The organism is Streptomyces sp. LS-MS-L19 (genome assembly GCF_058382285.1).
On record NZ_JBYCLL010000001.1, the window covers coordinates 4,494,871 to 4,552,218 of the forward strand.

General features: G+C 72.1%; 48 protein-coding genes (2 of these 48 cut by a window edge). 21 read left to right on the plus strand and 27 right to left on the minus strand.

The features are described 5' to 3' along the window. The 4 genes from AC2XR2_RS20005 to AC2XR2_RS20020 all read left to right on the plus strand — a co-directional run. Window positions 1–328, plus strand: the end of a protein-coding gene (locus AC2XR2_RS20005; RefSeq protein ID WP_491515884.1) for a flavin-containing monooxygenase. 890 nt of this gene lie to the left of the window's left edge; only the last 328 of its 1,218 coding nucleotides appear in the window; its start codon lies beyond the left edge, outside the window; it ends in the stop codon at window positions 326–328. Between the two features lie 148 nt (window positions 329–476). Further along, window positions 477–1,976 (plus strand): flavin monoamine oxidase family protein, encoded by a 1,500-nt coding sequence (locus AC2XR2_RS20010; protein ID WP_381300898.1) that lies wholly within the window; start codon window positions 477–479, stop codon window positions 1,974–1,976. A 105-nt stretch (window positions 1,977–2,081) separates the two neighbouring features. Continuing rightward, window positions 2,082–4,307 carry an acetate--CoA ligase family protein gene (locus AC2XR2_RS20015; RefSeq protein ID WP_491515885.1) on the plus strand — a complete coding sequence of 742 codons (2,226 nt, stop codon included), beginning with the start codon at window positions 2,082–2,084 and terminating at the stop codon, window positions 4,305–4,307. Beyond that, complete coding sequence (locus AC2XR2_RS20020) at window positions 4,298–5,116, plus strand: enoyl-CoA hydratase/isomerase family protein (RefSeq protein ID WP_491515886.1); 819 nt, start codon at window positions 4,298–4,300, stop codon at window positions 5,114–5,116. Before AC2XR2_RS20015 ends, AC2XR2_RS20020 begins: the two co-directional genes overlap by 10 nt. Window positions 5,117–5,119: 3 nt before the next feature. Here AC2XR2_RS20020 and AC2XR2_RS20025 read toward each other — a convergent pair whose 3' ends face one another. Further along, entirely contained in the window at window positions 5,120–6,058 is a 939-nt protein-coding gene (locus AC2XR2_RS20025) for a hypothetical protein (protein WP_491515887.1), read from the minus strand. Between the two features lie 81 nt (window positions 6,059–6,139). Here AC2XR2_RS20025 and AC2XR2_RS20030 point away from each other — a divergent pair, with 81 nt between their 5' ends. Together AC2XR2_RS20030 and AC2XR2_RS20035 are read left to right on the plus strand one after the other, a co-directional pair. Continuing rightward, entirely contained in the window at window positions 6,140–6,718 is a 579-nt protein-coding gene (locus tag AC2XR2_RS20030) for a flavin reductase family protein (RefSeq protein ID WP_330266184.1), read from the plus strand. 122 nt (window positions 6,719–6,840) lie between these two features. Next, window positions 6,841–8,205, plus strand: a complete 1,365-nt coding sequence (locus AC2XR2_RS20035) for an SMI1/KNR4 family protein (protein ID WP_491515888.1) — start codon at window positions 6,841–6,843, stop codon at window positions 8,203–8,205. 7 nt (window positions 8,206–8,212) lie between these two features. Here AC2XR2_RS20035 and AC2XR2_RS20040 read toward each other — a convergent pair whose 3' ends face one another. After that, window positions 8,213–9,520 carry an MFS transporter gene (locus AC2XR2_RS20040; protein ID WP_491515889.1) on the minus strand — a complete coding sequence of 436 codons (1,308 nt, stop codon included), beginning with the start codon at window positions 9,518–9,520 and terminating at the stop codon, window positions 8,213–8,215. 71 nt (window positions 9,521–9,591) lie between these two features. On the opposite strand from AC2XR2_RS20040, the gene AC2XR2_RS20045 reads away from it, so the two are divergent. Then, on the plus strand, window positions 9,592–10,665 hold the full coding sequence (locus AC2XR2_RS20045) for a GlxA family transcriptional regulator (protein ID WP_491515890.1): 1,074 nt from the start codon (window positions 9,592–9,594) through the stop codon (window positions 10,663–10,665). Here the strand turns inward: AC2XR2_RS20045 and AC2XR2_RS20050 are convergent. The 3 genes from AC2XR2_RS20050 to AC2XR2_RS20060 all read right to left on the minus strand — a co-directional run bounded on the left by AC2XR2_RS20050 (window position 10,662) and on the right by AC2XR2_RS20060 (window position 13,837). Beyond that, complete coding sequence (locus tag AC2XR2_RS20050) at window positions 10,662–11,711, minus strand: Zn-dependent alcohol dehydrogenase (RefSeq protein WP_491515891.1); 1,050 nt, start codon at window positions 11,709–11,711, stop codon at window positions 10,662–10,664. The two genes, AC2XR2_RS20045 and AC2XR2_RS20050, sit on opposite strands and share 4 nt — an antisense overlap. Further along, a complete protein-coding gene (locus AC2XR2_RS20055; protein ID WP_381300908.1) occupies window positions 11,711–12,862 on the minus strand; it encodes an acyl-CoA dehydrogenase family protein in 1,152 nt (383 codons plus the stop codon). The genes AC2XR2_RS20050 and AC2XR2_RS20055 overlap by 1 nt, the downstream gene beginning before the upstream one ends. Window positions 12,863–12,970: 108 nt before the next feature. Continuing rightward, complete coding sequence (locus AC2XR2_RS20060) at window positions 12,971–13,837, minus strand: SDR family oxidoreductase (protein WP_491515892.1); 867 nt, start codon at window positions 13,835–13,837, stop codon at window positions 12,971–12,973. Window positions 13,838–13,922: 85 nt separating this feature from the next. On the opposite strand from AC2XR2_RS20060, the gene AC2XR2_RS20065 reads away from it, so the two are divergent. Then, window positions 13,923–14,849: a cyclase family protein gene (locus tag AC2XR2_RS20065; RefSeq protein ID WP_381300913.1), complete on the plus strand. Its 927-nt coding sequence runs from the start codon at window positions 13,923–13,925 to the stop codon at window positions 14,847–14,849. A 441-nt stretch (window positions 14,850–15,290) separates the two neighbouring features. Here the strand turns inward: AC2XR2_RS20065 and AC2XR2_RS20070 are convergent, their stop codons facing one another. The 3 genes from AC2XR2_RS20070 to AC2XR2_RS20080 form a co-directional block, all read right to left on the minus strand. Beyond that, window positions 15,291–15,755 (minus strand): ATP-binding protein, encoded by a 465-nt coding sequence (locus AC2XR2_RS20070; protein WP_491518468.1) that lies wholly within the window; start codon window positions 15,753–15,755, stop codon window positions 15,291–15,293. Between the two features lie 510 nt (window positions 15,756–16,265). Next, window positions 16,266–17,138 carry an acyl-CoA dehydrogenase family protein gene (locus AC2XR2_RS20075; RefSeq protein ID WP_491515893.1) on the minus strand — a complete coding sequence of 291 codons (873 nt, stop codon included), beginning with the start codon at window positions 17,136–17,138 and terminating at the stop codon, window positions 16,266–16,268. Between the two features lie 122 nt (window positions 17,139–17,260). Then, entirely contained in the window at window positions 17,261–18,394 is a 1,134-nt protein-coding gene (locus AC2XR2_RS20080; RefSeq protein ID WP_491515894.1) for an acyl-CoA dehydrogenase family protein, read from the minus strand. Window positions 18,395–18,524: 130 nt separating this feature from the next. Between AC2XR2_RS20080 and AC2XR2_RS20085 the strand changes: the two genes are divergently transcribed. Further along, on the plus strand, window positions 18,525–20,027 hold the full coding sequence (locus AC2XR2_RS20085) for a class I adenylate-forming enzyme family protein (protein ID WP_491515895.1): 1,503 nt from the start codon (window positions 18,525–18,527) through the stop codon (window positions 20,025–20,027). A 273-nt stretch (window positions 20,028–20,300) separates the two neighbouring features. Here the strand turns inward: AC2XR2_RS20085 and AC2XR2_RS20090 are convergent, their stop codons facing one another. Next, on the minus strand, window positions 20,301–20,813 hold the full coding sequence (locus AC2XR2_RS20090; RefSeq protein WP_381300921.1) for an EF-hand domain-containing protein: 513 nt from the start codon (window positions 20,811–20,813) through the stop codon (window positions 20,301–20,303). 139 nt (window positions 20,814–20,952) lie between these two features. Then, window positions 20,953–21,333, minus strand: coding sequence for an STAS domain-containing protein (locus tag AC2XR2_RS20095; RefSeq protein WP_330266171.1), 381 nt, complete (start codon window positions 21,331–21,333; stop codon window positions 20,953–20,955). A gap of 313 nt (window positions 21,334–21,646) precedes the next feature. On the opposite strand from AC2XR2_RS20095, the gene AC2XR2_RS20100 reads away from it, so the two are divergent. Next, entirely contained in the window at window positions 21,647–22,237 is a 591-nt protein-coding gene (locus AC2XR2_RS20100) for a sigma factor (protein WP_381300923.1), read from the plus strand. Then, window positions 22,234–23,637 (plus strand): MDMPI N domain containing protein, encoded by a 1,404-nt coding sequence (locus tag AC2XR2_RS20105; protein ID WP_491515896.1) that lies wholly within the window; start codon window positions 22,234–22,236, stop codon window positions 23,635–23,637. The genes AC2XR2_RS20100 and AC2XR2_RS20105 overlap by 4 nt, the downstream gene beginning before the upstream one ends. A 165-nt stretch (window positions 23,638–23,802) precedes the next feature. Here the strand turns inward: AC2XR2_RS20105 and purU are convergent, their stop codons facing one another. Continuing rightward, the gene (gene purU, locus AC2XR2_RS20110) at window positions 23,803–24,684 is read right to left on the minus strand and encodes a formyltetrahydrofolate deformylase (RefSeq protein WP_330266168.1); all 882 of its coding nucleotides are present in this window, start codon (window positions 24,682–24,684) and stop codon (window positions 23,803–23,805) included. 46 nt (window positions 24,685–24,730) lie between these two features. Continuing rightward, the gene (locus AC2XR2_RS20115; protein ID WP_123761481.1) at window positions 24,731–25,231 is read right to left on the minus strand and encodes an SCO4402 family protein; all 501 of its coding nucleotides are present in this window, start codon (window positions 25,229–25,231) and stop codon (window positions 24,731–24,733) included. A gap of 117 nt (window positions 25,232–25,348) precedes the next feature. On the opposite strand from AC2XR2_RS20115, the gene AC2XR2_RS20120 reads away from it, so the two are divergent. Continuing rightward, window positions 25,349–26,701 (plus strand): ABC transporter substrate-binding protein, encoded by a 1,353-nt coding sequence (locus AC2XR2_RS20120; RefSeq protein ID WP_491515897.1) that lies wholly within the window; start codon window positions 25,349–25,351, stop codon window positions 26,699–26,701. A 54-nt stretch (window positions 26,702–26,755) separates the two neighbouring features. Here the strand turns inward: AC2XR2_RS20120 and AC2XR2_RS20125 are convergent, their stop codons facing one another. Beyond that, a complete protein-coding gene (locus tag AC2XR2_RS20125; protein ID WP_491515898.1) occupies window positions 26,756–28,579 on the minus strand; it encodes a hypothetical protein in 1,824 nt (607 codons plus the stop codon). A 183-nt stretch (window positions 28,580–28,762) separates the two neighbouring features. Beyond that, complete coding sequence (locus tag AC2XR2_RS20130; RefSeq protein WP_330266165.1) at window positions 28,763–30,148, minus strand: NsdA family TPR-like regulatory protein; 1,386 nt, start codon at window positions 30,146–30,148, stop codon at window positions 28,763–28,765. A 306-nt stretch (window positions 30,149–30,454) separates the two neighbouring features. On the opposite strand from AC2XR2_RS20130, the gene AC2XR2_RS20135 reads away from it, so the two are divergent. The 4 genes from AC2XR2_RS20135 (at window position 30,455) to AC2XR2_RS20150 (ending at window position 36,241) form a co-directional block, all read left to right on the plus strand. Further along, window positions 30,455–31,117, plus strand: coding sequence for a bifunctional DNA primase/polymerase (locus AC2XR2_RS20135; protein WP_330266164.1), 663 nt, complete (start codon window positions 30,455–30,457; stop codon window positions 31,115–31,117). Between the two features lie 24 nt (window positions 31,118–31,141). Next, window positions 31,142–31,912 (plus strand): ABC transporter ATP-binding protein, encoded by a 771-nt coding sequence (locus tag AC2XR2_RS20140; protein ID WP_330266163.1) that lies wholly within the window; start codon window positions 31,142–31,144, stop codon window positions 31,910–31,912. Beyond that, entirely contained in the window at window positions 31,909–33,498 is a 1,590-nt protein-coding gene (locus AC2XR2_RS20145) for a transporter (protein WP_491515899.1), read from the plus strand. The genes AC2XR2_RS20140 and AC2XR2_RS20145 overlap by 4 nt, the downstream gene beginning before the upstream one ends. Before the next feature lie 160 nt (window positions 33,499–33,658). Then, entirely contained in the window at window positions 33,659–36,241 is a 2,583-nt protein-coding gene (locus tag AC2XR2_RS20150) for a hypothetical protein (protein WP_491515900.1), read from the plus strand. A 62-nt stretch (window positions 36,242–36,303) separates the two neighbouring features. Here AC2XR2_RS20150 and AC2XR2_RS20155 read toward each other — a convergent pair whose 3' ends face one another. Next, window positions 36,304–37,215, minus strand: a complete 912-nt coding sequence (locus AC2XR2_RS20155; protein ID WP_449353581.1) for an alpha/beta fold hydrolase — start codon at window positions 37,213–37,215, stop codon at window positions 36,304–36,306. 512 nt (window positions 37,216–37,727) lie between these two features. Beyond that, window positions 37,728–38,420, minus strand: a complete 693-nt coding sequence (locus tag AC2XR2_RS20160) for an iron-dependent transcriptional repressor DtxR (RefSeq protein ID WP_330266159.1) — start codon at window positions 38,418–38,420, stop codon at window positions 37,728–37,730. A gap of 205 nt (window positions 38,421–38,625) precedes the next feature. Between AC2XR2_RS20160 and AC2XR2_RS20165 the strand changes: the two genes are divergently transcribed. Next, complete coding sequence (locus tag AC2XR2_RS20165; protein ID WP_449353580.1) at window positions 38,626–39,402, plus strand: SIS domain-containing protein; 777 nt, start codon at window positions 38,626–38,628, stop codon at window positions 39,400–39,402. A gap of 631 nt (window positions 39,403–40,033) precedes the next feature. Here AC2XR2_RS20165 and iscB read toward each other — a convergent pair. Further along, window positions 40,034–41,752, minus strand: coding sequence for an RNA-guided endonuclease IscB (gene iscB, locus AC2XR2_RS20170; RefSeq protein WP_491515901.1), 1,719 nt, complete (start codon window positions 41,750–41,752; stop codon window positions 40,034–40,036). Window positions 41,753–42,003: 251 nt separating this feature from the next. Here iscB and AC2XR2_RS20175 point away from each other — a divergent pair, with 251 nt between their 5' ends. Together AC2XR2_RS20175 and AC2XR2_RS20180 are read left to right on the plus strand one after the other, a co-directional pair. Then, window positions 42,004–42,462, plus strand: a complete 459-nt coding sequence (locus AC2XR2_RS20175; protein ID WP_491515902.1) for a GNAT family N-acetyltransferase — start codon at window positions 42,004–42,006, stop codon at window positions 42,460–42,462. A 117-nt stretch (window positions 42,463–42,579) separates the two neighbouring features. Further along, window positions 42,580–43,986 carry a PAS domain-containing protein gene (locus AC2XR2_RS20180; RefSeq protein ID WP_491515903.1) on the plus strand — a complete coding sequence of 469 codons (1,407 nt, stop codon included), beginning with the start codon at window positions 42,580–42,582 and terminating at the stop codon, window positions 43,984–43,986. Between the two features lie 137 nt (window positions 43,987–44,123). Here the strand turns inward: AC2XR2_RS20180 and pdxH are convergent, their stop codons facing one another. After that, window positions 44,124–44,753 carry a pyridoxamine 5'-phosphate oxidase gene (gene pdxH / locus AC2XR2_RS20185; protein WP_330269693.1) on the minus strand — a complete coding sequence of 210 codons (630 nt, stop codon included), beginning with the start codon at window positions 44,751–44,753 and terminating at the stop codon, window positions 44,124–44,126. A 184-nt stretch (window positions 44,754–44,937) separates the two neighbouring features. Here pdxH and AC2XR2_RS20190 point away from each other — a divergent pair, with 184 nt between their 5' ends. Continuing rightward, entirely contained in the window at window positions 44,938–46,050 is a 1,113-nt protein-coding gene (locus AC2XR2_RS20190) for a citrate synthase 2 (protein ID WP_449353578.1), read from the plus strand. 75 nt (window positions 46,051–46,125) lie between these two features. Here AC2XR2_RS20190 and AC2XR2_RS20195 read toward each other — a convergent pair whose 3' ends face one another. From AC2XR2_RS20195 to AC2XR2_RS20235, 9 genes are all read right to left on the minus strand, one after another. After that, window positions 46,126–46,758, minus strand: coding sequence for a TetR/AcrR family transcriptional regulator (locus AC2XR2_RS20195; RefSeq protein ID WP_491515904.1), 633 nt, complete (start codon window positions 46,756–46,758; stop codon window positions 46,126–46,128). Further along, entirely contained in the window at window positions 46,746–47,480 is a 735-nt protein-coding gene (locus tag AC2XR2_RS20200; RefSeq protein WP_491515905.1) for an enoyl-CoA hydratase family protein, read from the minus strand. Before AC2XR2_RS20200 ends, AC2XR2_RS20195 begins: the two co-directional genes overlap by 13 nt. Next, window positions 47,477–49,045 (minus strand): 4-coumarate--CoA ligase family protein, encoded by a 1,569-nt coding sequence (locus tag AC2XR2_RS20205; RefSeq protein ID WP_491515906.1) that lies wholly within the window; start codon window positions 49,043–49,045, stop codon window positions 47,477–47,479. The genes AC2XR2_RS20200 and AC2XR2_RS20205 overlap by 4 nt, the downstream gene beginning before the upstream one ends. Before the next feature lie 33 nt (window positions 49,046–49,078). Then, window positions 49,079–50,215 (minus strand): acyl-CoA dehydrogenase family protein, encoded by a 1,137-nt coding sequence (locus tag AC2XR2_RS20210; protein WP_391196761.1) that lies wholly within the window; start codon window positions 50,213–50,215, stop codon window positions 49,079–49,081. 42 nt (window positions 50,216–50,257) lie between these two features. Further along, a complete protein-coding gene (locus AC2XR2_RS20215; RefSeq protein ID WP_491515907.1) occupies window positions 50,258–52,102 on the minus strand; it encodes an acetyl/propionyl/methylcrotonyl-CoA carboxylase subunit alpha in 1,845 nt (614 codons plus the stop codon). 10 nt (window positions 52,103–52,112) lie between these two features. Then, the gene (locus tag AC2XR2_RS20220; protein ID WP_491515908.1) at window positions 52,113–53,711 is read right to left on the minus strand and encodes an acyl-CoA carboxylase subunit beta; all 1,599 of its coding nucleotides are present in this window, start codon (window positions 53,709–53,711) and stop codon (window positions 52,113–52,115) included. Beyond that, window positions 53,708–55,384: an acyclic terpene utilization AtuA family protein gene (locus AC2XR2_RS20225; RefSeq protein ID WP_491515909.1), complete on the minus strand. Its 1,677-nt coding sequence runs from the start codon at window positions 55,382–55,384 to the stop codon at window positions 53,708–53,710. The genes AC2XR2_RS20220 and AC2XR2_RS20225 overlap by 4 nt, the downstream gene beginning before the upstream one ends. Window positions 55,385–55,437: 53 nt before the next feature. Further along, window positions 55,438–56,232 carry a TIGR03084 family metal-binding protein gene (locus AC2XR2_RS20230; protein ID WP_381300958.1) on the minus strand — a complete coding sequence of 265 codons (795 nt, stop codon included), beginning with the start codon at window positions 56,230–56,232 and terminating at the stop codon, window positions 55,438–55,440. Window positions 56,233–56,310: 78 nt separating this feature from the next. Next, complete coding sequence (locus AC2XR2_RS20235; RefSeq protein WP_491515910.1) at window positions 56,311–56,736, minus strand: hypothetical protein; 426 nt, start codon at window positions 56,734–56,736, stop codon at window positions 56,311–56,313. Window positions 56,737–56,804: 68 nt separating this feature from the next. On the opposite strand from AC2XR2_RS20235, the gene AC2XR2_RS20240 reads away from it, so the two are divergent. Then, window positions 56,805–57,348, plus strand: partial view of a class I SAM-dependent DNA methyltransferase gene (locus AC2XR2_RS20240; RefSeq protein WP_491515911.1) — the 5' portion only. 197 nt of this gene lie beyond the right edge of the window; 544 of the gene's 741 nt are visible here — the first part of the coding sequence; its start codon is at window positions 56,805–56,807; the stop codon falls past the right edge of the window.

Genomic DNA, 57,348 nt, shown 5'->3' on the forward strand with positions numbered 1-57,348 from the left:
GGTCGAGGTCGTGGCCGCCGTCGAGGGCTTCGAGGGCGGCGAGGTGCTCCTCGCGGACGGCAGCCGCATCACCCCGGACGCGGTGATCGCGGCGACGGGGTACGCCCGCTCGCTGGAGGGTCTGGTCGGCCACCTGGACGTCCTGGACGCGCACGGCGCTCCGGTCGTCAACGGTTCCCGCGCCCCGCGGAACGCCCGTGGCCTCTATTTCTCGGGTTTCGTCACTCCCATCAGCGGCACGTTCCGCGAGGTCGCGATCGACGCGGAGAAGATCGCGAAGGCCGTCGACAAGGACGGCGCGGGCCACCTCTCGCGGCTGCCCGTCTGACGCGGAGAACCCCAACTCGCTTCACCAGCGCTCCTGTTACATCTGCGAGAGATGTGACAGGAGCGTTGTCGTGTGGCGTCGCGCGGGGCCAGAATGTGAACAACTCTCATGTTCTAGCTCCACATTCTCTCCACTACGGAGGACGCACGTGGCACGCGAAAGACAGCTCACCCCGCTCTCCCGGCGCTCCCTGCTCGGCGGTGCCGCCGCGGCGGCCGGTGCCGTCACCCTCGCCGGTACCGCCGCCTCTCCCGCCTCCGCGGCCACGACCCGTGACGTGGACGTCGCGATCGTCGGCGGCGGCCTCGCCGGCCTCACCGCGGCCCGTGACCTGGTCGCGGGCGGGAAGACGGTCGCCGTCCTGGAGGCCCGGGACCGCGTCGGCGGCCGGGTCCTCAACCTGAAGCTGGCCAACGGCGGGGTCACCGAGGGCGGCGGCGAGTTCATCGGCCCCACCCAGGACCGCATCAAGGCGCTCGCCGACTCCCTCGGGGTGGGCACCTTCGCCACCTACAACACCGGCAACAACCTGCTCTACAAGGACGGCAAGAGGACGCCGTACGCCACCGACGGCCTCCTCGGCTCGGTGCCGCCGATCGACGCGGCCGGCCTCGCCAACGCGGCGATCGTCCAGGCCTCCCTCGACGACATGGCCAAGACGATCCCGGTCGACGCGCCCTGGACCGCCGCCAAGGCCGACGAGTGGGACCGGCAGACCTTCGAGACCTGGCTGCGCGCCAACGCCGTGATCCCCTCGGCCAAGTTCCTCCTGGACGTGGCCTGCACCTCGATCTTCTCGGCCGAACCCCGTGAACTGTCCCTGCTGTTCGTGCTGTTCTACATAGCCGCCGCCGGCAACGAGACCACCGTCGGCACCCTGGAGCGCCTCACCGAGACCGCGGGCGGCGCCCAGGAGCTGCGCTTCGTCGGCGGCTCCCAGCTGGTGCCGATCAAGCTCGCCGCCACCCTCGGCGACCGGGTGGTCCTCAACGCCCCGGTGCGCACGATCGCCAAGTCCGGCGCGAAGTACGTCGTCACGGCCGACGGCATCACCGTCACGGCCAAGCGGGTCGTGGTCGCCGTACCGCCGCCGCTCGCGGCCCGCATCACCTACGACCCGCTGCTGCCCGCCGCCCGCGACCAGCTCACCCAGCGACTGCCGATGGCCTCGGTCGGCAAGGCGATCGCGATCTACGACACCCCGTTCTGGCGGGCCGACGGCCTCAACGGGCAGGTCGTCAGCGACACCGGCGTGATCAGCTCGACCTTCGACAACTCCCCGCCCGACGCCTCCTACGGCGCGCTGATGGGCTTCATCGAGGCCGACGAGGCCCGCAAGTTCGACGCGGCGAGCGAGGCCGAGGTCAAGGCGGCCGTCCTCAAGGACTACGTGACCTACTTCGGCTCGAAAGCGGCCTCCCCCACGTCCTTCGTCCTGCAACGCTGGAACAACGAGGCCTACACCCGCGGCGGCCCGGTCTCCATCGCCGCGCCCGGTGTCCTGACCCAGTACGGCCCCGCCCTGCGCACTCCGGTGGGCGGCATCCACTGGGCGGGCACGGAGACCTCCCTGCACTGGAACGGCTTCATGGACGGAGCCGTCCGCTCCGGTGAGCGGGTGGCCAAGGAGGTTCTGGCGGTCCTGTAGTCCGCGCGTCAACTTTGCGTGCACGCCCGTTCCTGACACAGCGTCAGTTCTGTAATCTGACACTGCGTCAGTTATTCACGCTGTCACACAGGAGCGGGCGGACCGATGCTTGGATCAACCCACGGCACCCTCACCACCGACTCCCGCCGGGCCCGGGTCATCGCGTGCGGCGAGCAACCCGGCCCCGCCGTCCACGGCAGGCCCGCCGACGTCGACGACCTCGATGTCGGCGGCCGGCCGCTGTATACGGACGTCCCCGATCTGGACCGTTTCTTCCGGCCGGAGTCGGTCGCCGTGATCGGCGCCTCGGACGCCGAGGGCCGCCCGAACACCGGTGTCACCCGGCAGTTGCTCGACTGGGCGGAGCGGGTCGGAGCCCGGCTGCACCCGGTGCACCCGACCCGCCCGGCCGTCTTCGGCATCCCCTGCGTGACCTCCGTCGCCGACCTGCCCGAACAGGTCGACCTGGCCGTCCTGCTGGTCGCCGACCCGCTGCCGGTGATCGAGCAACTGGCCGAGGCCAAGGTGAAGTTCGCGATCGTCTTCGCCTCCGGTTTCGCCGAGACCGGCGAGGAGGGAGCGGCGGCACAGGAGCGGCTCGCCGCCGCCGTGGCGGACTCCGGGATGCGGCTGCTCGGCCCCAACACCAACCTGAACGCCTTCTCCTCCTTCCGCGAGGACCTCGAAGGACCCGGCATCGCCCTGATCACCCAGTCCGGTCACCAGGGCCGCCCTGTCCATGCCCTCCAGGAACTCGGCATCCGCCTCACCCACTGGGCGCCCACCGGCAACGAGGCCGACCTGGAGACCGCGGACTTCCTCTCCTGGTTCGCCGAGCGTCCCGAGGTCGGCGCCATCGCCTGCTACCTGGAGGGCCTCAAGGACGGCCGTTCCTTCCTGCTCGCCGCCGACCGGGCCGCCCGCCGCAAGGTCCCGGTGGTCGCGGTCAAGGTCGGCCGCACCGAGACCGGTGCCCGTACCGCCGCCTCCCACACCGGCAAGCTCACCGGCGCAGACGCGGTGGTGGACGCGGCGATGCGGCAGTACGGCGTGATCCGCGTCGACGGCCTCGACGAACTCCAGGACACCGCGGCCCTGTTGGCCCGCGCGAAGCCGCCGCGTGCCGAAGGGGTCGTGGTGTACTCGATCTCGGGCGGCACCGGCGCCCACTTCGCCGACCTGGCGACGGAGGCGGGCCTGAAACTGCCGGCCCTCTCCGAGGCCAAGCAGGCCGAACTGCACCAGTGGATACCGGAGTTCCTGAGCGTGGCCAACCCGGTCGACAACGGCGGCCACCCGGTCGGCGACTGGCGCGGCCGGAAGATCATCGACGCGATCCTCGCCGACCCGTCCGTGGGGGTGCTGATCTGCCCGGTGACCGGACCCTTCCCTCCCCTCAGCGACCGGCTGGTCCAGGACCTGGTGGACGCGGCCGAGCAGACCGACAAGCTGGTGTGCGTGGTGTGGGGCTCGCCTGTCGGCACCGAACCGGCGTACCGCGAGGTGCTGTTGGGCTCCTCCCGGGTGGCGACCTTCCGCACGGTCGGCAACTGCATCACCGCGGTCCGCGCCTGGCTCGACCACCACCGTTTCGTCAGCGGCTACCGCTCCCCCTTCGACGAGGCCCCCCGCACCCCGTCGCCCTCCTTCCGCAAGGCGCAGGCGCTGATGCGCCCGGGCCAGCAGCTCAGCGAGCACGCGGCGAAGCAGCTGCTGCGGGCGTACGGGATCCGGGTGCCGCGCGAGCAGCTGGTGACCAGCGCGGCGGCGGCCGTCCGGGCGGCCGGTCAGGTCGGCTACCCGGTGGTGATGAAGGCGTCCGGCGCGAGGATCGCCCACAAGACCGAGCTCGGCCTGGTGAAGATCGGCCTGACGTCGGCCAGCCAAGTACGAGATGCCTACCGCGAGTTGACGGACATCGCCCGCTACGAGGACGTGTCCCTCGACGGAGTCCTGGTCTGCCAGATGGTCGAGCGGGGCGTGGAGATGGTCGTCGGGGCCGCGCACGACGAGCTGTTCGGGCCGACGGTGACGGTCGGGCTCGGCGGGGTGCTGGTCGAGGTGCTGCGCGACACCGCCGTACGGGTGCCGCCCTTCGGGGAGGAGCAGGCCCGGGACATGCTGGCGGACCTGCGCGGGCGGGCCCTTCTGGACGGGGTCAGGGGGCGGCCACCGGCGGACTTGGACGCGCTGGTGGAAGTCGTGCTGCGGGTGCAGCGGATGGTGGTGGAGCTCGGGGACGAGCTGGCGGAGCTCGACGTCAACCCGCTGATGGTGCTGCCCAGGGGGCAGGGGGCGGTGGCGCTGGACGCGTTGGTGGTGTGCCGGTGAGCGAGGTGCTGCACGTCGTCGACGGCGGGGTCGCGCAGCTGACCCTCAACCGGCCCGAGGCGCTCAACGCCATCACCCCCGACCAGCGCGAGCGCCTCGTCCGGCTGCTCGGCGAGGCGTCCGCGGACCCCGGCGTCCGGGCCGTGGTCCTCACCGGTACCGGGCGCGGCTTCTGCGCGGGGGCGGACCTGCGGGGCGGGGCGGTGGCCGGCGGGCGGGGGGCCGGTGGCGTGGCCGGTGAGCGGGTGGCCGGTGACGTGGCCCGGATGATCCGGGACGGCGCCCAGCGGCTGATCGCCGCCGTCCTGGACTGCGAGAAGCCGGTGATCGCGGCGGTCAACGGCACGGCGGCCGGCCTGGGCGCCCATCTGGCCCTCGCCTGCGATCTCGTACTGGCCGCCGAGTCCGCCCGCTTCATCGAGGTGTTCGTGCGCCGGGGCCTGGTCCCCGACGGCGGCGGCGCCTACCTCCTGCCGCGGCTGGTCGGCCCGCAGCGGGCCAAGGAGCTGATGTTCTTCGGCGACGCGCTCTCCGCCGCCGACGCCGAGCGGCTCGGCCTGGTCAACCGGGTCGTCCCGGACGGGGAGTTGGACAAGACGGCCCGCGAGTGGGCGGCCCGGCTCGCCGCCGGCCCGACCCGCGCCCTCGCCCTGACGAAGCAGCTCGTCAACGCCTCCCTGGACAGCGACCGCGCCACCGCCTTCGCCGCGGAGGCCGCCGCCCAGGAGATCAACATGACGACGGCGGACGCCCAGGAGGGCGTGGCGAGCTTCGTGGAGCGCAGGAGCCCGGAGTACCGGGGGCGTTGAGGCTCAGGGGGCCGGCGTCAGGATCCGCACGTCCGGCGCGTCCGGGTCCCCGAACGGCACGAACAGCTCGGGCTTCGCCTCCGTGCCGCCGATCCTCCAGTACGTCTCCTGCCCGCATCCGTCGGCCGGCCGTACGACGACACCGGGGCGCCCCTCGGGGCCGTCGGCGTAGGGGTCGTAGCCGCCCTTGGCGTCGAGCCGCCAGGTGCCGGTGCCGTCGCACACCGCGAAGGGCGGATCGCCGTAGGGCTCGTCGGACGCGGACGCGGACGCGGACCCGGGCGCGGTCTCGGCGGGCAGGGCGGTGAGGTCGGCGCGGCCGCCCGTGCCGAGGCGCAGGACCGCGCCCTCCTCGCCCCGCCAGACCCCGGTGAGCTGCGCGGCGGACAGCTTCGGCGGCTCGTACTCCTCGAGGATTCCCGTGACCGTGGCCAGCACCCCGCCGAGGAACACCAGGAGGAACAGCCCCACGGAGGCGAACAGCGCGGGCAGCCACACCCCCCAGAAGCCCCGGGTGCGTCGGCGCAGCCACCCGAGGCCGAGCACCGGGAGGACGCCGAGGGCGGCGAAGAGCGGGGCGGTGACGGTGAACGGCCAGTCCCACAGCAGCAGGGCGAGCCCGGCCCAGACCACGCCGAGGACCGCGGTGAGGCCCAGGTGCCAGGCCCACACCGGGCCCCGGGTGCGCCGGGCCGCCTCGCGCGCGAGCCCCTCCGCCGGCAGTACCTGGAGCACCGCGTGCGCGAGGCCGAGGACCGGCAGGACCAGCGGTGCCACGGCGAGGAGACAGGCCAGGGCGAACAGCGCGAAGGCCCCGTAGGCGCCCCCGTACGCGTAGTCGTCGCCCAGCTGACCCCTGATCCACCAGGCCAGGCCGATCGCCGGAAACTGCATCGCGCACACCGCGGCGGCCTCGTTGAGCCGTCTGTTCCCCCACCCCATGGAAGCAGCCTACGCATCGCCCTTCGCCCGCTTGCCCGAGCCCTTCCCATCTGACGCACCGTCAGCTTCAATGGGGATGTGATGGGACAAGCGGGGACGGCGGAAGCGGCCGTCCGGTACCTGAGGTCGACGGGGACGCGGCCGGTGGAGGCGCTGCCCCGGCCCGAGCTGCGGTGTGTCCGCGAGGACGAGCGCGCACCGCTCGACCCGGCGGAGTTCCGGCGCGTGCTGGGGAGCTTCGCGACCGGCGTCACGGTGATCACGGCCCCCGGCACCCCGCCCGCCGGTTTCGCCTGCCAGTCCTTCTCCTCCCTCTCCCTCGACCCACCGCTGGTCGCGTTCATGGTGGGCCGTACGTCGGGCACCTGGCCGCGCATCGCCCAGGCGGGCGTCTTCTGCGTGAACGTACTGAGCGCCGAACAGGGCGAGCTGTGCAGGGCGTTCGCGGTGAGCGGCGCCGACAAGTTCGCGGGCGTGTCCCACGACCCGGCCCCGGTCTCCGGCTCCCCGCGCCTCGCGGGCACGCTCGCGTGGATCGACTGCACGATCCACGCGGTGCACACCGGCGGGGACCATCTCATCGTGGTGGGGCGGGTGGACGCGCTGGGCACGGGCGAGGGCGAGCGGCCTCTGCTGTTCCACCGGGGACGGTTCGTCTGACGGCTCGGCTCCACGGCACCGGCTGTCAGCGGCCTCCGCGATATCGGCTCCACGGCGCCCGCTGTCAGTGGCCTCCGTGATAATCGCTCCGCCACGACCGCCGGAGCGACGGAGTACGCGCCTTGTCCCCGATCCATGCATTCGCCACCTGGGAGCCGCTGTTGTGGCTCCTGTTCCACGACAACGCCGACCGCCTCGCCGCACCGGGCGGCTACGTGGCCGGGCACATCAGCCACGGTGGGTGGAGCGTGCCGGTGCGCCGGCGCTCGCCCCCTCCCGGCCAGGCGTCCCAGATCGAGGACATGCAGGAGGAGTACGACGCGGTGGGGCGGGTGCACACGGCCCTGGCCGAGTCCGGCGTCGACGGGCTCGCGTTCGTCGCGGAGATCTCACCGGCCGGCCGGGCCGTCCTGCATCTCATCGAGACCGGTCCCGCCGTGGAACCCGGCATCGGCGGACCTCACCCGGGGGCGATCCTGCTGGTCGAGGGCGCCGTACCCGAGCCGTGGCGGCGGCTGCCCGACCCGGTGGACGGGGCCGCCCCGGACCCGGCGGCCGATCCCGCGCTGCTGGAGCGGACGCTCCGCGAACGGCTCCCCGACGCGATCGGCGCCACCGAGGAGGAGATCGCGGCGGCGGAGAAACGCCTCGGCATCGCGCTGCCCGAGGAACTGAAGGCGCTGTACCGGGTGACCCGGGCGCGCTGGGAGGACTGGGACGGCGACTACGACAAGGCGGAGCAGGTCTACGACGCGGTCGGCTGCGAGCTGCTCCCCCTGGACCGCGTGTACGTCGCCGACGCCGCGTCCCGCAGGAGCTCCTGGCGGTTCGCGGCGATGGAGGCGGTCTTCACCCCGCCCGACGCGGCCGTGCAGGGCCTGGTCGGCTCCCCCGGCTGGATCGTCTTCGGCGACAACGGCGGCGGTGACCGGCTCGCGGCCGACCTGACGCCGGGCCCGGGCGGGCACACGGGACAGATCGTCCAGATCGGTCACGAGGACCACGTCGGCGCCGACCTGCTCGCCGCCTCCCTCACCGACCTGGTGCTCAACGGGGAGCGCGAGGAGCGCGCTCGCCGCCGGGAGGCGCCGGCGGTGGCGTACGTCAATGTCGCGAGCCTCGGCAGTGTCGAGGAGGCCGCCCACCCCGCCCTCGAGGTCCTGTCCATCGGCGTGCTGGAGGGCCCGCCTGTCAGTCTCGCCCCTGTGGCCAGCCTCCCCCGTCTGCGGACCCTGAGCGCCTATCCCCGTACCCTCGCCGACCCGCTGGAGATCGCCCGGCTGTCCGGCCTGGAGTACCTGGAGCTCGGCCCGGAGGAGTGGCGGGTGCTGCTGGACGCCGACGCGGTTCCCCGGAGCCTGCTCGCGGCCGGCATCGAGGTCCACGGCGACCGGCACCCGCTCCCGGTCGTCGACCTCGCGAACGAACTCCTCGCCCGGTGGGACCGTCCGCCGATGACCCGGACGGTCCTGGAGGGCGAGCTGTGAGCCACCGCTAGGCGGTCGCGAGCGCGGGGGCGGCCGGGCGGCGCCGGATCACCAGGGCCATCAGCGCCGCCGCCGCGCACAGCGCGCCCGAGGCGTACCAGACCATGTCGTACGTGCCGAACACGTCCCGGGCCACTCCGCCGAGGAAGGCGATCAGGGCGGCACCGACCTGGTGGGAGGCGAGGACCCAGCCGAAGACGATCGCGCTGTCGTCGCCGTGCTGCTCGCGGCACAGGGCGACGGTGGGCGGGACGGTGGCGACCCAGTCGAGGCCGTAGAAGACGATGAAGAACAGCATCGGCGGGTGCACGCTCGGCGCCAGCAGCATCGGCAGGAACAGCAGCGAGACACCGCGCAGGGCGTAGTACACCGCGAGCAGGCGGCGGGGTTCGAAGCGGTCGGTGAACCAGCCGGAGGCCACGGTGCCGACGACGTCGAAGACGCCGATGACCGCGAGCAGCGAGGCGGCGGCCGTGACCGGCATGCCGTGGTCGTGGGCGGCGGGCACGAAGTGGGTCTGGACGAGGCCGTTGGTGGAGGCCCCGCAGATCGCGAAGGTGCCGGCGAGCAGCCAGAAGGGGCCGGTGCGGGCGGCCTTGAACAGGACGGTCACCGCTCGGCGGGCGGCGCCCTGGACCGGTGCCGGCTTCGGCACGAACTCGGTCGCGCCGTACGGCCGTAGCCCCACGTCGGCCGGGTGGTCGCGCAGCAGCAGCCAGACGAAGGGGACGACCGCGAGCGCGGCGAGCGCGACCGTGATCGCGGCCGGCCGCCAGTCGTGCTCCTCGACCATCCAGGACAGCACCGGCAGGAAGATCAGCTGGCCGGAGGCGGAGGCGGCGGTCAGGATGCCGGTGACCAGGCCGCGCCGCTCGGTGAACCAGCGGTTGGTGACGGTCGCGGCGAAGGCGAGGGCCATCGAGCCGCTGCCCAGGCCGACGAGCAGGCCCCAGTAGAGCATCAGCTGCCAGGCGGCCGTCATCCACACGGTCAGGCCGGAACCGACCGCGATCACGGTCAGCGCGACGGCGACCACCCGCCGGATGCCGAAGCGGTCCATCAGCGCCGCCGCGAAGGGCGCGGTCAGGCCGTACAGCGCGAGGTTGACGGAGACGGCCGCGCCGATGGTGCCGCGTGACCAGCCGAAGTCCTGGTGCAGGGGGTCGATGAGGAGGCCGGGCAGGGAACGGAAGGCGGCGGCGCCGATGATCGTCACGAAGGTGACGGCGGCGACGAACCAGGCGCGGTGGACGCGGAATCCCCCGGGGGGCCGGGTTTCCTCGACGGCGGCTGCGGCTTCGGTTGTCTGGGTCACGACATACAGCCTGCGGCCTGCGGCTCGCCGGATCCATTGGCCCGAAGGACAGCATTCGTTAGGATCGGGCCATGAGCCGGACTGGTCGTGCCCCGGGGTTCCGCCCGCACCGCGTCGTCGTCCTCGCCATGGACGGCGTCCTCCCCTTCGAGCTGGGTATCCCGCACCGGATCTTCGGTCGCCCCCGGGACGCCGAGGGGCGGCTGCTGTACGAGGTCGTCACCTGCTCGATCCGCCCGCCGGGCCCGGTGCAGACCGACGCCGACTTCGCCATCCAGGTCGAGCACGGCCCGGAGACACTGGCCACCGCCGACACCGTGATCGTCCCGGCGTCGTACGAACTGGGCCCGGTCTTCGAACAGGGCGTCCTGACCGACGAACTGGCCGCCGCCCTCGCCCACATCCGCCCCGGCACCCGGCTCGCCTCCATCTGCACCGGCGTCTACGTCCTCGCCGCCGCCGGCCTCCTCGACGGCCGCCCCGCCACCACGCACTGGGCCGACTCGGACCGGCTCCAGGAGCTCTTCCCGCAGATCAGGGTCGATCCCGAGGTCCTGTTCATCGACGACGGCGACGTGCTGACGTCAGCGGGGGTCGCGGCCGGTGTCGACCTGTGCCTGCACATGGTCCGCCGCGACCACGGCACCGCGGTCGCCAATGACGTGGCCCGCCGCACGGTGGTGCCGCCGCACCGCGACGGCGGCCAGGCGCAGTACATCCACCGCCCCGTGCCCGACCCCCAGCAGTCGACCACGACGTCGGCCCGCACCTGGGCGCTGGGCCGGCTGCACGAGCCGATCCAGCTGCGGGACATGGCCGCGCAGGAGGCCATGTCGGTACGCACCTTCACGCGCCGCTTCCGCGAGGAGGTCGGCGTCAGCCCCGGCCAGTGGCTCACCCAGCAGCGCGTGGAGCGCGCCCGCCACCTCCTGGAGTCCACCGACCTCTCCGTCGATCAGGTGGCCCACGACGCGGGCTTCGGCACGGCCCAGTCCATGCGCCAGCACCTACAAACAGCCCTCGGCGTCACCCCGACGGCCTACCGCCGCACCTTCCGGTCCGGGACCGGGGGTTCCGACCACCCCGCCCCTTCCTCCCGGCGCCACTCCACCGTGGCCGCGCTGAGCCCGCCCCCGCACACCTAGAAGGTCAGCACCCCCCGCGCCACCCGTCCCGCCTCCGCGTCCCCGACCGCCTTCTCGAAGTCCTCGATCGGGTAGGTCTCCGTGACCAGTTCGTCGAGGAGCAGGCGGCCCTGACGGTAGAGGTCGGCGTACAGGGGGATGTCGTGCTGCGGTCGTGAGGAGCCGTACCGGCAGCCGAGGACGGCCTTGTCGAGGAACATCGACGAGACGACGAAGGACGCCTCCGCGCCCGCCGTCGGCACCCCCAGCAGCACCGCCTGGCCGTGCCGGTCCAGCAAGTCGACGGCGGCGCGCACGAGTTCGACCCGCCCCACGCACTCGAAGGCGTGGTCCACGCCGTACGGCAGCAGCTCCCGCACGCCTTCCACCGACGTCAGGAAGTCGCTCGCCCCGAACTGCCGGGCCATCGCCTCCTTGGCCGGGTTGGCGTCCACGGCCACGATCCGCGACGCCCCGGCGATCCGCGCGCCCTGGATGACGTTGAGCCCGATCCCCCCGGTCCCGATCACCAGCACGCTGTCCCCGAGGTCCACCCGGGCCCGGTTGAGCACGGCTCCCACCCCGGTCAGCACCCCGCACCCGATGAGCGCGGCGGACGTCAGGGGGATGTCCTTCGGGATCCGGACCGCCTGGACGGCCTTCACCACCGTCCGTTCCGCGAAGGCGGAGTTGCAGGCGAACTGGAACACCGCCTCCCCGCCCCGCGCGAAGCGCTTCCGCGGCCGCCCGATGGAGCTGCGGCACATGGTCGGCCTCCCCCGGTCGCAGTCGGCGCAGGCCCCGCAGTTGGCCAGCGTGGACAGCGCCACATGGTCGCCGGGCCCGACATGCGTGACCCCCTCCCCCACGGCCTCCACCACACCCGCGCCCTCGTGCCCGAGCACCACCGGCACCGGGAACGGAATCGTCCCGTCCACCACGGACAGATCGCTGTGGCACAGCCCGGCCGCCGAGATCGCGACCAGCACCTCCCCGGGCCCCGGGTCCCGTACCTCCAGATCGTCGACGACCTGGAGCTGCCTCCCGTCGAACAGCACGCCGCGCATCAGACGACCCCCTTGGGTTCCCTGGGCAGGCCGAGCACCCGCTCGGCGATGATGGTGCGCTGGACCTGGTCGGAGCCGCCGTAGACGGTGTCGGCCCGCGAGAACAGGAACAGGTGCTGCGACTCGTCGATCTCGTACGGCGACGCGGGGGACCAGTCCCGGGGCCCGACCGCGGCCTCCGCCCCGCGCACGAGCATCGCCAGCTCCCCGAGCCGCTGATGCCACCCCGCCCACAGCAGCTTGGCCACATTGGGCGCCCCGGTGTCCCCCGAACCGCCCAGTGTCCGCAGCGCGTTCCACCGCATGACCCGCAACTCGGCCCACTGCCGTACCAGCTGCGCCCGTACGACGGGATCGGCGACCGCCCCGGTCCGTACGGCGGCCCGCACGACCCGGGTCAACTCCTGGGCGAAGCCGACCTGTTGGGCCAGCGTGGACACCCCGCGCTCGAAGCCCAGCAGGCTCATGGCCACCCGCCAGCCGTTCCCCTCGCCCCCGACGACATGCTCCACGCGCGCGTGCGCCCCGTCGAAGAAGACCTCGTTGAACTCACTGGTCCCGGTCATCTGCCGGATCGGCCGTACCTCGATGCGTCCCGGCTGGTCCATGGGCACGAGGAGGAACGACAGCCCGTGATGCCGCCTCGACTCCGGATCGGTCCGCGCGAGCACGAAACACCAGTCCGCCTCGTGCGCGAGGGAGGTCCAGATCTTCTGCCCGCTGATCCGGTACACCCCGTCCGACCCGAGCGACGCCCTGGTCCGCACCCCGGCGAGATCGGACCCGGCCCCGGGCTCGCTGTACCCCTGACACCACAACTCGTCCCCGGCGGCGACGGGAGGCAGAAACCGAGCCTTCTGCTCGCCGGTACCGTGCGCGAGCAGGGTAGGCGCGAGCAGCTTCTCCCCGATATGCCCGGACCGCGCCGGCGCCCCCGACCGCGCGTACTCCTCGGCCCAGACGACCTGCTGGGTCAGGGTGGCAGTCCGATTCCCGTAACCGGACTCCGACCAACCCAGCCCGATCCAGCCGGACTTACCGAGGGTCCTTTCCCAGGTACGACGGTCTTGTGCACCGTCGGCGTGGACCGAGAGCCATTTCCTCGCTTCGGCACGGAACGCCTCATCCTCGCCGGTGAACCCGAAATCCACGGGGCTCTCCTCTCAATTCGGGACGCGGTATTCCACCTGGGGGCGCGGAGAACTGCGCGACCAGCCACAACGAACCCGCACCCGCCGAACCACACGCACCCCACCCCATTAGGCGCCCGGCCCCGAAAGCAACGGCATCGGATCCACCCCCACCGAACCCGGCAAGAACTCCGCGATCGACTCCGGCGTCCACCCGCCGGAGGCATACGCGGCCCGCAACTCCCGAGGCTGCGCCCACACCGCGATCTTCGCCCCCGCCACCGTGTACACCTGCCCGGTGATCTCCCGAGCCCGCGCGGACAGCAGATAGACCACCATCGCGGCCACATCCTCCGGCTCCCCGATCTCCGCCAGATCGAAGGGAACGTTCGCCGACATCCGCGTCCGAGCGACCGGCGCCACCGCGTTCGCGGTCACCCCGTACTTGTGCATCGCGAGCGCCGCGCTGCGCACGAGCGAGATGATCCCCCCTTTCGCGGCACTGTAGTTGGCCTGCGAGAAGGACCCCTGGTGGTTCCCGCTGGTGAATCCGATGAGCGTCCCCGCCCGCTGCTGCCGCATCACCGCGGCGGCCGCCCGGAACACCGTGAACGTCCCCTTCAGATGGGTCGCGACCACCGGGTCCCACTCCTCCTCGGACATGTTGAACAACATCCGCTCACGCAGGATCCCGGCGACGCACACCACCCCGTCGAGCCGCCCGTAGGTCGACAGCGCGGTGTCCACGACCCGCTGTCCGCCCGCCATCGTCGAGATGTCGTCGGCCACGGCGACGGCCTCACCCCCGGCCGCCTCGATCTCCTTCACCACCGCGGAGGCGACCTCGCTCGCGGGGGACGCCCCGTCCACGGAGACGCCGTAGTCGTTGACGACGACCCGCGCGCCCTCGGCCGCCGCGGCCAGGGCCACCGCCCGCCCGATCCCCCGCCCCGCGCCGGTCACGGCGACGACCTTGTCTGCCAAGAAGTTCCCCACGCCCGGCCCCTTCCCGCGGTTTCTGACGGACCGTTAGATTTTATGACCCGTCAGATGTGCGGACACAAGCCCCAGGGAGGGCCCGATGTCACTTCCGGCCGCGTTCCACGACATCGCCAAGCGCGTGAACAACTGGGGGCGTTGGGGCGCCGACGACGAGATCGGCACTCTGAACCTGATCACCGACGAGGTCGTCCGCGAGGCGGCGGCGACCGTCCGCACCGGCCACCGTGTCCCCCTGGCGCTCCCCCTGAAGCAGGACGGTGTGCAGACCGGGATGATGCCGGGCCGGGTCAACCCCCTGCACGCGATGGTGCAGATCAACCAGGAGCTCTTCGGCCCGGGGACGGTCGCGTGCAGCGACGACGCGGTGACCATGGGCCTCCAGGCGGCCACCCACTGGGACGCCCTCACCCACGTCTCGCACTCGGGAATGCTCTACAACGGCCGCCCCGCCGGCACCATCACCCCGCACGGCGGCGCCGAGTTCAGCGGTATCGACAAGGCGCGGTACGTCGTCTCGCGCGGGGTGCTGCTCGACGTGGCCCGCGCGCGGGGCGTGGAGCGGCTCGACGGGGGGCACGCGGTGACGCCGGAGGACCTGGAGGCCGCCGAGGAACTCGCGGGCACGCGCGTGCGTGCCGGTGACGTCGTGCTCGTACGGACCGGGCAGGTCCAGGTGTATCTGGCGGGGGACAAGGAGGCGTACGCCTATCCGTCGCCCGGTCTCTCGGTCCGCACTCCGGAGTGGTTCCACGCGCGCGATGTCGCGGCGGTCGCCAACGACACCCTGACCTTCGAGATCTTCCCGCCCGAGATCGAGGACCTGTGGCTGCCGGTGCACGCGCTGGACCTGGTGGAGATGGGGATGCTCCAGGGGCAGAACTGGAACCTGGAGGAATTGTCCACAGCCTGTGGAGAAGCGGGCCGCTACACGTTCCTGCTGTCGGCGATGCCCGAGCCGTTCGTCGGCGGCACCGGAACACCCGTGGCCCCGGTGGCCGTGCTGTGAGAGGTCGGTCGGCGGCGCGCGCAGGCCCGCCCCGAGCTCGACATCGCGCGCCGCCGTCATCGACTCCCCTGCGCCCTGGGGGAGTCGACACCGCATCACGATCCACTCTCGTCGAGGACCTCCGTCACCGAAGCCCTCGGCGTCCCCTCGCGGCGAATCGCTGACTCCAGCGTGATCAGTCGAACACAAGGCGTCAACACCCGTGAGGTGATTCATCACTTACGTCCTGTTTGCCGCCGCCGCGCACCGATGCACCTCCCGGCGCACCGGCACATCACGAAGGCGGACGGGACCGGTTTCTGCACCCATGCGCCGGGCAGTCACCGCGCCGACCGGGTGCCGCGAGCCACCGCGCCGACCGGGTGCCGCGGACCACCGCGCCGACCGGGTGCCGCGAGCCACCACGCCGACCGGATCCCGGGGCATCACGCCACGCGCCGGTCACACCGCCTCGAACGCCAGCCCCTCATAGGCCGAGGCCGCCTCGATGTCGTAGACCTGCGTGTCCTTCTGCGGCCGCTCGCAGCGGTCGAGTTCGCACCAGATGCTCTTGCCGGCGCCCTCCCGGCTCCAGCCCCAGCGGTCGGCGAGGCCGTCGACCAGGGCGAGGCCGCGGCCGCCGGTCGCGTCGCCGTCCACACACCGCGGCACCGGAGCGCGGCCGCTGCGGTCGGCCACCTCCAGGCGGACGGGGGCCGACTCCGCCTCGGCGCCCGGCAGGGACAGCCGCAGCACGGCGGGCCGGCCGGTGTGCACCACGGCGTTGGTGACCAGTTCGGACACGAGCAGGATCAGGGTCTCGGCGAGCGGCTCGTCGACCCCTATCCCGGATCCGGCGAGCCGTGAGCGGGCCCACCGCCGGGCTCGCCCCACCTCTGCGGGGTCGGGCCGGATCTCCAGCTGCACTTGAAGCACCTGCACCGCTCACACCATCCGAACCGGCGGGCCCATGGCCTCGCGCCTCACGAGGGCCACGATCGTAGCCATTTTTTGCATGGCCAGAACAATGGCCAAAGCCGGGGTCACAGAACGTGAGTCCCTTACGAGACAGCATGGTTGACGTACAGTCACGCCAACAAGCGCTTCGGGCATATTCCAGCGCGAAGGAGTACCCGTGCGGGATACTGTGCGACGCTCGTGGCAGGGAGTCGAACAGGTGGTGGCCACAGGCCCTCCCACCCTGCGAGCAGCGGCGCGCACCGCCGGGTCCGGCGCGGCCCCATCGGCAACACCGGCATGGCTCAGGCTCCGAACCACTCGCATCTCACACAAGGTACCGGAGCAGGACGCCGACTCCAGGACGTGACGAGTCACACATAGGACACAACCCGATATCAACGCTCCGTGATTCCGGTATGCCACAATCCGCGACATCCGCACCGGGCGCCCCGGAGTCGGGGCAGGCCGCGGGCCGCCTCAGGCCAACAGATCGACGGCGAGCGACTCCTCACTCTCCGCACCACCACCGCCCCGCCGGGCGCGCACCCAGGCCCGCTTCAGCAGCAGCTGCACCTCGCACTCCCAGGTGAACCCCATCCCGCCGTGCACCTGGAGACAGTCCCTGGCACCCCGCTCGGCCGCCTCGTCGGCCAGCAGCCGGGCCGCGGCGATGTCCACCGGGTCGGCGGTCACGGCGGCCGCGTACACCGCGGCCCGCGCGGTCTCGGCCCGCACCAGCATGCCCGCACACAGATGCTTGACCGCCTGGAACGCCCCGATCGGCTGCCCGAACTGCTCCCGCGTCCGCGCGTGTTGCACGGCCAGCTCACACGCGCGCGTGGCCGTGCCCAGCTGCTCGGCGGCGGTGAGCAGGACGGCGACGGGATCGACGGCACGCGCGCGTGCGCAGGGCGCCCGGTGCAGCGGGGTGAGCGGGTCCACCGATGTCAGGGCTACGGCCCCGGCGGCCTCCCCCCGGACGACATCGGCCTCCTCCAGCCACTCCACGAACCCCCCGGGATCGACGTCGGCCACGACGACCTCCCCCTCGGCGGCCCCGTCCACGACACCGGCCGCGAGGTGGGTCGCGACGAGGGGCCCCGGCAACAACACCCGCCCGGCCTCCTCGAACACCAACACGGCCTCCGGCAACCCGAGTCCGACCCCACCGTCCGCCTCCGGCACCCGCAGCGAGAAGAACCCGGCGGCCCCGAGCTCCCGCCACAGCCCACGGTCGAGCCCGGAAGCATCCACAGCATCCCGCAGCGCCGCACCATCGAACCGACGGGCAAGCAACCCCCGCACGCCGTCCCGCAACGCCACCTGATCGTCAGTCAGTTGAAACCGCACACCCAGGCTCCTTTTCCACGCTGATCGCGGTGACCTCCCTGGGGGCGCGGGGCTGTGTCGATCTGCGGCTCCGCCGCGTGGGCGCGACCAGCCACAACGCACCCGCACCCGGCCCTCAACCGCTACCGCCCCTTCGGCAGCCCGAGAACCCGCTCGGCCACGATGTTCCGCTGAATCTGCGAAGTCCCCGCAGCGATCGTGTACGACAGCGAGGACAACCGATCCAGCACCCAGGGCCGCTCCAGATCAAGGGAGTCCGCACCCAGGACATCCGCCGCCGCGTCGTACAACTCCTGCCGCGCATGCGAGTACCGGAGCTTGAAGACGGAACCCCCCACCCCCGGCACCCCACCACTCGCCTCCGCCTCACTCACGTTCCACTGCGTGAGCCGCCACAACGCCCGGAACTCCGCGTTGAGCCGCCCCAGCCTCCGCCGCACCGAAGGGTCGTCCCAACACCCGTTGTCCCGGGCCGCCGCGGCAACCGAACGCAGCACCCGCCGGCACGCGACCACCTCCCCCACAAAAGCCGTCCCCCGCTCGAACGACAGCGTCACCATCGTCACGCGCCACCCGTCGTTCTCCGCGCCCACCCGGTTCGCCACCGGCACCCGCACCTCGTCGAGGAACACCTCGGCGAACTCGGTGGACCCGGCCAGCGTCCGCAGCGGCCGCACCTCGACGCCCGCCGCGGACATGGGAAGAGCCAGCCACGTGATCCCGCGATGCTTGGGCGCGGCCGCATCCGTGCGCACCAACAGCTCGCACCAGTCCGCCACTTCGGCGTGCGAGGTCCAGATCTTGGACCCGGTCACCACATAGTCGTCGCCGTCCCTGCGCGCCCGCGTACGCAGGGCGGCGAGGTCGCTGCCGGCGTCCGGTTCGCTGAACCCCTGGCACCAGACCTCGTCGCCGCGCAGGATCGGCGGCAGCCAGCGTTCCCGCTGCTCGGCGGTGCCTTCGGCGGCGATGGTCGGCCCGGCGTGCAGCAGCCCGACGAACCCGGCGCCCACGTAGGGCGCGCCCGCGTTCTCGGTCTCCTCCAGGAAGATCAGCCGGGTGGTGGGAGAGGCGTCCCAGTGCACGTGCGCGTACCCCGCGTCGTAGAGCATGCGCTGCCAGCCGAGGTCGTACGTCCTGCGGCCGGGCCAGTCCCGTGGGGACGGCTTCGGCGGGAGCGTGGGGAGCGCCTTGGCGAGCCACTCCCGCAGCCGCGCCCGGAACTCCTCCTCCTCCGGCGTGTACGCGAGGTCCATGACAGCCGCCCTATCTGATGAACCGTCAGTTCCTGGAAGGCTAAGTCCCGTACCCCTGGACCGACAAGGCGTCCCGCCCTACGCTCTGCGCACGATCTGACTGCCCGTCAGTTCCTTGGAGGGGGCCGCCGTGACCGACACCGCCCACGCGCTCAGCGCGTCCCGCACGCTGTGGGAGCTGGTCGCCCGCCGCGCCGACCTGACCCCCGACCGCCCGGTCCTCCTCCAGGACGACCGCGCGCTCACCTTCGGCGCACTGCGCACCCGGGCCGAGCGGGTGGCGGCCGGCCTGTACGACATGGGCGTACGCCCCGGCACGGTGGTCGCCTGGCAGCTGCCCACCCGGATCGAGACGGCCCTGCTCTCCTTCGCCCTCGCCCGCCTGGGCGCCGTGCAGTCGCCGGTCATCCCCTTCTACCGGGACCGCGAAGTCGGTTTCGCCCTCCGGGAGTCGAAGGCGGAGTTCTTCGCCGTACCGGGCGTCTGGCGCGGCTTCGACCACGCCGAGATGGCACGCCGGCTCGGCGCCAAGGGCATCTTCGAGGCGTACGACGACCTCCCGGACGGCGATCCGGCCGTCCTGCCCGCGCCCCCCGCCGACGGCACCTCGGTCCGCTGGATCTACTGGACCTCGGGGACCACCTCCGACCCCAAGGGCGTGCTGCACACGGACCGTTCGCTGATCGCGGGCGGCTCCTGCCTCGCGCACGCGCTGCGCCTGACCGCGGACGACGTGGGCTCGATGGCCTTCCCGTACGCGCACATCGCGGGCCCGGACTACACCGTGATGCTGCTGCTGTACGGCTTCCCGGCGGTGATGTTCGAGCAGTTCGCGCTGCCGGACGCGCTGGAGGGGTACCGCAGGCACGGGGTGACGGTGGCGGGCGGTTCGACGGCGTTCTACTCGATGTTCCTCACCGAGCAGCGCAAGCGGCCGGAGGAGCGGATCATCCCCACACTGCGCCTGCTCGCCGGGGGCGGGGCGCCCAAGCCGCCCGAGGTCTACCACGCGGTCGTACGGGAGTTGGGGGTGCAGCTCACCCACGGGTACGGCATGACCGAGGTGCCGATGATCACCATGGGGGCGCCCGACGACACGGTGGAGAACCTGGCGACGACCGAGGGGCGGCCGCCGGAGGGGATGTCCGTACGGATCGTGGACGGGGAGGTGCGGCTGAAGGGGGAGGCGGTGTGCCAGGGGTATCTGGATCCGGCGCAGACCGCGGAGGCCTTCGACGAGGAGGGCTATCTGCGCACCGGGGACCTGGGGTTCGTGACGGACAGCGGCCATCTCGTGCTCACCGGACGGCTCAAGGACGTGATCATCCGCAAGGGCGAGAACATCTCGGCCAAGGAGATCGAGGACCTGCTGGCCGCGCATCCGGCCGTCGGGGACGTGGCGGTGATCGGACTGCCGGACGCCGAGCGCGGGGAGCGCGTGTGTGCCGTGGTGGAACAGCCCGCGGGCGCCGAGGAGTTGACCCTGGACGCCGCAGCCGACCATCTGCGTGCGGAAGGGCTGTCGACGCACAAGCTGCCGGAGCAGCTGGAGGTGGTGGACGCCCTGCCGCGCAACGAGACCCTGCGCAAGGTCCTCAAGTACAAGCTCAGGGAGCGCTTCGGGGGCCGGTGAGGTAGCGCCCGTCCGGCGGACCACGCCGGCGCTCGCGGGGCCGGCCGCACCGGTCCCCCGCGTCCTCGTCGGTCGGCGACGCGCGGCGCCCAGGCGCCCGGCAAGGAGGCCCCCCAGCTGGGACACCGCCCGTCCCGGCAAGTGCCCTCCGCAACGACACCGCCCGTCCCGGCAAGTGCCGCCTTGCGGCCGCCCGGCGTACCAGATCCCGCTCAGGCCCGTCAGGGTCGTCCCCGCGGTCGGCCCGATCCGCCGGACAGGCGCTGGCGGGCGCTACTCGGGGACCGTGAAGTAGCGCGCGAAGGCGGGCACGATCTCGGCCTCGCCGACCTTGCCGTCGCCGTCGCCGTCCAGACCGGCGGCGACCGTGTGCGCGAGCTCCTCGGCGACGCCCAGGATCCTGAGCACGCGCGCGGTGTCCTCGACTGTGGCGCGGCCGTCGCCGTCCTGGTCGGCCACGTCGATCGCCGCGTGCAGGAAGGGGCGGGCGATCTCGGCGAACCGGTCCGGGTTGTCGCGCAGCCGCTTGACCGCGCCGTTCACGAACTCGTCCCGGGTGATCCGCTGGTCGCCGTCCCGGTCCGCGATCCCGGCCATGCCCTGCCAGAACGCCTCCGCGCCGGCGTACAGCGCCTGCCCCTTGTCGGAGCGTGCCGTGGTGCCGAACTCCGTGAGCAGCGCCTTGGCCGCCACGTTGAAGTCCTCGCGGTCGATGTAGCCGTTGCCGTCCTGGTCGAAGGTGACGAACCGGCCGGCGATCCGGCGCTCGTACTCGCTGCTGACCATGTCTCTTCGGACCGCCTCACATCACATCGGGTGCGTCTCGCACGGAGCGTACGACGCGCGCGGCACGCCGGGGGCCGGAAGGCGACGCTTGTACCAGGACCGGGGGAATTTCGGGACAACGGTGTGGCAGAGGCGGGGCCTATGCGGACAGTGGTCCCGCCTCCTCGTCGGTCGCCGAGTCCAGGTCCGGATGGACCTCGAACAGCCGGCGGACCCCCAGCGCCCCGAGGACGCGGTTGACGTGGGACCCGTCGGCGGCGCCCTGGGCCGGCAGTATCAGGCGCAGTTCGCCCTGGCAGGAGCGGATCAGCCGACGGGAGGCGATGAGCACGCCGACACCGCTGGAGTCGCAGAAATACACCTCGGACAGATCGAGGACGAGACGGTGACGGCCCTCGGCCACCACGTCGTGGACGTGCTGGCGGAGCACCGGTGAGGTCACCAGGTCCAGCTCGCCCGACACCCGGAGCACGGCCCAGTCGGCCTGCTCGTCGCCGGTCACCTTGAACGCCACCACCATGCCCTTCATTCGCCGGTAAGCAACCGGAAGCCTTCCCTACGCTTCCTTGGAGCGCGGCTGCCCAGCGGCCGTTCCCTGAAACACAGACCGAGAAACGGAAATCGTTCGAAAGAGGCTTGTTTTAGTCGGCTTCGATCCTGTTCGATCGGGTCTGATCAGAGAGCGAAGGGGTAGGCAAGGTCCACTACCACTCACGGCCCCTCGGGGGGCGCGCATTGGAACAAAGGGGCGTGCGCCGTCGGGGGTGCCGACTACATTCGAGGAGACGGTGGGCTCAGGCTTGACTCGGACACTTCCAGGGCGAGGGGGCCGTATGGCGAAGAAGGACGCACCGCCCCGCTGGGACCGCAAGATGCAGCAGCGGCTCGCACGCGGTGAGGCGGCCGCCCTCGGCGAGCTCTACGACCGTTTCGCTTCACTTGTGCACGGTCTCGCCCACCGCGTGCTCGAAGACGAGCGCGCCGCCGACGGCATCACCCGGGACGTCTTCGCCCACGTCTGGGAGCACCCCGAGACCTACGACCCCAAACAGGGCCCGCTGCGCTCCTGGGTCGCCGGACTGACCCACCGCCTGGCCGTGCAGCGGCTGCGCGCCACCGAGACCGCCGCGCTCACCCGGGGCGGTGAGGGCGCGGTCGCCGACACCGAGGAGCTGGAGCGCAAGGTGCACCGCGCCTCCGTCGCCGCCCGCGCCGACTACATCGTCCAGGCCATGCCCACCCCGCTGCGGGCCGCCCTGGAGCTGGCCTACTTCCAGCGCCGCGACTACCGCCAGGCCGCCGCCGACCTCAGCATCACCGAGGACGAGGCCCGCCGCCGCCTCCGCCTGGGCCTCCAACTCCTGTCGACCGCCCACGACTCCGGAGCGCCGGGGGCGCCGCCGGGATACGGAGGCGCGGCGTGAGCGACCGTTTCGAGGCGTACGACGAGCACGGCGAGGGACCCGAGGACGGCTCCGGCGACGCGGCCGAGGAGCGCAGCACGTCCCGGGGCCGCCCGGAAGAGCCCGAGAAGCACGAGGACCACGAGCTCAGCGGAGCCACCGGAGACGGCTCCGGCGACGGCACGGACGGCGGCGACGGCTCCTCCGACCGGCCCGACCAGCCGCCCCGCATACCGCTGCCCCGCGCCTCCGTCGAGGACACCGGTCGTCCGCTGCCCGAGCTGGACGAACTGCCCCGGCCCGCACCCCTCGTGCTGGAGCACCAGGTGCTGAAGTCACTGCTCGGGGCCTGGGCACTGGCCGCGTGTTCGGCGGAGGAGACGGCCGCCGTGGAGGACCACCTCGGCGACTGCGGCACCTGCGCCGAGGAGGCACTGCGGCTGCGCGGGGCCGTCGGGCTGCTCCAGCGCCCGGAGAGCCTCGACCTGGACCCCGGTCTGCGCACCCGCGTCCTCGACGGCTGCCTCGACCGGCGCCCGCCGCGCATCCCGATCCCGAAGTGGGCCACGCCGTACGACGCCGAGACCGCCCGTCTCGACGCCCTGCTCCAGGACTTCGGCGACGCCGAGTGGCACGCCCCGGTGCGGCTGCGCTGGTTCGACGCCGACGAGGCCACGAGCCGCCGTACGACGGTCGCCGGGGTCATAGCCCACCTGCTGTCGGTCGACGGCCTCGTCGCGGTCGCACTGGGCCTGGACGACCCCATGGGCGAGGTCCCCGCGGACACGCCCACCCCGGCCGGCCGCACCGAGGCGTACTGGCGCGCGTCGCACTTCCCGCCGACCCGCTCCGTGCGCACCCCCTGGCGCGAGCAGAGCCACGACCTCGTGCGCACGGTGTCCTTCACCGGCGGCACCTCCGGCGGACTCACCGTGCCCTACGGCGACTTCGACCTCCCCCTCCACGACGCGATGCTGGACCGCGCCTTCGAGTGCTGGGTGCACGCGGAGGACATCGCGGAGGCGGTCGACTACCCGTACGAACCCCCGTCCCCCCGCCACCTCAACAAGATGATCGACCTGGGGGTGCGGATGCTGCCGGCGGTCCTGGCGGAACGGCGCCGGAAGGGCCTGGCGTCACCTGGCCCAGGGCGGCACCTGGTCCCGGCGGGGGATCCCGGCCGCACCCTGCGGCTGGAGATCGAGGGCCATGGCGGCGGAGAGTGGCTGATCCCGCTCGACTCCCCCGCGGCGGTGGGTTCGGCGGAGCACGAGGTGGCCCATGTCGCCCTGGACGGCGTGGAGTTCTGCCAGCTGGCGGCGGGACATGTGCCTCCGGCGGAGGCGGCGGCGGGGCAACGGGGTGACCGTGAGGCGATCAGGGACGTCCTGTTCGCGGCGGCGAGCCTGAGCCGGATGTAGGGGCCGGTTGCGGTTTCGTCGGCGGCTGCGGGTGAGTGGGGGCTGGTCGCGCAGTTCCCCGCGCCCCTTGAGTACGTGCAGTGGACGTGCCTTCAGGGGCGCGGGGAACTGCGCGAGCAACCACGAACCACCCGCAGCCGCCCCACGACAGCCGGCCCCGAGCTCTTAGGCGAACACGACCGTCCGCCGCCCGTTCAGCAGAATCCGCCGCTCCGCATGCCACTTCACGGCCCGCGCCAGCGCCTGGCACTCCACGTCCCGCCCGATCGCCACCAGCTGGTCCGGCGTGACGTCGTGGCCCACCCGCTCGACCTCCTGCTCGATGATCGGCCCCTCGTCGAGGTCGGCGGTCACATAGTGCGCCGTCGCCCCGATCAGCTTCACACCCCGCGCATGAGCCTGGTGATACGGCTTCGCACCCTTGAAGCTCGGCAGGAACGAGTGGTGGATGTTGATGATCCGGCCGCTCAGCTGCTTGCACAGGTCGTCCGACAGGACCTGCATGTACCGGGCGAGCACGACCAGCTCGACGTCCTGCTCCCGCACCAGCTCGAGCAGTCGAGCCTCCGCCTCGGCCTTGTTCTCCCGCGTCACCGGAATGTGGTGGAAGGGAATGTCGTACGACCCCACGAGCTCCGCGAAGTCGGTGTGGTTGGAGACCACGGCGGCGATCTCGACCGGCAGGGCTCCGATGCGCGCGCGGAACAGCAGGTCGTTCAGGCAGTGCCCGAACTTGCTGACCATGAGCACGACCCGCATCTTGTCCTCGGCCCGGTTGATCTGCCAGTCCATGTGGAAGGAGTCACCGATCGCCGCGAAGGACGCGCGCAGCTTGTCCACGGTCACCGGCGCCTCCGCCGAGAAGTGGACGCGCATGAAGAACAGTCCCGTGTCGTGGTCGCCGAACTGCTGGCTGTCCTCGATGTTGCAGCCGGTCATGAAGAGGTAGCTCGACACGGCGTGCACGATGCCCTGCTTGTCGGGGCAGGACAGGGTCAGGACGTACTGCTCGGCCGGGGCCTCGGCTCGGGTGGACTGCGCGTTCATGCTGGACAGGGTCGCATATCCGCCGTTCCGGCAGACACCGCGTCCGTCACGCGGACCGGGTCATGATCTGGAGCACCTGGAGCGTGCGCGGCGGTGCGTCCGGGTCCTCCCCGTCGGCCATCGCCATCCGCACGTGCGCGTCCCGCGCCGCCCGCACCGCGTCCGGCCAGCCCGGGTTCTCCATGTACACGGAGACGGGGGCGTCCGGACCGACCTGGTGCATGATCCGCAGGACGCGCAGGACGGCGGTGTCGACGAGGGCCGCCTCCTGGGAGTCCCGGAAGATCGTGCCGACGTACTTCTCGGCGGACCAGTTGTCGAGCCAGGTGTCCTCGACGAGGCGGTACACGGCGTCGGTGACGTCCCCGTACCCCTCGACGCCGGTCAGCCAGACGTTCTGCTGGAACGCGGGGTCGGAGAGCATGTGCAGCGCGGAGCGCACATTGCTGCGCCAGCGCCACCACGGCATGTCGTTCAGTGGCATGCCGCCCATGGTGGAGGAGCGACGGCCGCGACGGGAAGAGTTCTCCGAACCTTGCACGGTCACCGATCGTACGTTCTCGCCCGAACCTGCCCCACAGGCCCCCGCTGTTCACCTTTACGTCACCGTTCGTTGACCGAGGGTCACTCCCGAGTTGGGAGTGTGACGGAAGCGTGTGGGTCCATGACCGGTAGGCGACGCATCCGCAGCACCTTCCTCCCCCGGCACCACCGGCCCGTCAGACCCATCGCCCTCGCGGCGGGGGCGGTGGCGGTGTGTGCCGCACTCGCCACCGGCTGCGGGGTCGTCCCCGGTACCACGGGGGGTTCCGGGGACGACCCGATCAAGGTCATGACCTGGGCCCCCTCGGGCACCGAGGCGACCAACAAGCCCGGCATGCCCGCCTTCGCGCAGGCCTACGCCCGCTGGGTCAACGCCTCGGGCGGCATCAACGGCCGCAAGCTCACCGTCCTGACCTGCAACGAGAACAACGACGGCGTGTCCGCGGCGAAGTGCGCCCGGCGCGCGGTCAAGGAGAACGTCGTCGCGGTCGTCGGCTCCTACAGCCAGTACGGCGACTCCTTCTTCCCGCCCCTGGAGGGCGCGGGCATCCCCTACATCGGCGGCTACGGCGTCACCAACGCCGAGTTCACCAGCCCGCTCTCCTACCCCGTCAACGGCGGCCAGCCCACCCTGCTGGCCGGTCTCGGCAAGGAGCTCGCCAGGGACTGCGGCAACGTCACCCTCGTACGGCCCGACACCATCGCGGGCGACGAGCTGCCCGTGCTGCTGGACTCCGGGCTGACCAGCGGCGGGCACCGGGCCGCGAGCGACGTGCGGGCGGCGGACGACGCCAACGAGTACTCGGCGCAGTCCACGACGGCGCTGGACGGCGCGACGTCCGGCACCGCGGTCTCGGGCGGCTCGGGGGCCCGTCCGGTGAAGGAGGGGTGTGTGGTGCCCGCGCTCGGCGACCGGACCAGCACCTTCATGGACTCCTTCCGACGGGCCCGCGCCGAGTACCCGCGGGTGCGCACGGCCGTGGCGATGGGCAGCGTCGACCAGACGGAGATCGACGCGTCCGGCGGGGCCTCGGGGCCCTACGAGGGGTCGTACATCACGGGCTGGTACCCGGTGGAGAGCGACGCCCGCTGGGACGCGATGAAGAAGGTCATCAGCAAGGAGGCCTTCGGCGACAACCGCATCGACTCGGCGGACGCGGGCGTGCAGACCACCTGGATCGCCTACACGGTGTTCAGGAAGGCCGTCGAGTCGCTCGGCGGCGGTGAGGTGACCGCCGACAGCGTGCGGGGCGCCCTCAACGACGGCCTCAAGATCCCGACCGGCGGGCTGACGCCGACCCTGGAGTGGCCCCGGGACACCTGGAGCTCCACGAACCACCTCGCCTCCGTGGGCTTCCCACGCATGGTCAACGCCAACGTGACCCTGCAGGTGGTCCGCCAGGGCCAGCTCGTCGCGGCCCGCAAGGGCTTCACCGACGTGACGCAGACCCTCCAGCACGCCGACATCGACTGAGGCGACCGAAGCGACCGACGGGCGGGGGTGCGGAAGGCGCCCCCGCCCGTCGCCTCACAGCTGGGTCGCCGAGCGCTCCGTCAGGCTGTACTTCTTCGCGATGGCGTTCCACAGCCGGGCCGCCCTGGCCTTCTCGGTGCTGGCGGTGCCACTGTCCCGGTTGCCGGCCGCGGTCTGGGGCGTGGTGCGGGCCTGGCCCTTCTTGCAGCCCTTCTTGCCGGCCGCCTGGTCGGCCCAGGCCGCGTAGTGGTTGTCGGCGGACGCGGACGCCTGCCAGGCCTTGGTGAGGGCGTCGGTCAGTTCGGCGTGGTTCGGCAACCGGTCGACCGGGACGCCCTGGAGCCGGGTCACCAGTCCGGTGCGCTGACTCGCCGCCGCCCGCAGGTCCTGGGCGGCCTGCGGAAGGTTCTTGCAGGACTTCACGTCGGCGACCGCGTTGATCACCGAGGAACGGCTGTTGCCGCTGTCGGCGAGCAGCTTGTCCAGCTCGACGGCCTGCGCCTTGGCCGGGTCCGCGGCCGGCGCGGAAGACGCGTCAGTCGCCGGGGCCGTCGCCGACACGGTCTGGTTCTTGTCGCCCCCGTCGCCGCCTCCGCCGCCGGCGAGCAGTGCGCCCGCGCCGATGCCGAGCACGACGATCCCGATGCCCACGGCGGCGATCACCGGCACCCGCGACCGCCCACGGCCACCCCGGCCGTCGTCGTAGCCGTCACCGCCCGGCGGGACGTACGGCGGCTGCTGGGCGCCGTACGACGGCTGCGGGCCCCCGTAGGCGGGAGGCGCGGCCTCGGGCTGGGCGAAGCGCGGCATCTGCTGGGTGGACGCGGCACCGGCGTCCGTGCCCTGGCCGCGGAAGAGGTTGTCGAAGTCGGAGGGCGGCTGCCGGTCACCGCCGGGGGCCTGACCGGGCACGGGCGCGATGAACTGGGTGGCCTCGGCGTCGGGACCGGTCGGCGCGGTGGGCGGGAGCGGACCGGCACCGGGGGCCTGCGCGCCGTACGCGGCCTGCGGGTGCTGCGGGGCCTGCCCCGGGAAGTGCCCCGCCTCGGGCGGGAGGGCGCCGGGGCGGACGGGCGGGAGGTACTGGGTGGCGCCCTCGTGAGCCGCGGCCTGCACCGGCGGGATGAACTGCGTGGCGCCCTCGTCGACGGGCGGCAGCGGCGCGGAGGCGGGCGTACCGGAGGCCGGGGGGAGGGGCTGGCCGACGGGCGGGAGGTAGTAGGACGTCGGCTCGTCGGTGTCGTAGCCCGGAGCGGGCTGTGCGGGCTGCTGCGGCGCGGGAGCGGCGCCGGGGGCCTCGTAGGGCGCTACCTGGCCCTGCTGCGGGGGCAGCGGCTGGGACTGCGCTGCGGGCGCCGAGGGGAGGGGCTGGCCGACCGGCGGAAGGTAGTAGGAGGTCGGCTCGTCGGTGTCGTAGCCCGGCGCGGACTGCTGCGGGGGCAGCGGCTGGGACTGCGGTATGCCGCCGGGCTGTTGCGGGGTGCCCCAGGTCTGGGCGGTCGGCTGTGACCAGTCCTGGGCGGGCGGCTGGGCCTGGCCCTGCTGCTGGTCGGGGCCCCACGGGGTGCCCCAGGCCTGACCGCCGGGCGGCTGGGCGTACGCCGGGCCGCCGGACGGCCTGCCGTACGCCGCGTCGGGCGCCGGACCGGACGGGTCCGCCTGCGCGGAGCCGCCGTACTCGTTCTGCGCGGAGCCCCCGTACCCGCCCTGTTGCGGGGCGCCGTAGCCGCCCTGCGGCGGGGTGCCGTAGCCGGGTTGCGGGGTGCCGTAGCCGCCCGTCTGTCCCGGCAGCAGGGGTTCCCCGCCGTCGGAGGGCAGCACGATGCCTTCGCGCGCTTCGCGCGCCGAGGGCTGCTCGCCCTGTCCACTCTGCGTCACCGGGACTCCTACTTATGGGGGAACTTCGGAATCGTCGGCTCACGCTACCGGGTCCTCCGAGCCCGGTGCCACGTAGCACAGGCCGTGACCTGCGCCCCTGTGACGGCGGTAACAGATCCCGGGAGATCCCGTGACAGTTCCGGGCTCGCGACCGCTGTATGTCCCCCTCGTTCACGTCCTCCCTTACGCGGCCGCCTGAAGGTCGAGCCGGGCCCCGAACTCCCTGACCACGGCCTCGTCCCGGAACGGCTCCAGGCGCTGCTGGAAGTCGTCGAGGTACTCCGCGCCCCGGTTGGAGCGGACCGTCTCCAGCAACTCCACCGCCTTGAGGCCGGTGTTGCAGGCCTGCTCGATCTCGCGCTGCTGCACCTGCGCGGTGGCGAGCAGGACGTAACCGATCGCCCTGCGGCGCGCCTTGTTCTCCGGGAGCCCGTCCAGGGACTCCTGCGCGCAGCGCGCCGCCGCGTCGGCCTGGCCGAGGTCACGGTGACAGTGCGCCAACTCGTCGGCCAGATAGGCCTCGTCGAAGTGCGCGATCCACGCCGGGTCGTCGCCGGAGGAAGGGTCCGCCGCCTCCAGCGCGCTCACGGCCCGCCCGGACGCCGCCTGGGCGGCCCGCGCATCGCCCATGAGCGCGTGCCCGCGGGCCTCCGCCGCGTGGAACATCGCCTCCGCGCGCGGTGTCACCCGGCCCCGCGCCCCTTCCTGCGCTGCCCGCGCCAACTGCGCGATCTCACGCGGGTTCCCGAGCTGCGCGGCGAGATGGCTCATGGACGCGGCGAGCACATAGCCGCCGTACCCGCGGTCGCCGGCCGCCTGCGCGAGCCGCAGCGCCTGGATGTAGTACCGCTGGGCCAGGCCCGGTTGCCCGGTGTCGATCGCCATGTACCCGGCGAGCTCGGTCAGTCGGGCCACCGCGGCGAACAGATCCCGCCCGACGGCCTCCCGGTACGACCCCGCGAGCAGCCCGGAGACCACGCTGTTGAGGTAGTGCACGACGACCGGGCGCACATGTCCGCTGCCGTACTGGTGGTCGAGGTCGACCAGTGCCTGGGTCATCGCGCGCACGGCCGCCACGTCGGACTGGCCCACGCGCGGGCCCGCCTGGCGTGCCACCTGTGAGTCGGGCGAGGAGATCAGCCAGTCCCGGCTGGGCTCGACCAGCGCGGACGCGGCGACCGAGGAGCCGGACAGGAAGTCCCGGCGGCCCACGTCACTGCGCCACAGCTCACACACCTGCTCGATGGCGCCCAGTACCGTCGGCGAGAACTGGAGGCCGACCCCGGAGGCGAGGTTCTTGCCGTTGGCCATGCCGATCTCGTCGATCGTGACTGTCCGGCCGAGCTTGCGCCCGAGCGCCTCCGCGATGATCGCGGGTGCCCTGCCCCGGGGTTGCTGTCCCCGTAGCCAACGGGCCACGGAAGTCTTGTCGTAGCGCAGGTCGAGGCCGTGCTCGGCGCCGCACATGTTGACCCGGCGGGCGAGCCCGGCGTTCGAGCACCCCGCCTCCTGGATGAGCGCCTGCAGCCGTTCGTTCGGCTGTCGCGCGACGAGTGGCCTTGCGGCCATGGCGTACCCCCTGTGGCTGCGGTGCCTGCCCACGCACCGAGTTGACGTGTCTTCCACTCCCGGACCTCGTCGGTGTGAACGAAAAGATCCGGCCGTGAAGATCAATGCCCCGCGGAGACAGCTAAAATGCGAGGCATGCGAGGATTGCCGGGGTAAAGGCAGAAGCCTGCCCCTCTCGTGGCTACCCAGCTCACGCCCCGGTTCCTCCCGCGCGCCCCCACACGTGCATCCATGCGCCCCAGATGCCGAATCAATGCTCCTCCCCCGCGCGCGCTACAGCCGTAACCCGAGGTGGGCGCGGGAGTTGTGTTGAGCGTGGAAGAGACGATCGCGGGCCCCGAGGCCGCTCAGATTCCGAAGCAGCGCGGGGAATCGCTGCTGGAGACAGCCGTACGATACGCCGAGGAGCGCCACTGGGACGTCTTCCCCGGGACCTGGCTGGAAGCCGTCGACGGGGTGCAGCGGTGCTCCTGCGGTGACACCGCGTGCGCCGCGCCGGGGGCGCATCCCTCTCGGGAGGACTGGGCGACGCAGGCCACGGGCAGTGCGACCGTCGCGCGCCGGATGTGGCAGAAGCAGCCGACGGCGTCGATCCTGCTGCCGACCGGCCGGACCTTCGATGCGATCTCCGTCCCGGAGACCGCGGGATTCCTGGCGCTCGCCCGCATGGAGCGGATGGAGTTGACGCTGGGGCCGGTGACGTTGACGCCGGATCGCCGGATGCAGTTCTTCGTGCTGCCGGGCGCGTCGGTGAAGGTGCCGGACCTGGTGCGGAAGCTCGGCTGGGCGCCGTCGTCCCTTGATCTGGTCGCGCTCGGGGAGGGGGCGTACGTTGCGGCGCCGCCTACCCGGTTCGGGTCGTCCGGGGCCGTGCAGTGGGCCTGTCGTCCGACGCCCGCCAACCGTTGGCTGCCGGACGCGGAGGAGTTGATCTCGCCGCTCGCCTATGCGTGCGGTCGGGACAGGTGAGACACACCTCTAGGGTTGGCGTTCATGACGTCGGCTGTGAGTGTGCGGGGGCTCTGGAAGCGGTTCGGGCAGCAGGTGGCCGTTGCCGGGATTGACCTGGAGCTGCCTGCCGGGAAGTTCATCGGGCTCGTCGGGCCCAACGGAGCCGGGAAGACCACCACTCTCTCCATGGTGACCGGGCTGCTGCGGCCCGATCAGGGGTCCGTCTCCGTCGTCGGCCACGACGTGTGGCAGGACCCGGTGGCGGTGAAGGCCAGAATCGGGGTGCTGCCCGAAGGACTGCGGCTGTTCGAGCGGCTCTCCGGACGGGAACTGCTCGCCTACTCCGGGCGGTTGCGGGGGCTGCCCGGGGCCGAGGTCGACCGGCGGGCCTCCCAACTGCTCGACGTGCTGGATCTCGCGGGGGCCCAGCACAAGCTGGTCGTCGACTACTCGACCGGGATGCGGAAGAAGATCGGGCTCGCGACCGCCCTGCTCCACAATCCCGAAGTGCTCTTCCTCGACGAGCCGTTCGAGGGAGTCGACCCGGTCTCCGCGCAGACCATCCGGGGCGTGCTGGAGCGGTACACCGGCTCCGGCGCCACCGTCGTCTTCTCCTCGCACGTGATGGAGCTCGTGGAGTCCCTGTGCGACTGGGTGGCCGTCATGGCCGCCGGCCGCATCCGCGCCCACGGCACGCTCGACGAGGTGCGGGGTTCGGCCCCCTCGTTGCAGAAGGCGTTCCTCGAACTCGTCGGCGCGCAGGGGCGGGACACCGGGTCCGATCTCGACTGGCTGGGCGGCGGGGCCCGATGACGACCGACATCACCCCGGTCGTCGTACGGCTGAAGCTGTCGCTGCTCAGGAACGGTCTGCGGCAGTCCGGTGGGCGGCGGGCCGCGTACATCGGCTCGGCCGTCGCCGTGCTGCTCTTCTCCGCCCTCCAGCTGATCGGGCTGGTCGTGCTGCGCGGCAACGAGCACGCGGAGGCCGTCGTCGTCCCCCTGGTCGCCGTCCTCGCGGTCGGCTGGGCCGTCATGCCGCTGTTCTTCCCCGGCGGCGACGAGACCCTCGACCCCACCCGGCTGGTGATGCTGCCGCTGCGGCCCCGGCCCCTGGTGCGGGCACTGCTGGTGGCCTCCCTGGTCGGCATCGGGCCGGTGTTCACCCTCTGCATGCTCGTCGGGTCCGTCGTCGCCGTCGCGCACGGGGTGGTGGCGTACGTCATCTCCGTGGTCGCCGTGCTGCTCGCGCTGCTGGTGTGCGTGGCCCTCGCGCGGGCGGTCGCGGTGGCCAACCTCCGGCTGCTGAGCAGTCGCAGGGGCCGTGATCTGGCGGTGCTGAGCGGACTGGTCATCGCCGTCGGGGCGCAGGTGGTGAACTTCGGTGCGCAGCGGCTAGGCGAGGGTGGTCTCGGGCAGCTGGACGGGCCGGCCGGGGTGCTGGAGTGGATCCCGCCCGCCTCCGCGATCGGGGCGGTCGACTCGGCGAGCGAGGGGTCGTACGGCATCGCCGTCCTGCAACTCGCCTTGTCCGTGGTCGCGTTGGCCGGTCTGCTCGCCCTCTGGTCGCGTCATCTCACCCGGCTGATGACCTCGCCCGACGGCTCCACGCTGCCGTCCGTCCAGGGGGCGGCCCGGGAGCGGACCTCGACCGGGCTCGCGCGGCTGCTGCCCGGCGGCCGCACCGGCACCGTGATGGAGCGCAGTCTGCGCTATGTGTGGCGCGACCCCAAGACGAAGGCCGCGTGGGTGACCTCGCTGGCCATCGGTCTGATCGTGCCGGTGTTCAACGCGGTGCAGGGCACCGGGTCGATCTACTTCTCCTGCTTCGCCGCCGGGATGCTCGGTGTGCAGATGTACAACCAGTTCGGGCAGGACACCTCCGCGTTCTGGATGGTCGCGCTGACCATCTCCTCCACGCGGGACGCCTATGTCGAACTCCGCGCGCGTGCGCTGGCGTTGCTGGTCATCACCCTGCCGTACGCCACGCTCGTCACCGTGGTGACGACCGCGCTGATCGGCGACTGGCCGAAGCTGCCCGAGGTGCTCGGCATGTCCTTCGCGCTGCTCGGGGCGATGCTGGCGACCGGGGCGTGGACGTCGGCGCGCTTCCCGTACTCGATTCCGCAGGAGGGCCACAAGAACGTGGCCCCGGGGCAGGCGGGGCTCGCCGCGGCCGCCATCGTCGGCGGGATGGTCTCGGCCGCGCTGCTGTGCGCTCCGGTGATCGCCCTGGCGGTCTGGGCCAACGTCAGCGCGGGCGGCGACAAGTGGAGCTGGGTGCTGCTTCCGGTGGGCGCGGTCTACGGGGCCGTGATCACCCTCGCGGGGCTGCGGCTGGCGGCACCGCGGACGGCCCGGCTGCTGCCGGAGATCCTGACGGCAGTCAGCAAGGGCTGACGGATCGTCGGGGCGGCCGGGGTCGGTGTCGGACCCCCTGTCTAGAGTGAACTGTGCGACTCCTGTGGGGTGTGGACCGGGAAGGTCGCTACGGGGACCAGGGGATCGCAGGACCAAGGGGATCGCGGGACCAGGGGATCAGGGGCAAGGGGGCTTATTCATGAACGGTGTTCGAAGATCCGTCGGGGCGGGGCTGTGCGGGGCGGTACTGACCGCGTCGGTCCTGCTCGCGCCTTCGGCCGGGGCCGCTCCGGTGCACACCGGGGCGTCTCCGGTGCAGGCCGGGGAGACTCCGGCGAAGGCCGGCACAGGGGTGGTCCGCGCTCGACCGGGCGCTGACAGGGTCGAGTTGAGCAACGGCGACCGTGTCGGCCTGGTCGGCGGCCGGAACCTGCGCATCACCGCCGCGGACCGCGCGGAGCGGACCCGCTACTCGGTCGCGTCGCTCGACGGCCGGCTCACCGTGCGGCCCAGCGCCGAGCGTGCGGCGGACCGGGAGCCGGCGAGCCTCGCGCTGAAGCCGGCCACCGCCACCGCTTCGACGACCACGACCACGGCCGCCGCCGCGGGGACGTACTCCGTCAAGCTGACGATCACGCACGCGGACTACGTGGCGAGCAAGCTGTTCTACGTCTGGAACCGCACGAACTGGACCTCGTACCCGGTCAACAGCGACGGGGGCGGGCCGACGTCGAGCGTCAAGCTGCCCCCGGGCGACTACTTCGCGGTGGCGCTGCACTCCGACTTCCTCCAGCCGAGCTATCTGCTCGCGCAGTCCTTCACGGTCAGCTCGGCAGCGAAGACGGTGAGCTTCGACCAGCGGGCGGCCAAGGAGACCGGCATCCGCACCGACGACACCACCGCCACCCGGCAGTCGGCCGCGGTCTGGCTGAGCATGCCGGGCGGCGACCTGGCGGGCTTCGCGGGTGACGCCGACGCCAAGGTGTACGTCACGCCGTTCACCATGCCGGGCGTCTCCCTGCGCATCCACGACGTGCTGGCGAAGAAGGGCTCCTCGGCGAACGTCCCGAGCCCCTACCGCTACGACCTCACCCACAGCTTCACCACCACCGTGCCGACCTCACCGGTCAAGAAGGTCACCCAGGCCTCCCTGGCCAGGACGGTCACCAAGATCGGCGCCCCGGGCACCCGCACGACCGCCTTCCTCCAGTCGGTGCCCGACTTCGGCGAGTGGACCGGCGTCTACGTCGGCAACGCGGTGCCGGTGGCCGGTTCGGTCACCGAGTACGTCACCCCGGGCGTCGAGTACGGCCGGATCCTGGACTACGGCACCTTCGACCAGTACCTCAACCTGGCGCCCCGCACCCTGTCCGCCGGCACCGGCGCGGGCGAGACGCTGGGCGCGGCCCCGCTCCAGCCCGTCCTCGGCGAGGGCACCGGCTCGGAGCTCTACAACCACCGGCTCTACCTGGACGAGGGCAGCGCCTTCGGTGACGCCGACGGGCACCAGGGGACCGACGGCCGCGCACGCTCCTCGTACCGGGTGACCGGCGCGGACGGCGTCGTCTACGCCGACGGTTCCGGCATCGACGCGTACCACTCGCTGACCTCCTCGGCGCTGCCGGTGCGGGAGCAGTCGTACACCCTGGAGCAGTCCACGCACCGCCGGGTGCCGTACGCGCGGCTGGCCACGGACGTGCGCACCACCTGGACGTTCCGCGCGAGCAGCACCTCCGCGGGGGTCGCCGGGCGGGTGCTGCCGCTGATCGACGCGCCGGTGAAGGTCTCGGGCCTCGACGGCTCGGGCCGGGCCGCCGCCGGGACCGTGCGGGTCACCGCGACCGCGGCCACCCGCAACGCCGACGCCGACAGCGCGCACACGCGCGTGACCGGCCTCGCCGCCTCCACCGACGGCGGCACCACCTGGACCGACCTGCCGCTCGCGGCGGACGGTTCGGCGCAGTACACCGTCCCGGCCGACGCCGCCTACGTCACCCTGCGCGTCACCGCCGTCGACGACCTGGGCGGCAGCCTCAGCCGCACCCTCGTGCGGGCCTTCGCCGGACCCGCCCGGCCGGGCGACGAGACGGCCGGCTCGACCCGGATCTCCGACGTCGTCGTCAACGGCGGCAAGCCGGTCCGGCTCCACGACCAGCCGCTCCAGGAGTTCACGGCGAAGTTCACCGCCACCGACCCGTCCGGCATCGCGGGCGGCGACCTGTACCTCTACAAGGGGTCCTACGACGCCCCGAGCGCGGTCCTCTACGGCAGCTGGCCCGCGTCCTGCACCAGGGTCGACGCGACGACGGCGACCTGCACGGCGCAGTTCGCCTACATCCAGCCCCGCTGGAACTTCGGGCGCAACGCGCTGGCCGGCACCTGGAACACGGCCGCCTGGGCCGAGTCCGCGGACGGCAGCGGGTTCACCGACCGGCACGCGGTGCGGTCGGTGCCGGTGCTGCGGGACGCGGCCCTCACGGTCAACGCCTCGCCCGAGCCGATCGCCAGGAACAAGACCCTCACCGTGACCGGGAAGCTGTCCCGGGCCGACTGGGAGACCCTCGGCGGCTTCCACGGGTACGCGGGTCAGAAGGTCCGGCTCCAGTTCCGCAAGAAGGGCGCGAGCACGTACACGACCGTGAAGACGGTCACGACGAACAGCACCGGGAACCTGAAGACCACGGTCAAGGCGACCACCGACGGCTACTGGCGCTACTCCTTCGCGGGCAGTGTCACCACCGCGACCGCCACGGCCGGCGGTGACTACGTCGACGTGCGCTGACCGCGTCCGGCCCCCGGTGGACCCGATCCGCCGGGGGCCGGTCCGTCGCGAGGCGAGGAGCCTCAGTCGGTGTCGGTGGGCTCCAGGTCGCCCAGGCCGTCCAGGAAGGGCTCTATGGCGGCCCGCCAGGCCTCCGGCTGGTCGTAGTGGACGAGGTGGCCCGCTTCGGCGACCTCGGCGTACTGGCCGCGGGGCAGCACGCGGACCATCTCCTGGGCCTCGGCGCGGCCCAGCTCGCCGTCGAGGCCGCGGACGACCAGGGCGGGGCACCTGACCTGGGTGAGTTCCTCCCAGTGGGCGTCGTAGACCCAGGTCTCACGGGACTGGAGCATCTGCTCGGGCTCGAAGACGGGACGCCAGCCGTCAGGGGACTCGGCCATCACCTCGGCGTAGAACTCACCGCGCGCCGGGTTGGGCCGCTCCACCCAGGGGTCGTCCTCGCCGAACCACTTGCGGACGTCGGCGAGGGTGGCGAAGGGGACCGGCCAGGTCCTGAACCACTCGCCCCACTCCCGCTGCGAGGCGGCGCCGAGGGCGGAGGCCCGCATGTCGCAGATGATCACCCCGCGGACCAGGTCGGGGCGCCGGGCGGCGAGCTGCCAGGCGGTCAGGGCGCCCATCGCGTGGCCGATGAGGACGACGGGGGCCAGGTCCAGCTGTTCGAGGGCGGCTTCGGCGTCCTCGACGTACGCGTCACGGGTGAAGGCGGCCCGAGGGGGCTTGTCGCTCTGGCCGTGACCGCGCTGGTCGAGCGCGACGGCCCGGTACCGCTCGGAGAGCCAGCGGGCGGTGGACGCCCAGTGCGAGGCACGGCCCATCAGGCCGTGGAGTAAGAGCACCCCGGGTGATCGTTTCTCCGGGGGGTCGGTGGCGTGCGTGGCCGGGTCCGCCGGGTCGGTCTTGGGAGGATCGCCGAACTCCCAGGCCGCGAGACGTACGCCGCCCGCCCCGGTCACGTCGATGCGCCGCGCCATTGGCACCCCCCTGGCCCCCCTGACTGATGTGCCTGCCGTGCTTGCCCTGTCCGCCGCTTTCTCGTCGCCCATCCCTGCAGCGCACGTCCCCCGCGCCCCGTCACACCCAGACTATCGAATGCGTATTCGAAAATGGGTTCTCGCGCGGCAACACCCCTCGTTCGAGTGACCGCACTCAAGGAATGATCGCCGCCGCCGAGGGGAGATCTTCAGCGGGAGGCGGACCGCTCGGGGAAATCGGTCCGAGGGGAATGACCCTGGGAGCTCGGGGCTCCGGGTCAGCACAGGGGAGGACAGGCCCCGGCGCCGAAAGGTGCCGGGGCCATCCACACGTCTACGGCACATCCGCCCGCCCCCTCAGGTCATATGCCTCACGCGACAGCCTCGCACGGGAAGCGTCGAAGCGCTGCGATTCCGCACCGCGAATCTCGGATTCGACGGAGCCGGAACCGCCGCGACCGCCTCACCGGTTCCGGCCGCGGAGAACCGGCGCCACCCCCTCGCGGCGCCGCTCAGCGCTTGGCCACGAACACATGCGAGGCGACGTCCGACTCCAGCTCGGCCGCCTCACCGCCACTGCCCACCAGCACCCCGCCGGCCGACTCCGTCACGCTCACCACCGAACCGGGCTGCACACCCGCGCGGCGCAGCGTGTACATCAGCTGCGCGTCCGTCTGGATCGGCTCGCCGATACGGCGTACGACGACCGTCTTGCCGTCGAGACCCGGGTCCAGCTCGGCCAGCGACACCATGCCCTCGTCCAGGAAGGGGTCGGCGCCGTCCTTCTCGCCCAGCTCCTCCAGGCCCGGGATCGGGTTGCCGTACGGCGACTCGGTCGGGTGGCGCAGCAGCTCCAGCACCCGACGCTCCACCGCCTCGCTCATCACGTGCTCCCAGCGACACGCCTCCGCGTGGACCTGCTCCCACTCCAGGCCGATCACGTCGACCAGCAGACACTCGGCGAGGCGGTGCTTGCGCATGACGCGCGTGGCCAGCCGACGGCCCTCGTCCGTCAGCTCCAGGTGCCGGTCGGTGGCGACGGACACCAAGCCGTCACGCTCCATCCGCGCCACGGTCTGGCTGACCGTGGGTCCGCTCTGGTCCAGCCGCTCGGCGATCCGGGCGCGCATGGGGACCACACCTTCCTCCTCCAGCTCGAGGATGGTGCGGAGATACATCTCCGTGGTGTCGATCAGTCCGGACATACGTGCCCCTTGATGAGATCTGCCGGAAGCACGACAGCTTCCCGGCGCGTGCGCTGGCCCTGGCGTCAATTCTGCCGGATACCACTGACAAGCGTGCCGCGCCGGTGTAACCGAGCGGTGACGAGCAGGCTCGCGACCGTATTGACATCCCAGTGGTCCAGACCGCACGGTGATCCGCGACATAGCGACGAAGGGTTGATGACGCATGGGCGAGACGGGCTCCACGCGCGCTGACGGCAAGCTGTCCGGGCAGTTCCTCGACGCCGCGATCGGGCTCCTGGAACGGGTCCGGGACGAGGAGGGCGAGTCCGTCGCGGCGGCCGGTGAACTGCTCGCCGACACCGTCGCCGCCGGGGGCCGCCTCTTCGCCTTCGGCGCCGGACACTCCTCGCTCGCCGCGCAGGACCTCGTCTACCGGGCCGGCGGACTGGCCCTCATGAACCTGCTGACCGTGCCGGGGGTCGTGGGCGTCGACGTCAGGCCCGCGACCCTGGGCTCCGCCCTGGAGCGGGTGGACGGCCTCGCGAGCGCGGTCCTGAGCTGCTCCCCGCTCCGCGCGGGCGACGCCCTGGTGATCATCTCCCTGTCCGGCCGCAACGCGCTCCCCGTCGAGATGGCCCTGACCGCGCGCGGCCTCGGCGTCAAGGTCATCGGCGTCACGTCGGTCGCCTACACGACCGCGACCAAGCCCCGCCACAGCTCGGGCACCTTCCTCAAGGACCACTGCGACGTCGTCCTCGACTCCAAGATCTCCGTCGGCGACGCGGAACTCACCCTGGACACCGTCCCGGCACCCTTCGCCCCGGCCTCCACGGTGGTGACCTCGGCCCTGCTCCAGGCAGTCATGGCCACAGCGGCCGGCGCCCTCGCGTCCCGCGGCATCCAACCGCCCCTCCTGCGCTCGGGCAACGTGGACGGCGGCCTGGAGTGGAACGACCGGGTCTTCGAGGAGTACGGGGACCGGATCTTCTACCGGCACTGAAGGGTGCGCCGGACGGACTCCGGGTGAGCGGCCGTGGGCGAGCGGAGTTACCGCCATGTCGGACCGGCCGAGCTGAAGACCGCGGTCCGGCCTGGCGACGGCGGGTGCCGGATCAGCTCGGCGGCCGAGTTCAGCGGTTGGGTCGCCGAGCGGTCGGCGGCGGAGCCGGCCGAACCGTTCACCTTCGTGGTCGGCGCTGACGGTGTGCTCCGGCCGGCACCGCGGCGAAGCGAGCACGTGTGGCCTGTGCCGGCGGTGCCGTGGTGCCGACTGCCGGCTAGATGGGCTTCGCGCGGGCGGCGGACCGGTGGACGGTGAGCGAGCACGCCGGGCTCGGCCCGCCCTCCCGTTTCACTCACGACGTGGTGACCCCACACACGCAGACGACCCGCGAGCTCGGGTCCCTCCGCCTGGGCGGGGGAGCCGGCCGGACGTTACCGGCGAGCTCGCGGGTCGGGTGACTGCGTTGAATTGGCCGGCTGCGCGCATCTCGTACACGCTGGTCCGGCACCGCACTCGGTGGGTGACGGGCCGCTAGCCCGCAGCCACCTCCGACGTCCGGTGTGCATACATGCTCCGAACCACCTCCTCTCCTCGGTAAGACACACCCTAGGAACCCACTGGCCACCTCTCAACCGGTTTTCCGAGATGTTGACGGGCCCCCTTCGGCCCGGAAGGCATACCCGTAGCCGTCGGCCCGTTGCAGCAGGCGCAGCTTCCGGTGAGAGACATCGACCCTGCCCGCCGGTGTGGTGAGGCTGTGTCGTCCTGTGGCGCGGACCGAGACCCGGCCCGTCCACACACCCGCCCACTTGCCCGCCGGCACGACGGCACGCACGAGATCGCCGGTGGTGAATCCGAAGTGGCGCTTGACGCGAGCCCGCCGCAAGCGCGGGAAACCGAACCGGTCCGGAGTGGTGCGTGCGTACGAGCCCCGCCCGGTGGCCTTGACGACCAGCACCCGATCCGGGAGCCGCACGATCGCGTCACCGCGCTCGTGGTCCAGGCCTCCGACGCACAGCGCGTCCACCGTGTGCGTCTTGCCCAACCCTGTCGCATGGCGATTCCAGTGTGTTCGCGCACTGGACCAGGAGTTCACCGGTCTGCCGAGTTTCCTGAGCCACTGCAGGAGCTGCCAACGGGTCGCGTTCATCGCGGCAGCGTCGTTGAGTGGTGTCCTGGCTTGCCGGAGGATCTTTGCCAGGCGCTCAGGGCGGTCGGCGAGGAAGATCTCGACGGGCAGACTGCTCTTGGCTCTGTTGCAGGGGACACAGGCAAGGACGAGGTTGGAGATACGGTTCGAGCCCCCTCGGCTGCGAGGGGTGAGGTGCTCGATGTTCAGAGGCACATCCGTGGCGTCGCAGTAGGCGCAGGCGTTGTTCCAACTGGAGCGCAGGTAGGCCCGGGCTTCGATCCCGGCCAGCGTTCCTTGCTGGTGCTCCAGGTCGGCGAGGGGCCTGTCAGCACTCATGGCGTGGACGTCGAAAGCCGTGCTTTCCACGTGGACCTCGGTGACCGGCGCGTATCCGCAAAGGCGAGATGCCACGGCGTAGGTGGTGTCGACACGGTGCCGCAAAGAGGGCGGTAGCCAGCCCGCCGACCGGGACCGGTTGTCCGGCCGGGGCGCTCGGTAGCGGCGGTTGGCGGAGCGACGTCTGCGCCGGTAGCCCGCGCGCTGCCTCATGCACAGCCTGATCTGGTCACCACGGTGCTGGAGTTCGACCGAGACCAACCCTCGCCTGACCGTGAGCAGGCCTCCCTGCCCGTCGTTTTGCTGTTTGTCGTCCGTGAGAACGAGGCCCGTCCCTCTGGAGCCCGGATCGACGCGCAGGTGCACGCCGTCGACCTCTGACTCCGCGAGCGTGCGGTCCTTCAACCGGATCACGAAGGGTGCGTGCCGAGCGACCAGGGCTCTGTCCTTGCACAGGAGCTCGCGGGCGCGGGCGGGATGACAGGGCATGAGAGGGTGCCCGTCCTTGGAGAGGACGAAGACCCGGGCCGCTCCGACACCGCCCGCGTACGACTGATCATGCGAAGGAGCGTCACCGCTCCTGTTCTCTGCCGCCTCCGCTGCCGGGGCAGCGTTCTTGGCGTGACGCCGACGGACTCCGGTGCCGAGCCCGCCGGTCTCCCCTCGCTCATGTTCCCTGCCGGTGCCCCGCACGGGGGCGGGGTGTCCGTGAGCCGTTTCGTCCCTGCTCCCAGGGGTGTCTGCTCCCACGGATTCCAGAGCGGGCTGCTGAGGAAGCACAGTCAGGTGGGTCTGCTCACCTACAGGAAACGTAGTCATCGGGTGCACCTCCCTGATCTCGGATCGTGATGACTGGAGCTGGTCAGCCGACGACCTCATGATCGGGGAGCGACTGACCTCGCGCGTCCGGGTTGCCGGAGACGCTAGCGATCCAGCTCCGGCTGATCCGTTGAATCACCTGAAGGCGCCCATAGGTGCGAAAAACCGCTGATGATCGAACATCCAGCCGATCTTGCTGCTATGACATCTGCTCCCGCAGCAACCTCGGGATCTTCGAAACGCTGTCCAGGTAACGTTCTGTGCATGACACAAATACGGGTGGGGCGGCGGGCGATTCTCGGGTGGTGCCCGTGACGGATCTGCGGATCGAGCCTGTCGTCGGGGGCGGCATGGCTGAGGAGTGGCGGTATGTGCACAACGTGATCGTGCCGCCCGCCGCCATGGGGATCGAGGACGTGCTGGAGCGGGTGGGGCGTAATCGGCTGGAGAACGCTTATCTCGGGGACGTGCTCGTGGGGTGTTCCACCGTGCGGCCGCCGCAGGGGGACGACGCCGTGGCGACCGTCATCGCGCGGGTGCTGCCCGATTACCGGGGGCGGGGTTTCGGGACGGCTCTCTACGAGAAGGGTCTTGATCATGCGCGTGTGCTCGGCGCCCGGGTGATCGAGACGTGCGTGCTGGCCGTCAATGAGGACGGCACCCGGTTCGCGCGGGCGCGCGGGTTCGTCGAGGTCGACCGGTATGTGCTGGACGGCGGCAGCGACGAGTGGGTCGACCTGCGGCTGCGGCCGGACAGGTGGGCCGCTTAGGGGGATGCGACACGTTTCCGGCGTACAACGATTCCCTCAATCTTGCGGGAACCCGGTGTGTGCTGCGTCACGTTCGAGTTGAATTGATTGTTAGTGAGCGGCTGGCAGGGGGTCCAGGTGAGTGCTTCCCGGCGTAGTGGGACCACCGACGAGCTGGGGCCCGACGGGCCCGGCCCGGACGGTCCGGACGGCTCGGGCGGTTCGGATCTGCTCGCCGCGCTGCTGGACGGCATGGACGCGGCCCTGTGCGCCTTCGACGCGGACGGCGTCGTCACCCACTGGAACCGTGAGGCCGAGCGCATCCTCGGCTGGAGTGCCGCCGAGGCGGTGGGCCGGCACGGGTTCGCGGGGTGGGCCGTACGGCCCGCGGACGCCGAGGAGGTCGAGGGGCGGCTGATGTCCGCCATGCAGGCGCCCGGCCGCCAGGTGCACGAGTTCGCGCTGCTGACCAAGGACGGCGGCCGGGTGCTGGTGCGCACCCAGTCCGCGGCTGTTCGGGGGCCGGACGGCAAGCCCGCGGGCGTGTACTGCGCCTTCAGCGAGGTGCACACGCAGATCGACCTGGAGCGGTCGATCGCGCTGAGCGAGGCCCTCTTCGAGGACGCGTCCTGGGGTGTCGTGCTGGTCGACGCCGATCTGCGGCCCGCCGTGGTCAACGCGCACGCGGCCCGGTCGCTGGGCGTCGGCCGTACGTCGGTGCTGGGGCGGCCCCTCGGGGAGCTGCTCGTGCAGGGCGTGGAGGAGCTGGAGAGCGCGCTGACGCATGTGCTGGCCGAGGGCGCGCCGCCCGCGCCGGCCGAGATCTGGGTCGGGCTGCGGACGCCGGACGGCGAGAAGCGGCGCTGCTGGCGCTGCGGGTTCGTACGGCTGGCCTCGCCGCTCGCGGAGGAGCCGGTGCCGTTGGGTGTGGGCTGGCTGTTCCAGGACGTGACCGAGGCCAAGCAGAGCGAGCAGGAGGCCTCGCTGCTGCGGTTCAGGACCAACCAGCTGCACCGGGCGGCCCGGGCGGCGGCGGAGTGCGAGGACCCGGCCGAGGCGGCGGTCGTCCACCTGGACTTCGCGCTGGCCGGGTTCGCCGATCACGCGCTGATCGACCGGGTGGCCGGTGCCGCGGTGGCCGACGGCGAGGAGGCGGGCCCGGTGCGGCTGGTGCGGGTCGCCGCTACGCCCTCGGGGGCGCCGGGGCCGAGTCTGCTCTCGGGGGCCTCCGGGCTGCCCGTGCGCTATGGCGAGGGGCACCCGGCGTTGCAGTGCGTGGACCGGGTGGGGTCGGTGCGGGCGAGCGTCGGGACGGTGCCGACGGACCGGGCCCGGGAGTGGGCGGAGGCCCGCCAGTGGCCCTCGGACGTGGTGCACGCGCTGTGCGCGGTGCTGCGCAGCCGGGGCCGGACGCTGGGGGTCGTGACGTTCCTGCGGGGTGCGGGGCGGGGGCAGTTCGAGCGGAGCGACGCGGTGTACGCGGAGGACGTGGCGGTGCGGATCGCGTCCGCGCTGGACCTGGGCGGGGTGGTGGGGCGGGCCTAGGGCCTGTCCTGCGGATCGTGCCGGCGTCGCAGGGTCTGGCAGGCCCACCTGTGCCGAGCAGCACCGTTCTTTGCAGCCGGCCTGATCCGCCGGACAGGCCCAAGTCCCGTTCCCGAGGGACCCGTACAGCCGCCGGTTCAGGGGCTGAGGCGCTCCACCCGCCAGGTCCCGTCCGGTTCCGTGACGTAGCGCAGCCGGTCGTGGAGGCGGTTCTCGCGGCCCTGCCAGAACTCGACCGTCTCCGGTGCCACCCGGAACCCGCCCCAGTGCGGGGGCACCGGGACCTGTTCGCCCTCGGGGTAGCGGGCGGCGAGGTCGGCGTACGCGGTGTCGACCTGCTCGCGTGACGCGACGACCGAGGACTGGGCGCTGGCCCAGGCGCCGAGCTGGGAGCCGTGCGGGCGGGTGCGGAAGTACGCGGCGGTCTCGTCGCGGCCGGTGCGGCGGGCGAGGCCGGTGACGATGACCTGGCGGGCCATCGGGTGCCAGGGGAAGAGCAGCGAGACGTACGGGTTCTGCGCGAGGTCCCGCGCCTTGCGGGAGTCGTAGTTGGTGAAGAAGACGAAGCCCTGTTCGTCGAACTGCTTCAGAAGCACCGTGCGGGAGCTGGGGCGCCCCTGGGCGTCCGCGGTGGAGACGACCATGGCGTTCGGTTCGAAGAGGTGCGCCTCGGTGGCGGCCTGCCTGAACCAGCGCGCGAACTGTTCGACGGGGGTCGCGGCCAGGTCGGTCTCGGCGAGGCCCTCCGCGCGGTACTGCTCGCGCATGGAGGCGGGGTCCGGGAAGACGGCGTGTGCTGCGTCGGTCACGCGGTCATCTTGCCGTACGGACGCCTCCCCCACCGAGGGCGGCGCCGACCACTGGTGGCACTGAGTGCCGCATGACTCCCCAAAGGTGACACTCGGAGTTATCGTGGCGTCATTCGTCGTACGCATCATGAGGAGCCGCCTGATGTCCGACCTCGACCCCGGCTTTGTCCCTGGCCTCGAAGGAGTCGTCGCGTTCGAGACGGAGATCGCCGAACCGGACAAGGAGGGCGGCGCCCTGCGGTACCGGGGCGTCGACATCGAGGACCTGGTCGGCCATGTCTCCTTCGGCAACGTGTGGGGGCTGCTGGTCGACGGCGCCTTCAACCCCGGTCTGCCGCCCGCCGAGCCGTTCCCGATCCCGGTGCACTCCGGGGACATCCGCGTGGACGTGCAGTCGGCGCTCGCGATGCTGGCCCCGGTGTGGGGGCTCAAGCCGCTGCTCGACATCGACGCCGAACAGGCGCGGGCCGACCTCGCCCGGGCAGCCGTGATGGCCCTCTCCTACGTCGCCCAGTCCGCGCGCGGGCAGGGGCTGCCGATGGTGCCGCAGCGGGAGATCGACAAGGCGCAGTCGGTCGTCGAGCGGTTCATGATCCGCTGGCGCGGGGAGCCGGATCCCAAGCATGTCGCGGCCGTCGACGCGTACTGGACCTCGGCCGCGGAGCACGGGATGAACGCGTCCACGTTCACCGCGCGCGTGATCGCCTCCACCGGTGCGGATGTCGCCGCCGCGCTCTCCGGGGCCGTGGGGGCGATGTCCGGGCCGCTGCACGGGGGTGCGCCGTCCCGGGTGCTCGGGATGATCGAGGAGATCGAGCGGACCGGCGATGCGGAGGCCTACGTCAAGCAGGCGTTGGATCGCGGTGAGCGGCTGATGGGGTTCGGGCACCGGGTGTACCGGGCCGAGGACCCCCGCGCGCGTGTGCTGCGGCGTACGGCTCGTGAGCTGGGGGCGCCGCGGTTCGAGATCGCGGAGGCGCTGGAGAAGGCGGCGCTGGCGGAGTTGCACGCGCGGCGGCCGGATCGGGTGCTCGCCACGAACGTGGAGTTCTGGGCGGCTATCGTGCTGGACTTCGCGGAGGTGCCGGCGCACATGTTCACGTCGATGTTCACGTGTGCGCGGACGGCGGGGTGGTCGGCGCACATTCTTGAGCAGAAGCGGACGGGGCGGTTGGTGCGGCCTTCTGCGCGGTATGTGGGGCCGGCGGCTCGGGATCCTCGGGACATTGAGGGGTACGGGGGGATCGCCCACTGAGGGGGGTGTCTGAGGTGCCTGGGCGGGTGCGGGTGCGTTGTGGCTTGTCGCGCAGTTCCCCGCGCCCCTAAAAACCTAAAGCAGCGCTTGGTTCAGCAGTGCTGTCCACTGGGTGACCACTCTGTCTCGCCTGGCCTCGTCGTCCGTGAGCAGGTTTGCCAGGCCCAGGCCCCTCGCCATGTCCAGGAGGCCCTGGACCGTTTCCCGGACGCCCGGCTTCGACTCGTCCGCGGCCAGCAGCTCCACGGCGATGCGATGGGTCTCGCGGCCGACGCGAGCCTCCAGTTCGGTCACCCGGGGGCGCAGTTGGTCCTCGTTGGAGGCTGCCACCCACAGGTGGAGGGCAGCTCGGAACAGGGGGCCGGTGTAGAGGTCGACCAGGGCGGAGATCACCGCTCTGCGGTCGTCCGCCGCGCCCCCGGGGAACAGGGCCCGCAGGGCCGTCGAGCGTTCCTCCGCCACGTACTCCACCGCCGCCGTGAAGAGGTCCTCGCGCGTCGGGAAGTGGTGTTGGGCGGCGCCTCGGGAGACTCCGGCGCGTTCGGCTACGACAGTGACCGTGGAGCCGGCCCAGCCGTGTTCGGCGAGGCAGGACACGGCGGCTTCGAGGAGGCGCTGGCGGGTGGCGCGGCTGCGGTCCTGCTTGGGCCTGCGTTCGGCGCGGTCGCCGGTCGTGCTCGTGGTCGTCGTCGTGGTCACACCACCCATGAGGGATCCCGTCGTTCCAGGAAGGCCGTCATGCCCTCGCGCGCTTGCGGTGAGGCGAACAGCCGGGCCGAGAGCGCGGTCAGGGCGGCCGCGTCCCGGTCGAAGGTCTCCAGCACCCTAGCCGTGAGCAGCCGTTTCGTCTCGGCCAGGGCCTCGGGTGCGGACCGGCGCAGACCGTCGAGGACCGGTGCGAGTACGGCGTCCACGTCGTCGCCCGCCGCCGTGACCAGGCCGATGCGGGCGGCCTCGGCGGCGTCGAAGCGCTCGCCGGTGAGGTAGTGGCGGGCGAGGGCGCGGGGGTCGGTGCGGGGCAGCAGGGTCAGGGAGATGACCGCGGGGGCGACCCCGATCCGTACCTCCGTGAAGGCGAACGTCGACTCCGTGGACGCGGCGGCGATGTCGCAGGCGGCGAGGAGGCCGAGGCCGCCCGCGCGGACGTGTCCGGCGACGCGGGCGACGACGGGTTTGCCGAGTTCGACGATCTGCCGCAGGAGCCCGACCAGGGCGGCCGGGTCCGGGGGGTCCTTGAGGTCGGCGCCCGCGGAGAAGGTGGTGCCGGTGTGGGTGAGGACGATCGCGCGGACGTCGGGATCCTTGGCGCAGTCCGTCAGCGCGGCGGCCAGCTCCCCCACCAGGGCAGCCGAGAGGGCGTTGCGGTTGTGCGGGGAGTCGAGGGTGAGGGTCTCGACGGCACGCGTTCGCGTGCGGGCGACCGGGGTCATACGCGTTCCCTGAGCTGTCGTCGGAGGATCTTGCCGGAGGCGGCGCGGGGCACGCCGACGATGAAGGTGACCTGCCGGACGCGTTTGTAGGGGGCGACGCGTTCGGCGACGTACATCATGACCTCGCCCTCGGAGAGCTCGGGGGCGGTGGGCTGGCGGACGACGAAGGCGTGCGGGACCTCGTTGCCGTCCTCGTTGTAGACGCCGATGACGGCCGCGTCGGCGATGCCGGGGTGGGTGAGCAGGAGGGCCTCCAGTTCGGCGGGGGCCACCTGGAAGCCCTTGTACTTGATGAGCTCCTTGACCCGGTCGACGACGAACAGCCAGCCGTCGGCGTCGACATGGCCGACGTCACCGGTGTGCAGCCAGCCGTCGGGGTCGATCATCGCGGCGGTGTCGTCGGGGCGGCCGAGGTAGCCCTTCATGATCTGCGGGCCGCGGATGAGGATCTCGCCGGGTTCGCCTACGCCGACGTCCTTGCCGGGGTCGTCGAGGGAGACGATCCGCATCTCGGTGCCGGGGATGAGCTTGCCGACCGTCCCCGGGGGTGCCTGGCTCATGGCCGACAGGGGGACGACGTGGGTGCCGGGCGAGAGCTCGGTCATGCCGTACGCCTGGCCGACGGGCGGGACGCCGAGCCGGGCCGAACAGGCGGCGGCGAGACGGGCGTCCAGCGGGGCGGCGGCGCTGACGATGTAGCGCAGGGACGAGAGGTCGTACTGCTCGATCAGCGGGTGCTTGGCGAGGGCGAGGACGATCGGCGGGGCCACGTAGAGGCCGGTGATGCGGTGGTTCTGGATGGCGGCGAGGAAGGTCTCCAGGTCGAAGCGGGGCAGGACGACGACCGAGGCGCCGACGCGCAGGGGCGCGTTCATCAGGGCCGTGAGGCCGTAGATGTGGAAGAAGGGCAGCACGGCAAGGATGCGGTCCTCGGGGCCCGCCGACATCAGCGGTTCGAGCTGGGCGAGGTTGGTGGCGATCTGCCGGTGCGTGAGCATCACGCCCTTGGGGGTGCCGGTGGTGCCCGAGGAGTACGGCAGCGCCGCCACGTCCGCCACGGGGTCGATGTCGAGGTGCGGCTCGGGGGCCGTGGAGGCGAGCATGTCGATCAGGGAGCGGTGTCCCGGGGCGCTGTCGCAGACGAAGATCTCCCGTATCCCGCCGGCGAGTTCGGCAGCCCGGCGGGCCGTCTCCAGGAGCGGGGAGACGGTGACGATCCAGCGGGCGGCGGAGTCGGAGAGCTGCTTGGCGAACTCCTCCGGTGTGGCGAGCGGGTGCACGGTCGTCACGGAGGCGCCCGCGCGGGTGGCGGCGTAGAACGCGGTCGGGAAGGCGATCGTGTTGGGGCTGTGCAGCGCGAGCACGTCCCCCTGGGCGACGCCCGCCTCCGCGAGGCCGGCCGCGACCCGGCGGTGGAACGCGTCGAGCTGTGCGTAGGTGAGGGTGGTGCCGTCGGTGCCGTCGATCAGGGCGGGCGCGTCACCGAACTCGGCGGCGCGCGCCAACACGGCGTCGTGGATGGGCAGTTCTACGGGCTGGACGTCTGCGTACTCGCTGCGGAACACGGTTCCTCCAAGACGGCCTGATTCCGGGGCGGCCTAGTACGACTTGGGCAGGCCCAGGGTCTGGTGGGAGACGTAGTTGAGAATCATCTCCCTGCTGACCGGTGCGATACGAGCCACGCGCGCGGCCGTTATCAGTGAGGCGATGCCGAACTCCTTGGTGAGGCCGTTGCCGCCGAGGGTGTGGACGGCCTGGTCCACGGCCTTCACACAGGCCTCCCCGGCGGCGTACTTCGCCATGTTGGCGGCCTCGCCCGCGCCCACGTCGTCGCCCTCGTCGTAGAGGTGGGCCGCCTTCTGCATCATCAGGCGGGCGAGTTCGAGGTCGATGTGGGCCTGGGCGAGGGGGTGGGCGATGGCCTGGTGGGCGCCGATGGGGGTGTTCCAGACGGTGCGGTCCTTGGCGTAGGTGATCGCCTGGGAGAGGGCGTAGCGGCCCATGCCGATCGCGAAGGCGGCCGTCATGATGCGTTCGGGGTTGAGGCCGGCGAAGAGTTGCAGCAGGCCGGCGTCCTCGTCTCCTACGAGGGCTTCGGCGGGGAGGCGTACGTCGTCGAGGGTGAGCTCGAACTGCTTCTCCTGGGCGTTGAGTTCCATCTCGATGTGGCGCCGCCCGAAGCCGGGGGCGTCTCGGGGGACGATGAAGAGGCAGGGCTTGAGGCGGCCGGTGCGGGAGTCCTCGGTGCGGCCGACGATGAGGGTGGCGTCGGCTATGTCGACGCCGGAGACGAAGACCTTGCGGCCGGTGAGCAGCCAGTCCCCGGTGTCCGGGTCGCGGCGGGCCGTGGTGGTGATGCGGTGGCTGTTGGAGCCGGCGTCGGGTTCCGTGATGCCGAAGGCCATGGTGCGGGTGCCGTCGGCGAGTGCCGGGAGCCATTCCTGTTTCTGGGACTCCGTGCCGAAGCGGGCGATCACCGTGCCGCAGATGGCCGGTGACACGATCATCATGAGGAGGGGGGCGCCGGCTGCGCCGAGCTCTTCGAGGACGATGGAGAGTTCGGTGATTCCGCCGCCTCCGCCTCCGTGTTCCTCGGGGAGGTTCACTCCCAGGTAGCCGAGTTTGGCTGCCTCGGTCCACAGGGCTTCTCTGTCGTAGTCGCGGCCGTGGCGTTTGCCCAGCGCGGATACGGCTGTGCGGAGGGCTTTGTGCTCGTCGGTTTCGATCGTGGGCATGTGGCTCCTTCGTGGGGGCTGGTCGCGCAGTTCCCCGCGCCCCTAGGTGGGTTGGACTACTGCCAGCAATTCACCGACCGTCACCTGCCGGCCAGGCACTGCATGCAGCTCACTCAGCCTTCCTGCTGCCGGGGCTGTGATCTTGTGTTCCATCTTCATCGCCTCCAGCCAGAGGAGGGGTTGACCGGCTTCTACCGCGGATCCCTCTGTCAGGCCGTCCGCGACCCTTACGACCGTCCCCGGCATCGGTGCCAGCAAGGAACCGGGGGTGTGTTGGGCCGTCGGATCGGCAAAGCGGGGTAGGGCCGTCAGCGACACTCCCCCGACATACAGCTGATCGCCGTACCTCGACACCTCGAACTTCCGCTGCACGCCCTCCACTTCGAGTACGACCCCGCTCGCGTCCGCGTGCAGAACCCTGACCCCGTCCGCCTCCAGGCCGCCCTGCCTCGTGTGCCGGTAACGGACCTCGTGCTCCTCGCCCGCCAACTCGTAGCGCTTGGTCTGCGGGGCCGAGGGGAGGTTGCGGAAGCCGCCGAAGCGGGAGCGGCCGACCGCGTCCGAGAGGGCCGCTGCCAGGGGGGCCAGCGGGTCAGCGGCGGAGCCGGTGAGTTCCGGCAGGTGGCGGTCGTAGAAGCCCGTGTCCATGCGGCCCGTCGTGAACTCCTTGTGGCGCAGGGAGTTGACCAGCAGGTCCCTGTTCGTGGTCGGGCCGTGGAGGGTGGCCCTCTCCAGGGCGCCGGCGAGTTTGCGGACCGCCTCCGCGCGGGTGGGGGCGTGGGCGACGACCTTGGCGAGCATCGGGTCGTAGTGGACGGGGATCGGGTCGCCGCTCTCGTAGCCGGTGTCCAGGCGGACGGACGGGGTCAGGGAGAGGCGGTGCAGGGTGCCCGTCTGGGGGGTCCAGTCCCGTGCGGGGTCCTCGGCGTAGAGGCGGGCCTCCACCGCGTGGCCACGCGCGCGTGGGGGTTCGTCGTCCAGCGCGGCCCCTTCCGCGATCCTGATCTGTTCCGCCACCAGGTCGAGGCCGAACACCGCCTCGGTCACCGGGTGTTCGACCTGGAGGCGGGTGTTCATCTCCAGGAAGTGCGCCCGGCCGTCGGCAACCAGGAACTCGACCGTGCCCGCGCCCACGTAGTCCACCGCGCGGGCGGCGCGGACCGCCAAGTCGTGCAGTTGTCGGGTGAGTTCGTCGGACAGGCCCGGGGCCGGGGCCTCCTCGATCACCTTCTGGTGGCGGCGCTGGAGGGAGCAGTCGCGGGTGCCCAAGGCCCAGACCGTGCCGTGGGTGTCGGCGAGAATCTGGACCTCCACGTGGCGGCCGTCCTCGACGTACGGTTCGACGAAGACCTCGCCGTCGCCGAAGGCGCTCGCGGCCTCGGCGCGGGCGCTGCTCAGGGCCGGGTCCAGGTCTTCGAGGCGGCGTACGACCCGCATGCCGCGGCCACCGCCGCCCGCGGCCGCCTTCACCAGCACGGGCAGGTCGGCGGGCGTGACGTCCGCGAGCGGGGCCATGCCCATGAGTTGCTTCGCGCGCGTCTTGGACGCCATCGCCTCGATCGCGGCGGGGGGCGGGCCGATCCACACCAGGCCCGCGTCCAGGACCGCCCTCGCGAAGTCGGCGTTCTCGGAGAGGAAGCCGTAGCCGGGGTGGACGGCGTCGGCGCCGGCGGCGACCGCCGCCTTCACGATCAGGTCGGCGCGCAGGTAGGTGTCGGCGGGGGCCGCGCCCGGGAGTCGTACGGCCGTGTCCGCCACGCGCGTGTGGAGAGCGTGCGCGTCCGGGTCGGAGTGCACGGCGACCGTTCGGATGCCCAGTTCACGGCACGTGCGGAAGATCCGGCAGGCGATCTCGCCCCGGTTGGCGACGAGCACAGAAGTGATCACTGGAGGTTCCTCACATCCGGAAGACGCCGAAGCCGCCACGGGCGCCCTCGTAGGGGGCGGTGTGGATCGCGGACAGGCACATGCCGAGGACCGTGCGGGTGTCGCGGGGGTCGATGACGCCGTCGTCGTAGAGCCGCCCGGACAGGAACATGGGCAGCGACTCGGACTCGATCTGCTGTTCCACCATGGCGCGCAGGGCCGCGTCGCCCTCCTCGTCGTACGGCAGCCCCTTCGCCGCCGCGGACTGGCGGGCCACGATGGAGAGCACGCCGGCGAGCTGCTGGGGCCCCATGACGGCCGACTTGGCGCTGGGCCAGGCGAAGAGGAAGCGGGGGTCGTAGGCGCGGCCGCACATGCCGTAGTGCCCGGCACCGTAGGAGGCGCCCATGAGGACGGAGAGGTGCGGGACCTTCGAGTTGCTCACCGCGTTGATCATCATGGCGCCGTGCTTGATGATGCCGCCCTGTTCGTACTCCTTGCCGACCATGTAGCCGGTGGTGTTGTGCAGGAAGAGCAGGGGGATGTCGCGCTGGTTGGCCAACTGGATGAACTGGGCGGCCTTCTGGGACTCCTCGGAGAACAGGACGCCCTGGGCGTTGGCGAGGATGCCGACCGGATAGCCGTGGAGTTCGGCCCAGCCGGTCGCGAGGCTGCTGCCGTACAGGGGCTTGAACTCGTCGAAGTCGGAGGCGTCGACGATCCGGGCGATCACCTCGCGGGGGTCGAAGGGCACCTTGAGGTCGCCGGGGACGATGCCCAGCAGTTCGTCGGGATCGTGCTTGGGCGGCTCGGCGGGGCCCGGATCGCCGTACGCCTTGCGGTGGTTGAGGCGGGCGACGACCCGGCGGGCCTGCCGGAGCGCGTCCCGCTCGTCCACGGCGAAGTAGTCCGCGAGGCCCGACACGCGCGCGTGCATCTCGGCGCCGCCGAGGGACTCGTCGTCGCTCTCCTCACCGGTGGCCATCTTGACCAGGGGCGGGCCGCCGAGGAACACCTTGGCGCGTTCCTTGACCATGATCACGTGGTCGGACATGCCGGGGATGTAGGCGCCGCCCGCCGTCGAGTTGCCGAAGACGACGGCGACGGTGGGGATGCCGGCGGCCGAGAGGCGGGTCAGGTCGCGGAAGATGGCGCCGCCCGGGATGAAGATCTCCTTCTGGGACGGCAGGTCGGCGCCGCCGGACTCCACCAGGCTGATGCAGGGCAGCCGGTTGGCGAGGGCGATGTCGTTGGCGCGCAGGGCCTTCTTCAGCGACCAGGGGTTGCTCGCGCCGCCGCGCACGGTCGGGTCGTTGGCGGTGATCAGGCACTCCACGCCCGCCACCACCCCGATCCCGGTGACCAGGGAGGCGCCGACCGTGTAGTCGCTGCCCCAGGCGGCCAGGGGGGACAGTTCCAGGAAGGGCGTGTCGGGGTCGAGGAGCAGCTCGATGCGTTCCCGGGCGAGCAACTTGCCGCGCCTGCGGTGCCGTTCGACGTACTTCTCGCCACCGCCCGCGAGCGCCTTGGCGTGTTCGGCGTCCAGGTCCGAGAGCTTCGCGAGCATGGCCTCGCGGTGGGCCCGGTAGTCGGGGCCGGTCGGGTCGAGGGTGGTCCGCAGGATCGTCACAGCAGGGCCTCCGGGATGTCCAGGTGGCGGGAGCGCAGCCATTCGCCGAGGGCCTTGGCCTGCGGGTCGAAGCGGTGCTGGGCGGCGACGCCCTCGCCGAGGATGCCCTCGACGACGAAGTTCAGGGCGCGCAGGTGGGGCAGGTCGTGCCGGGTGACAGTCAACTCGGCTGTTTCCGGGAGGAGTTCGCGCAGTCGGTCCACGGTGAGCGTGTGGGCGAGCCACCGCCACGCCTCGTCCGTGCGCACCCAGACCCCGATGTTGGCGTTGCCGCCCTTGTCGCCGCTGCGGGCGCCCGCGACCAGCCCGAGCGGGGCCCTGGCCACGGGTCCTTCGGCGAGCGGCTCCGGCAGGGGTGGCCGAGGGACCTCGTCGAGTACGGCGGTCTCCTGGGCCGGGGCCACGGGGATCCGCCGCCCGTCGTGGAGGACGGCCACATGGTCCACGGCTCCCTGGGGGACGTACGCCTCCTCGAAGACCCCGTAGGGCGAGCCCTTCCCGGGAGGCGCCAGCACATGGAACCCGGGGTAGCTCGCCAGGGCGAGTTCCACGGCGGCCCCGCTGAGCGCCCGTCCGACGGCCTCCTGGTCGGCGTCCCGGACGACCAGGCGCAGCAGCGCGCTCGCGGTCTCCTCGGTGTCGGCGTCGGGGCGGTCGGTGCGGGCCAGGTCCCAGCGCACGTCGGTGACCTTGGCGAGGGCCGGTTCCAGCTGCTCCCGTACCAGTGCGGCCTTGGCCTCGATGTCCAGGCCGGTCAGGACGAAGGCGACCTCGTTGCGGAAGCCGCCGAGCCGGTTGCGGCCGACCTTGAGGGTGGGCGGCGGGGCCTCGCCGCGCACCCCGGAGATCCGGACGCGGTCGGGGCCGTCCTGGGTGAGCCGGACCGTGTCGAGGCGGGTGGTGACATCGGGGCCCGCGTACCGGGCGCCCTGTGTCTCGTACAGGAGCTGGGCGGTGACCGTGCCGACGTCCACGAAGCCGCCGGTGCCGGGGTGTTTGGTGATGACGGCGGTGCCGTCCTCGTGGAGTTCGGCGAGGGGGAAGCCGGGGCGCCGGAGGTCGCGCGCCTTGTCGGTGAAGAACGCGTAGTTGCCGCCGGTCGCCTGGGTCCCGCACTCCAGGACATGGCCGGCGACGACGGCTCCCGCGAGCCGGTCCCACTCCCCCGGCCCCCAGCCGAAGTGGGCGGCGGCGGGCCCGGTGACGAGGGCCGCGTCGGTGACCCGGCCGGTCACGACCACGTCCGCGCCCGCGCGCAGGGCGGCCGCGATGCCGAAGCCGCCGAGGTAGGCGTGGGCGGCGAGGCTGCCGGGGTGCCGGGCGGTGAGGTCGTCGCCCTCGACGTGGGCGACCCGCGTGTCCAGACCGAGGCGGTCGGCCAACTCCCTGATACGGGTGGCGAGTCCGGCGGGGTTCAGGCCGCCCGCGTTGGTGACGATCCGGACGCCCCGCTCGTGCGCGAGACCGAGGCAGTCCTCGAGTTGGCGCAGGAAGGTGCGGGCGTATCCGGCGCCGGGGTCCTTCAGCCGGTCCCGGCCCAGGATGAGCATGGTCAGCTCGGCGAGGTAGTCGCCGGTGAGGACGTCGAGTTCACCGCCGGTGAGCATCTCGCGCAGGGCGTCGAAGCGGTCGCCGTAGAAGCCGGAGGCGTTGCCGATGCGCAGGGGGTTCACGCGGCCCGGATTCACTCCCTGGTCCACTCGGCCTTGGTCCACTCGGCCCGGGTTCACTCACCCGCCCCCTTCGGTGCGCGCCCCTTGCCGGGTGGGCCCGCGAAGGCCTGGGCGATGTCGAGCCAGCGGTCGGCGTCCTCGCCCACGGCGGTCAGGTCGAGGTCGGCGCGGTGGGCCCGCTGGGTGACCAGGAGGCAGAGGTCGAGGGCGGGGCCGGTGACACGGTCGGTGGCGTCCTCGGGGCCGTAGGTCCACGACTCGCCCGAGGGGCTGACGAGTTCAATGCGGAACTCCTCGAAGGGCGGGGTCAGTCCGTGCACCCCGAAGGAGAAGTCACGGGTACGGACACCGAGCCGGACGATGTGCCGGATGCGGTCGGTGGGCTCGCGGGTCACGCCGAGCGCGTCCGCGACGTCCAGGCCGTGGGCCCAGGTCTCCATGAGGCGGGCGGTGGCCATGGAGGCGGTGGACATGGGCGGGCCGTACCAGGGGAAGCGGGCCCCCTCGGGTGCCGCGCGCAGGGCTTCCGCGAGGTCCTCGCGGCCGGCCCGCCAGTACGCGAGCAGCCGCGCGGGAGGCTTCCCGGCACCCTCCTCCGCGCCGTTGTCCACGAAGTCCCCGGGGGCCGCGAGCGCCTTCTCGACCTCGCGGGAGAAGGCCTTCGGGTCGGTCACCGCGAGCAGGGAGGAGTGGTCGGTCCAGGCCAGGTGGGCGATCTGGTGGGCGACGGACCAGCCGGGGGCGGGGGTCGCGAGCGTCCACTGCTCGGCGGTCAACTCGGCCACGAGACGGTCGAGTTCCTCGCTCTCCGCACACAGGTCGTCGATGACGGGTGTCGGGTCTGCCATGGGGCGAGGATGGCAGCGTCCGAAGAAACAAGCAAGCGTGCTTGCATTTATTCATCGCGCGCCTTGGAGGCCGGCTGGTCAGATCCAGTCGCCGAGGCCTCGCCACTGGCGCACCCTGACGACGGTGACCCCGCCCGCGACGGCGGCCGCGAGGAGGGGCACGACAGGGAGCATGATCGCGGTTGCCCAGGACAGGAACCCGGTGTCCACCGACTCGTAGCCGCCCCACGGTTCCCGCGCCACCTGGACCGTCTCGTCCGGGTGGCCGTCGTAGCCGACCTTCACCGTGTGCGCGGGGGCACCGACCTGCGGGCCGCTGCACACCGTGTGGGACCCGGCGCGTCCGCCGCCCTCGCTGTGGCATTCCGTGAACCGGACCTGCACGGGATGCCCCAGGACCTCCACGCGGGTGAGCCCGGCGAGCACCGCCCAGGCCGTCGCCGCGAGGCACAGCACAGTGATCACGCCGTAGCCCACGGCAGCGCGTCCCCGCCCCTCTGTCATGCACCCAGCATGCCGTCTCACGGGAAAATGCCGCGACCCCGCCTCCGCGGCGGCGTTACCGTCGCCCGGTGACCGATCACAAGGACCACTTCGGAGAGTCCGTCGCGGCGACCTACGACGAGTCGACGGCGGGCATGTTCACGGCGGACGCGGTCGATCCGGCCGTCGCCGTGCTGGCGGAGCTGGCCGGGGACGGGCGGGCCCTGGAGCTCGGTGTCGGGACCGGGCGGATCGCCCTGCCGCTGGCGGCGCGGGGCGTCGAGGTGCACGGCATCGAACTGTCCCGGGCGATGGCGGACCGGCTGCGGGCCAAGCCCGGCGGTGAGGCGATCGGGGTGACGTTCGGGGACTTCACGACGGCCCGGGCGCCCGGTACCTTCTCGGTCGCCTACCTGGTCTTCAACACGATCATGAACCTGACCACCCAGGACGCCCAGGTGGACTGCTTCCGCAATGTCGCCGCCCACCTGGCCCCCGGCGGCACCTTCGTCATCGAGGTCATGGTCCCCCAGCTGCGGAAACTCCCGCCCGGACAGAACGCCGTGCCGTTCCACGTCGGCGAGACGCGCCTCGGCTTCGACACCTACGACACCGCGACCCAGGCGATGGCCT

Excerpts from the sequence above, each read along its gene's own strand:
- AC2XR2_RS20045 (WP_491515890.1), top strand. The coding sequence starts at position 9,592 with ATGAGCCGGACTGGTCGTGCCCCGGGGTTCCGCCCGCACCGCGTCGTC.
- AC2XR2_RS20025 (WP_491515887.1), bottom strand. The coding sequence starts at position 6,058 with ATGGGGTGGGGGAACAGACGGCTCAACGAGGCCGCCGCGGTGTGCGCG.
- AC2XR2_RS20145 (WP_491515899.1), top strand. The coding sequence starts at position 31,909 with ATGACGACCGACATCACCCCGGTCGTCGTACGGCTGAAGCTGTCGCTG.
- AC2XR2_RS20050 (WP_491515891.1), bottom strand. The coding sequence starts at position 11,711 with ATGCGCGGCGTGCTGTTCGACGGGAGGCAGCTCCAGGTCGTCGACGAT.
- AC2XR2_RS20235 (WP_491515910.1), bottom strand. The coding sequence starts at position 56,736 with ATGACAGAGGGGCGGGGACGCGCTGCCGTGGGCTACGGCGTGATCACT.
- AC2XR2_RS20210 (WP_391196761.1), bottom strand. The coding sequence starts at position 50,215 with ATGCCCACGATCGAAACCGACGAGCACAAAGCCCTCCGCACAGCCGTA.
- AC2XR2_RS20030 (WP_330266184.1), top strand. The coding sequence starts at position 6,140 with ATGGGACAAGCGGGGACGGCGGAAGCGGCCGTCCGGTACCTGAGGTCG.
- AC2XR2_RS20065 (WP_381300913.1), top strand. The coding sequence starts at position 13,923 with ATGTCACTTCCGGCCGCGTTCCACGACATCGCCAAGCGCGTGAACAAC.
- AC2XR2_RS20150 (WP_491515900.1), top strand. The coding sequence starts at position 33,659 with ATGAACGGTGTTCGAAGATCCGTCGGGGCGGGGCTGTGCGGGGCGGTA.
- AC2XR2_RS20015 (WP_491515885.1), top strand. The coding sequence starts at position 2,082 with ATGCTTGGATCAACCCACGGCACCCTCACCACCGACTCCCGCCGGGCC.
- AC2XR2_RS20165 (WP_449353580.1), top strand. The coding sequence starts at position 38,626 with ATGGGCGAGACGGGCTCCACGCGCGCTGACGGCAAGCTGTCCGGGCAG.
- AC2XR2_RS20230 (WP_381300958.1), bottom strand. The coding sequence starts at position 56,232 with ATGGCAGACCCGACACCCGTCATCGACGACCTGTGTGCGGAGAGCGAG.
- pdxH (WP_330269693.1), bottom strand. The coding sequence starts at position 44,753 with ATGCGCGAGCAGTACCGCGCGGAGGGCCTCGCCGAGACCGACCTGGCC.
- AC2XR2_RS20080 (WP_491515894.1), bottom strand. The coding sequence starts at position 18,394 with ATGGACCTCGCGTACACGCCGGAGGAGGAGGAGTTCCGGGCGCGGCTG.
- AC2XR2_RS20140 (WP_330266163.1), top strand. The coding sequence starts at position 31,142 with ATGACGTCGGCTGTGAGTGTGCGGGGGCTCTGGAAGCGGTTCGGGCAG.
- AC2XR2_RS20190 (WP_449353578.1), top strand. The coding sequence starts at position 44,938 with ATGTCCGACCTCGACCCCGGCTTTGTCCCTGGCCTCGAAGGAGTCGTC.
- AC2XR2_RS20155 (WP_449353581.1), bottom strand. The coding sequence starts at position 37,215 with ATGGCGCGGCGCATCGACGTGACCGGGGCGGGCGGCGTACGTCTCGCG.
- AC2XR2_RS20195 (WP_491515904.1), bottom strand. The coding sequence starts at position 46,758 with ATGGGTGGTGTGACCACGACGACGACCACGAGCACGACCGGCGACCGC.
- AC2XR2_RS20095 (WP_330266171.1), bottom strand. The coding sequence starts at position 21,333 with ATGGTGGTGGCGTTCAAGGTGACCGGCGACGAGCAGGCCGACTGGGCC.
- AC2XR2_RS20100 (WP_381300923.1), top strand. The coding sequence starts at position 21,647 with ATGGCGAAGAAGGACGCACCGCCCCGCTGGGACCGCAAGATGCAGCAG.
- AC2XR2_RS20200 (WP_491515905.1), bottom strand. The coding sequence starts at position 47,480 with ATGACCCCGGTCGCCCGCACGCGAACGCGTGCCGTCGAGACCCTCACC.
- purU (WP_330266168.1), bottom strand. The coding sequence starts at position 24,684 with ATGAACGCGCAGTCCACCCGAGCCGAGGCCCCGGCCGAGCAGTACGTC.
- iscB (WP_491515901.1), bottom strand. The coding sequence starts at position 41,752 with ATGAGGTCGTCGGCTGACCAGCTCCAGTCATCACGATCCGAGATCAGG.
- AC2XR2_RS20130 (WP_330266165.1), bottom strand. The coding sequence starts at position 30,148 with ATGGCCGCAAGGCCACTCGTCGCGCGACAGCCGAACGAACGGCTGCAG.
- AC2XR2_RS20120 (WP_491515897.1), top strand. The coding sequence starts at position 25,349 with ATGACCGGTAGGCGACGCATCCGCAGCACCTTCCTCCCCCGGCACCAC.
- AC2XR2_RS20160 (WP_330266159.1), bottom strand. The coding sequence starts at position 38,420 with ATGTCCGGACTGATCGACACCACGGAGATGTATCTCCGCACCATCCTC.
- AC2XR2_RS20090 (WP_381300921.1), bottom strand. The coding sequence starts at position 20,813 with ATGGTCAGCAGCGAGTACGAGCGCCGGATCGCCGGCCGGTTCGTCACC.